The organism is Paenibacillus sp. 102, from assembly GCF_039549175.1.
In the GTDB taxonomy this organism is placed as follows: domain Bacteria; phylum Bacillota; class Bacilli; order Bacillales; family Bacillaceae_G; genus Bacillus_A.
Map to the genome: position 1 here is coordinate 459676 of NZ_JBCGHT010000003.1, position 57671 is coordinate 517346.

At 33.3% G+C, this 57671-nt stretch carries 58 protein-coding genes, 6 pseudogenes and 2 riboswitches (2 of these 66 only partly in view); of the genes and pseudogenes, 32 read left to right on the forward strand and 32 right to left on the reverse strand.

Features of this window, described 5'->3' with window-relative positions:
- Positions 1-666 carry the 3' portion of a hypothetical protein gene (locus AAIE21_RS11545; RefSeq protein WP_343266893.1) on the forward strand. The gene continues 93 nt to the left of window position 1, outside the view, so 666 of the gene's 759 nt are visible here — the last part of the coding sequence; the start codon falls outside the window, past its left edge; the stop codon is at positions 664-666.
- A 65-nt stretch (positions 667-731) separates the two neighbouring features.
- Here AAIE21_RS11545 and AAIE21_RS11550 read toward each other — a convergent pair whose 3' ends face one another.
- On the reverse strand, positions 732-1613 hold the full coding sequence (locus AAIE21_RS11550) for a 5'-methylthioadenosine/S-adenosylhomocysteine nucleosidase (protein ID WP_343266894.1): 882 nt from the start codon (positions 1611-1613) through the stop codon (positions 732-734).
- Positions 1614-1793: 180 nt separating this feature from the next.
- Positions 1794-1897: riboswitch (purine riboswitch) on the reverse strand.
- Positions 1898-2288: 391 nt separating this feature from the next.
- Between AAIE21_RS11550 and AAIE21_RS11555 the strand changes: the two genes are divergently transcribed.
- Positions 2289-3080, forward strand: a complete 792-nt coding sequence (locus AAIE21_RS11555) for an arylamine N-acetyltransferase family protein (RefSeq protein WP_343266895.1) — start codon at positions 2289-2291, stop codon at positions 3078-3080.
- 196 nt (positions 3081-3276) lie between these two features.
- Here the strand turns inward: AAIE21_RS11555 and AAIE21_RS11560 are convergent, their stop codons facing one another.
- Positions 3277-5289 (reverse strand): serine hydrolase domain-containing protein, encoded by a 2013-nt coding sequence (locus tag AAIE21_RS11560; protein WP_343266896.1) that lies wholly within the window; start codon positions 5287-5289, stop codon positions 3277-3279.
- 158 nt (positions 5290-5447) lie between these two features.
- Between AAIE21_RS11560 and AAIE21_RS11565 the strand changes: the two genes are divergently transcribed.
- Positions 5448-6164 (forward strand): response regulator transcription factor, encoded by a 717-nt coding sequence (locus AAIE21_RS11565; protein WP_343266897.1) that lies wholly within the window; start codon positions 5448-5450, stop codon positions 6162-6164.
- Positions 6154-7578 (forward strand): HAMP domain-containing sensor histidine kinase, encoded by a 1425-nt coding sequence (locus AAIE21_RS11570; RefSeq protein ID WP_343266898.1) that lies wholly within the window; start codon positions 6154-6156, stop codon positions 7576-7578. Before AAIE21_RS11565 ends, AAIE21_RS11570 begins: the two co-directional genes overlap by 11 nt.
- Positions 7579-7745: 167 nt before the next feature.
- Here AAIE21_RS11570 and AAIE21_RS11575 read toward each other — a convergent pair whose 3' ends face one another.
- Positions 7746-8660, reverse strand: coding sequence for an NADP-dependent oxidoreductase (locus AAIE21_RS11575; protein ID WP_343266899.1), 915 nt, complete (start codon positions 8658-8660; stop codon positions 7746-7748).
- 252 nt (positions 8661-8912) lie between these two features.
- Positions 8913-9251, reverse strand: a complete 339-nt coding sequence (locus tag AAIE21_RS11580; RefSeq protein ID WP_343266900.1) for a VOC family protein — start codon at positions 9249-9251, stop codon at positions 8913-8915.
- Between the two features lie 243 nt (positions 9252-9494).
- Between AAIE21_RS11580 and AAIE21_RS11585 the strand changes: the two genes are divergently transcribed.
- The 11 genes and pseudogenes from AAIE21_RS11585 (at position 9495) to AAIE21_RS11635 (ending at position 18674) form a co-directional block, all read left to right on the forward strand.
- The gene (locus AAIE21_RS11585; RefSeq protein WP_343266901.1) at positions 9495-10379 is read left to right on the forward strand and encodes a LysR family transcriptional regulator; all 885 of its coding nucleotides are present in this window, start codon (positions 9495-9497) and stop codon (positions 10377-10379) included.
- Between the two features lie 153 nt (positions 10380-10532).
- Complete coding sequence (locus AAIE21_RS11590) at positions 10533-11183, forward strand: YdeI/OmpD-associated family protein (protein ID WP_343266902.1); 651 nt, start codon at positions 10533-10535, stop codon at positions 11181-11183.
- 278 nt (positions 11184-11461) lie between these two features.
- A complete protein-coding gene (locus tag AAIE21_RS11595; RefSeq protein WP_343266903.1) occupies positions 11462-12577 on the forward strand; it encodes an NAD(P)/FAD-dependent oxidoreductase in 1116 nt (371 codons plus the stop codon).
- Positions 12578-12736: 159 nt separating this feature from the next.
- Positions 12737-13286: pseudogene (locus AAIE21_RS11600) on the forward strand (GNAT family N-acetyltransferase).
- A 91-nt stretch (positions 13287-13377) separates the two neighbouring features.
- Complete coding sequence (locus AAIE21_RS11605; protein ID WP_343266904.1) at positions 13378-13752, forward strand: nucleotide excision repair endonuclease; 375 nt, start codon at positions 13378-13380, stop codon at positions 13750-13752.
- A 173-nt stretch (positions 13753-13925) separates the two neighbouring features.
- Complete coding sequence (locus tag AAIE21_RS11610) at positions 13926-14555, forward strand: hypothetical protein (protein ID WP_343266905.1); 630 nt, start codon at positions 13926-13928, stop codon at positions 14553-14555.
- A 139-nt stretch (positions 14556-14694) separates the two neighbouring features.
- Complete coding sequence (locus AAIE21_RS11615) at positions 14695-15474, forward strand: undecaprenyl-diphosphate phosphatase (RefSeq protein ID WP_343266906.1); 780 nt, start codon at positions 14695-14697, stop codon at positions 15472-15474.
- A 230-nt stretch (positions 15475-15704) separates the two neighbouring features.
- Complete coding sequence (locus AAIE21_RS11620) at positions 15705-17027, forward strand: glutamate synthase (RefSeq protein WP_343266907.1); 1323 nt, start codon at positions 15705-15707, stop codon at positions 17025-17027.
- Between the two features lie 92 nt (positions 17028-17119).
- Positions 17120-17638: a GNAT family N-acetyltransferase gene (locus AAIE21_RS11625; RefSeq protein ID WP_343266908.1), complete on the forward strand. Its 519-nt coding sequence runs from the start codon at positions 17120-17122 to the stop codon at positions 17636-17638.
- 35 nt (positions 17639-17673) lie between these two features.
- Positions 17674-18195: a YfiT family bacillithiol transferase gene (locus tag AAIE21_RS11630; protein WP_343266909.1), complete on the forward strand. Its 522-nt coding sequence runs from the start codon at positions 17674-17676 to the stop codon at positions 18193-18195.
- A gap of 5 nt (positions 18196-18200) precedes the next feature.
- Complete coding sequence (locus AAIE21_RS11635) at positions 18201-18674, forward strand: GNAT family N-acetyltransferase (protein ID WP_343266910.1); 474 nt, start codon at positions 18201-18203, stop codon at positions 18672-18674.
- 178 nt (positions 18675-18852) lie between these two features.
- Here AAIE21_RS11635 and AAIE21_RS11640 read toward each other — a convergent pair whose 3' ends face one another.
- Positions 18853-19230, reverse strand: a complete 378-nt coding sequence (locus AAIE21_RS11640) for a PH domain-containing protein (RefSeq protein WP_343266911.1) — start codon at positions 19228-19230, stop codon at positions 18853-18855.
- Positions 19231-19421: 191 nt separating this feature from the next.
- Here AAIE21_RS11640 and AAIE21_RS11645 point away from each other — a divergent pair, with 191 nt between their 5' ends.
- The 4 genes and pseudogenes from AAIE21_RS11645 to AAIE21_RS11660 all read left to right on the forward strand — a co-directional run bounded on the left by AAIE21_RS11645 (position 19422) and on the right by AAIE21_RS11660 (position 22722).
- Positions 19422-20273 (forward strand): patatin-like phospholipase family protein, encoded by an 852-nt coding sequence (locus tag AAIE21_RS11645; protein ID WP_343266912.1) that lies wholly within the window; start codon positions 19422-19424, stop codon positions 20271-20273.
- 152 nt (positions 20274-20425) lie between these two features.
- A pseudogene (locus AAIE21_RS11650) lies at positions 20426-21479 on the forward strand (alpha/beta hydrolase).
- 78 nt (positions 21480-21557) lie between these two features.
- Positions 21558-21965, forward strand: a complete 408-nt coding sequence (locus tag AAIE21_RS11655; RefSeq protein ID WP_343266913.1) for a DnaJ family domain-containing protein — start codon at positions 21558-21560, stop codon at positions 21963-21965.
- A gap of 132 nt (positions 21966-22097) precedes the next feature.
- Positions 22098-22722 (forward strand): annotated as a pseudogene (locus tag AAIE21_RS11660) (YwqG family protein).
- An 839-nt stretch (positions 22723-23561) separates the two neighbouring features.
- Here AAIE21_RS11660 and AAIE21_RS11665 read toward each other — a convergent pair.
- Complete coding sequence (locus AAIE21_RS11665) at positions 23562-24266, reverse strand: LAGLIDADG family homing endonuclease (protein ID WP_481858672.1); 705 nt, start codon at positions 24264-24266, stop codon at positions 23562-23564.
- Between the two features lie 379 nt (positions 24267-24645).
- Between AAIE21_RS11665 and AAIE21_RS11670 the strand changes: the two genes are divergently transcribed.
- Positions 24646-26016: an erythromycin esterase family protein gene (locus AAIE21_RS11670; RefSeq protein WP_343266915.1), complete on the forward strand. Its 1371-nt coding sequence runs from the start codon at positions 24646-24648 to the stop codon at positions 26014-26016.
- Between the two features lie 485 nt (positions 26017-26501).
- Here the strand turns inward: AAIE21_RS11670 and AAIE21_RS11675 are convergent, their stop codons facing one another.
- From AAIE21_RS11675 to AAIE21_RS11725, 11 genes are all read right to left on the reverse strand, one after another.
- Positions 26502-27011, reverse strand: a complete 510-nt coding sequence (locus tag AAIE21_RS11675; RefSeq protein WP_343266916.1) for an NUDIX hydrolase — start codon at positions 27009-27011, stop codon at positions 26502-26504.
- Between the two features lie 223 nt (positions 27012-27234).
- Positions 27235-27942: a hypothetical protein gene (locus AAIE21_RS11680; protein ID WP_343266917.1), complete on the reverse strand. Its 708-nt coding sequence runs from the start codon at positions 27940-27942 to the stop codon at positions 27235-27237.
- Positions 27943-28065: 123 nt separating this feature from the next.
- A complete protein-coding gene (locus AAIE21_RS11685; protein WP_343266918.1) occupies positions 28066-28524 on the reverse strand; it encodes a hypothetical protein in 459 nt (152 codons plus the stop codon).
- A gap of 146 nt (positions 28525-28670) precedes the next feature.
- Positions 28671-29084 (reverse strand): NUDIX hydrolase, encoded by a 414-nt coding sequence (locus tag AAIE21_RS11690; RefSeq protein ID WP_481858673.1) that lies wholly within the window; start codon positions 29082-29084, stop codon positions 28671-28673.
- 658 nt (positions 29085-29742) lie between these two features.
- Positions 29743-30951 (reverse strand): L-lactate MFS transporter, encoded by a 1209-nt coding sequence (locus AAIE21_RS11695; RefSeq protein WP_343266919.1) that lies wholly within the window; start codon positions 30949-30951, stop codon positions 29743-29745.
- 303 nt (positions 30952-31254) lie between these two features.
- Positions 31255-31398, reverse strand: coding sequence for a hypothetical protein (locus AAIE21_RS11700; RefSeq protein WP_343266920.1), 144 nt, complete (start codon positions 31396-31398; stop codon positions 31255-31257).
- Between the two features lie 53 nt (positions 31399-31451).
- Positions 31452-32474 (reverse strand): serine hydrolase domain-containing protein, encoded by a 1023-nt coding sequence (locus AAIE21_RS11705; RefSeq protein ID WP_343266921.1) that lies wholly within the window; start codon positions 32472-32474, stop codon positions 31452-31454.
- A 165-nt stretch (positions 32475-32639) separates the two neighbouring features.
- The gene (locus AAIE21_RS11710; RefSeq protein WP_343266922.1) at positions 32640-32897 is read right to left on the reverse strand and encodes a heterocycloanthracin/sonorensin family bacteriocin; all 258 of its coding nucleotides are present in this window, start codon (positions 32895-32897) and stop codon (positions 32640-32642) included.
- Between the two features lie 425 nt (positions 32898-33322).
- Positions 33323-33733 carry an NUDIX domain-containing protein gene (locus tag AAIE21_RS11715; RefSeq protein ID WP_343267005.1) on the reverse strand — a complete coding sequence of 137 codons (411 nt, stop codon included), beginning with the start codon at positions 33731-33733 and terminating at the stop codon, positions 33323-33325.
- A gap of 128 nt (positions 33734-33861) precedes the next feature.
- Entirely contained in the window at positions 33862-34323 is a 462-nt protein-coding gene (locus tag AAIE21_RS11720) for a GNAT family N-acetyltransferase (protein ID WP_343266923.1), read from the reverse strand.
- 100 nt (positions 34324-34423) lie between these two features.
- Positions 34424-35335, reverse strand: a complete 912-nt coding sequence (locus tag AAIE21_RS11725; RefSeq protein ID WP_343266924.1) for a DMT family transporter — start codon at positions 35333-35335, stop codon at positions 34424-34426.
- A 152-nt stretch (positions 35336-35487) separates the two neighbouring features.
- On the opposite strand from AAIE21_RS11725, the gene pdxR reads away from it, so the two are divergent.
- Positions 35488-36939 (forward strand): MocR-like pyridoxine biosynthesis transcription factor PdxR, encoded by a 1452-nt coding sequence (gene pdxR / locus AAIE21_RS11730; RefSeq protein WP_343266925.1) that lies wholly within the window; start codon positions 35488-35490, stop codon positions 36937-36939.
- 147 nt (positions 36940-37086) lie between these two features.
- Here the strand turns inward: pdxR and AAIE21_RS11735 are convergent, their stop codons facing one another.
- The 4 genes and pseudogenes from AAIE21_RS11735 to AAIE21_RS11750 form a co-directional block, all read right to left on the reverse strand.
- Positions 37087-37611 carry a GrpB family protein gene (locus AAIE21_RS11735; protein WP_343266926.1) on the reverse strand — a complete coding sequence of 175 codons (525 nt, stop codon included), beginning with the start codon at positions 37609-37611 and terminating at the stop codon, positions 37087-37089.
- Between the two features lie 96 nt (positions 37612-37707).
- Positions 37708-38739, reverse strand: a complete 1032-nt coding sequence (locus AAIE21_RS11740; protein WP_343266927.1) for a serine hydrolase domain-containing protein — start codon at positions 38737-38739, stop codon at positions 37708-37710.
- A gap of 96 nt (positions 38740-38835) precedes the next feature.
- Positions 38836-39108 (reverse strand): annotated as a pseudogene (locus AAIE21_RS11745) (glycerophosphodiester phosphodiesterase family protein); the annotation flags it as partial.
- Between the two features lie 139 nt (positions 39109-39247).
- Positions 39248-40450 carry an MFS transporter gene (locus AAIE21_RS11750; protein WP_343266928.1) on the reverse strand — a complete coding sequence of 401 codons (1203 nt, stop codon included), beginning with the start codon at positions 40448-40450 and terminating at the stop codon, positions 39248-39250.
- A gap of 564 nt (positions 40451-41014) precedes the next feature.
- Between AAIE21_RS11750 and AAIE21_RS11755 the strand changes: the two genes are divergently transcribed.
- On the forward strand, positions 41015-41725 hold the full coding sequence (locus AAIE21_RS11755; RefSeq protein ID WP_343266929.1) for a hypothetical protein: 711 nt from the start codon (positions 41015-41017) through the stop codon (positions 41723-41725).
- A gap of 34 nt (positions 41726-41759) precedes the next feature.
- Here AAIE21_RS11755 and AAIE21_RS11760 read toward each other — a convergent pair whose 3' ends face one another.
- Entirely contained in the window at positions 41760-42266 is a 507-nt protein-coding gene (locus tag AAIE21_RS11760; RefSeq protein ID WP_343266930.1) for a DUF3189 family protein, read from the reverse strand.
- 160 nt (positions 42267-42426) lie between these two features.
- Between AAIE21_RS11760 and AAIE21_RS11765 the strand changes: the two genes are divergently transcribed.
- Positions 42427-42963: a GNAT family N-acetyltransferase gene (locus tag AAIE21_RS11765; protein ID WP_343266931.1), complete on the forward strand. Its 537-nt coding sequence runs from the start codon at positions 42427-42429 to the stop codon at positions 42961-42963.
- 85 nt (positions 42964-43048) lie between these two features.
- On the opposite strand, the gene AAIE21_RS11770 is transcribed toward AAIE21_RS11765, so the two are convergent.
- Positions 43049-43786: a YrrS family protein gene (locus AAIE21_RS11770; RefSeq protein ID WP_343266932.1), complete on the reverse strand. Its 738-nt coding sequence runs from the start codon at positions 43784-43786 to the stop codon at positions 43049-43051.
- 358 nt (positions 43787-44144) lie between these two features.
- Here AAIE21_RS11770 and AAIE21_RS11775 point away from each other — a divergent pair, with 358 nt between their 5' ends.
- Complete coding sequence (locus AAIE21_RS11775; protein WP_343266933.1) at positions 44145-44582, forward strand: cell wall hydrolase; 438 nt, start codon at positions 44145-44147, stop codon at positions 44580-44582.
- 175 nt (positions 44583-44757) lie between these two features.
- Here the strand turns inward: AAIE21_RS11775 and speD are convergent, their stop codons facing one another.
- Positions 44758-45624 (reverse strand): adenosylmethionine decarboxylase, encoded by an 867-nt coding sequence (gene speD / locus AAIE21_RS11780; RefSeq protein WP_343266934.1) that lies wholly within the window; start codon positions 45622-45624, stop codon positions 44758-44760.
- Positions 45625-45841: 217 nt separating this feature from the next.
- Between speD and AAIE21_RS11785 the strand changes: the two are divergent.
- Positions 45842-46312 (forward strand): annotated as a pseudogene (locus AAIE21_RS11785) (tyrosine-type recombinase/integrase); the annotation flags it as partial.
- 61 nt (positions 46313-46373) lie between these two features.
- Here the strand turns inward: AAIE21_RS11785 and AAIE21_RS11790 are convergent.
- Positions 46374-46589, reverse strand: coding sequence for a PepSY domain-containing protein (locus AAIE21_RS11790; RefSeq protein WP_343266935.1), 216 nt, complete (start codon positions 46587-46589; stop codon positions 46374-46376).
- A gap of 129 nt (positions 46590-46718) precedes the next feature.
- On the opposite strand from AAIE21_RS11790, the pseudogene AAIE21_RS11795 reads away from it, so the two are divergent.
- The 3 genes and pseudogenes from AAIE21_RS11795 to AAIE21_RS11805 all read left to right on the forward strand — a co-directional run.
- Positions 46719-46799, forward strand: a pseudogene (locus tag AAIE21_RS11795) (ABC transporter ATP-binding protein); the annotation flags it as partial.
- A 95-nt stretch (positions 46800-46894) separates the two neighbouring features.
- A complete protein-coding gene (locus AAIE21_RS11800) occupies positions 46895-47050 on the forward strand; it encodes a hypothetical protein (protein WP_343266936.1) in 156 nt (51 codons plus the stop codon).
- Between the two features lie 359 nt (positions 47051-47409).
- Positions 47410-47733 (forward strand): hypothetical protein, encoded by a 324-nt coding sequence (locus AAIE21_RS11805; protein ID WP_343267006.1) that lies wholly within the window; start codon positions 47410-47412, stop codon positions 47731-47733.
- 360 nt (positions 47734-48093) lie between these two features.
- Here AAIE21_RS11805 and AAIE21_RS11810 read toward each other — a convergent pair whose 3' ends face one another.
- Both AAIE21_RS11810 and AAIE21_RS11815 read right to left on the reverse strand, forming a co-directional pair.
- Positions 48094-48510: a VOC family protein gene (locus AAIE21_RS11810; RefSeq protein ID WP_343266937.1), complete on the reverse strand. Its 417-nt coding sequence runs from the start codon at positions 48508-48510 to the stop codon at positions 48094-48096.
- A gap of 235 nt (positions 48511-48745) precedes the next feature.
- Positions 48746-49258, reverse strand: a complete 513-nt coding sequence (locus tag AAIE21_RS11815; protein WP_343266938.1) for a GrpB family protein — start codon at positions 49256-49258, stop codon at positions 48746-48748.
- A gap of 128 nt (positions 49259-49386) precedes the next feature.
- On the opposite strand from AAIE21_RS11815, the gene AAIE21_RS11820 reads away from it, so the two are divergent.
- On the forward strand, positions 49387-50274 hold the full coding sequence (locus AAIE21_RS11820; RefSeq protein WP_343266939.1) for a protein kinase family protein: 888 nt from the start codon (positions 49387-49389) through the stop codon (positions 50272-50274).
- 101 nt (positions 50275-50375) lie between these two features.
- Entirely contained in the window at positions 50376-51632 is a 1257-nt protein-coding gene (locus AAIE21_RS11825; protein WP_343266940.1) for an ATP-binding protein, read from the forward strand.
- A gap of 91 nt (positions 51633-51723) precedes the next feature.
- Here AAIE21_RS11825 and AAIE21_RS11830 read toward each other — a convergent pair whose 3' ends face one another.
- A complete protein-coding gene (locus AAIE21_RS11830) occupies positions 51724-52521 on the reverse strand; it encodes an alpha/beta fold hydrolase (protein WP_343266941.1) in 798 nt (265 codons plus the stop codon).
- A 622-nt stretch (positions 52522-53143) separates the two neighbouring features.
- Here AAIE21_RS11830 and AAIE21_RS11835 point away from each other — a divergent pair.
- Entirely contained in the window at positions 53144-53455 is a 312-nt protein-coding gene (locus AAIE21_RS11835) for a hypothetical protein (protein WP_343266942.1), read from the forward strand.
- A 388-nt stretch (positions 53456-53843) separates the two neighbouring features.
- Here the strand turns inward: AAIE21_RS11835 and AAIE21_RS11840 are convergent, their stop codons facing one another.
- The 4 genes from AAIE21_RS11840 to AAIE21_RS11855 all read right to left on the reverse strand — a co-directional run bounded on the left by AAIE21_RS11840 (position 53844) and on the right by AAIE21_RS11855 (position 57194).
- Positions 53844-53951: a YjcZ family sporulation protein gene (locus AAIE21_RS11840; RefSeq protein WP_000007809.1), complete on the reverse strand. Its 108-nt coding sequence runs from the start codon at positions 53949-53951 to the stop codon at positions 53844-53846.
- A gap of 163 nt (positions 53952-54114) precedes the next feature.
- Entirely contained in the window at positions 54115-54942 is an 828-nt protein-coding gene (locus tag AAIE21_RS11845; RefSeq protein ID WP_343266943.1) for an energy-coupling factor transporter transmembrane component T family protein, read from the reverse strand.
- Positions 54935-56635, reverse strand: coding sequence for an ABC transporter ATP-binding protein (locus AAIE21_RS11850; protein ID WP_343266944.1), 1701 nt, complete (start codon positions 56633-56635; stop codon positions 54935-54937). The genes AAIE21_RS11845 and AAIE21_RS11850 overlap by 8 nt, the downstream gene beginning before the upstream one ends.
- A 10-nt stretch (positions 56636-56645) precedes the next feature.
- Positions 56646-57194, reverse strand: coding sequence for an ECF-type riboflavin transporter substrate-binding protein (locus AAIE21_RS11855; RefSeq protein WP_343266945.1), 549 nt, complete (start codon positions 57192-57194; stop codon positions 56646-56648).
- Between the two features lie 139 nt (positions 57195-57333).
- Positions 57334-57451, reverse strand: a riboswitch (SAM riboswitch).
- A gap of 144 nt (positions 57452-57595) precedes the next feature.
- Between AAIE21_RS11855 and AAIE21_RS11860 the strand changes: the two genes are divergently transcribed.
- A protein-coding gene (locus AAIE21_RS11860) for an aspartate/glutamate racemase family protein (RefSeq protein WP_343266946.1) crosses the window boundary here: on the forward strand, positions 57596-57671 show its 5' end (the start). It continues 605 nt past the right edge of the window; only the first 76 of its 681 coding nucleotides appear in the window; its start codon is at positions 57596-57598; its stop codon lies beyond the right edge, outside the window.

A 57671-nucleotide genomic window follows, 5' to 3' on the forward strand; every position in this document is an offset into this window, starting at 1 on the left:
TTAATCGGAATTGTGCCAACTCATGATTTACCAAACGTGTTGACATTAGGAATGTCATTAAACTATCAAAGAGATTCATATAAGTTGTGGCAGTCGATTATGCAAGCCTATCTCGATGAGAGTTCTCGGTGGATTTTTCATACAAATACTGTATCTAAGTGTAATTTAGATGAGTTACGAAACGTGTTGGTATATTATAGGGTAGCATTACAACCTAACCGTCATCCTGAAATTTGGAAACGGGTAGCAATGGGGCTTACTCGGTCTTCTTCTAATGGAGATGTTATGGGTTTAATTGAATCTGTACAATTTGATATTTCCTTATTAAAAAATATAATGCAAAAAACGAGAAAATCGGAATTCCCTTATCTTTCTGGACCGAAAATCTTTAACTATTGGTTATATGTTATGGAAAGTTATGCAGAAATTAAATGGAAGTCACGTGAGCTTATTACAGTAGCTCCGGATACACATATTTTAAAAGCTACTGTTGAATTAGGATTATGTTCAGAGGCGGTGTTAAATGGTACAACTGATAGTCGCCAAATTGTAGCTGACGCATGGGAAAGAGCTTTATTTGATAGTGGGCTTGCTCCAATTGATATTCATACACCTTTATGGTTGTGGAGTCGGGCAGGATTTCCTAAACTTGTAATATCAAACTAAAGATAAAAAACGAAGGGAGAATAGTATGGGAAAAATACTAAAATCTCTTCGTTTTTTGATTGAAACTATTTATTTGGCATTGCAGATATATATTTTTTTACTACTTCATAAACATATTCTTGATTTGCCGATGCTGTATTTGGATTGTATTTACCACCGTTTACTTTATTATTAGATAGTACTCGAATGCCTAAGAATGGTACATCATAAGCTTTTGCAATTTGTGCTGCGGCAGCACCTTCCATTTCTTCTACAGATGTACCGTACTTAGTATGGAACCATTTAATTCTATCAACTTCGTTATTCCAAAGATCTGCTGAGCCTATAGTACCTTCAACTACTTTACCCTTAGTGTATTTATCTTTTACTGCATTAGCAGCTTCAAGTAAATCTTTATCACCCTCGTAGTAGCGGGCCTTTTCAGCATTCGGGTCTTCTCCGGCACTTCCTTCAGAAGCCATTAAGTCCATAGATATCCATTTTGTCGGATCCATTCCTTGATTTTCATCCATACTTGCTGTTTTTAATGAACCTATGTTTGTAACTCTTTTTCCTAATACAATATCAAATACTTTTAAATTTGGATCATGTCCACCTGATGTCCCTTGATTGATGATTGCGATGGGTTTATATTTTTCGATCGCAATCGCTGTAGCTGCTGCTGTATTTTCCATTCCTTTACCTGTTTTCGCAACGATTACAGGATAGTTATCTACTGTTCCTTTATAAAATACAAAAGTTCCTGATTTTTCTTCTTTCACATCTTTTAATCTTTTTGCAAACTTTTCAGCTTCTATTGGCATGGGGCCTTGAATTAAAATAGGTTTTTGATTACTTTTTGCCTCAGCTGCTTGTTTTGGACTAGCATTACACCCTGCAAGTATTGAGAATGATAATGCAATAGTAGTTGCTAAAGTAGCATATTTTTTTAACATGTTGTTCTTCATAAATAATCTCTCCTTTTTCTCTTGGTGTTTGATACACTCGGAGTTTTGGTCCAAAGAAAAAAGTTCTAGAAAATGTAGAATGATTTCTACTTTCTAGAACTACGGAAGTCAAAGTATAGTTAATTCAGCAAAAATGGACTAATGCTAAATTATAAAACGGGAGCGGCTAAATACGCCGAACAACCGAGTACTTTAACCCGTAGTCCAGTTCTTTCATTGGGAACTAGGTAGAAACGCTCGGACCATATTACCGAGTATATACGAGTGATGGTATTTAAGATGATTACATTGATAATATAGCAAACTTATAATGGATATTCAACAAAAATGAACTTTATTGTTGGGATTTATTTTAATGTTCGTTTTTTACGAGGTGAGAATGGGAAATCGGTCTGGTTTTTAGGGATTAAACACTAAAATAGCGGTATCTAATTTTTAATACAGTACCACTAAAGTATATATCTGGGGATTTTGTACCGGTACAGTTTGATTTAATTCACATTGTTTGTAAGCCACTTGACCTTTAGAATGAGCATATAGTGAAGAAGGCTATTAGTAATAATTTTATTTTAATCAATGCATCTTTTAAATGATACTTTCGCTGTTTCTAGATAATTATCAAGTTTTAAAAGGATATATTTATATTACAAGAATATAGTAGAGGAAGTGTTTTATATGACAGAATTTCAAAAAATGTTCTTTTCAAGATTGAACCTTGAAAAACAAAACACTATTGTATTTGAAGACTTAAATAAAATAATTAGAACGATGGCTTATGAAATACCTTTTGAAAATTTGGATATTGTGACTGGGAGTACAAAAGAAATTTCTAAAGGAAATCTACAAGAAAAAATATTAATGCGTTCACGTGGTGGACTTTGTTATGAGTTGAATTCAATTATGTATTATTTTTTAAAAGATTGTGGTTTCGATGTACAATTAGCATTAGGTACTGTTTATGATAGAGAAGCAGAAGTTTGGGCCCTTGAGGAAGGACACGTTACAATTATTTTAAATTATAATCATGCAGTATATCTAATTGAGGTAGGGCTTGCTTCAGTGATGCCTTTGATGCTTGTTCCATTTACTGGTGAGGTTGTTAAGTCGATAAATGGTGAATATCGTGTTAGAAGAGAAAATACAGATAAAGGGTCTTACGTTTTAGAGAGACGAGATGTTAATCAATTATTTAAATCAGAAGAGCAGATAGAATGGAAATTATGTCATGCTTTTCATACAGATGCTATTGATGAAATAACCTTAAATCGAGTGCAAAAGAAAGTGATAGAAGATGAAAATTCTCGCTTTAATAAAGGACCAATTGTTGTGAAACTTATGGATTCTGGGTACGTTTCTTTAACGAAAGAAAGTCTAACTCAAACAATAAATGGTCAAAAAGATAAAAAGTTACTTACAGAACAACAATATACAGAGATATTAGAGGATAAATTTAATATAAAAATGTAAAAACAATGATTTCAAAAAGAATGTATTTGAGTTAAATGAATCAAGTAAGCCTACTGAGCTAACGGGTGTGATCAAATTAAAAGGTCAACCGGATTTTTCTGGTTGACCTTTTTTATTTTGCAGGGCCTATTATAGCGGTAGCTTGGGTATTTAAATTTCAATTTTATTCTGGATTAATTATTCAGTTATATATGGTCTAGTTTCCAAAACTTTTGTGAAAAGCTCTTGCAATCATAGCCGCAGCTTCCTGGTGGGTCATATTTCTTTTCGCATAGTATTTTACCACGCCACCTCGATATTTCGTTACTTCGGGGCCATATAACTCTAAAGCAACTACCGTTTTAACTGCTTGTTCAGCCCATGGATCTATTTTATCTTTTAGCTTAGCATTTCCATCCTTTAAGCCAGGATTGAGTATCTTCATCATATTGATTAAAATCACGGCTGCCTCTTGACGGGATACTGATTCTTCAGGAGAAAAGCTTTTCTCAGTGGATTCCTTCATTATCCCTAAGTTGACAGCTATTTCAAGCTCTCTTTTCGCCCAGTAATGGCCAGGAACATCTTTAAATAAAACCGATTTTTCAGGAAAAGAAACATTGAATTGCGATAGCGTACGTGCAGTCATAAATGCCATCTCTGCCCGGGTGATTGGTTTATTTGGCTGAAACTTACCTGTTTGATTTTGGGTTAGCTCTAGCAATTGTATATAACGAATATAATCTGCATTGGGGCTCTTTTTGCTTACATCCTTATAATAAGAAAGCTTGCTCTTTTCTGCGTAACTGGAAATATCCACGTATTTCAAGTAGGAGATAGTATGACTTTTATTTGCTTTAAAAGCTAATTTTCTACCTTGTTCGTCTACAAAAAATAACGGATCAAGCTGTTTCAGCTTGGATTTTATGCCTAAGACCCCATCTTCCGCTAATAATTCTCCATTACCAATAGCAGTAATTTTCGTTACAAGGAATCTAGTTCTTAGATCCATGTATTCTCCTTCAAAATGCTTAAGCTCTTCTTTTGGTGTTCTCATATATTTCGATTCTTCTTCCTTTTGCGGGTAATAGTGGTCCATAAATTTTTCAAAGAACTGCTCACGCAAATCAGTCGTTGATTGTTTGTTGTATGTCAAAAAGATTCCGAGTTTTTGCTTGGGTAAAAACCAAATGGCAGAAGAAAAATCAGGTAAACTTCCTCCTTTACCGATCACGTACTGGCCATTAGCAGACTGAAAACTTATGTTTTCAAATCCATAACCGGTATCAGGGAATTTAGAGTGAATAGCTGAATGATATTGATTCATTTCTTGAATAGTTTCATTCTTTAAAATGCGATCATTCCCATAAGTTCCTCCATTCAAATGCATAATCATATATTTGGCCATATCTTCGGCTGTTGTATTCATACTTCCAGCTGGATTCACAGTCGGGATGATAGTATAAGGTTGCATTGGATTCCCTTGCTCATCATAGCCAGTAGCTAAATGTTCTTGCATGGCAGATGTGGGTGCAAAATTACTGTTTTTCATATGCAAAGGTTCAAAAATATTCTTTTTCATGTATTCTTCAAAAGGCATTCCAGAAATTTTTTCTACTAAATAACCTTGAAGAGTAGAAGCATAATTATCGTACATATAAGATTCACCTGGCTGGCGAGTTACTTTCGGAAGTCTTTCTTTAACATAATCCTTCAGAGGAGAAAATTTCGTTACATCCATTTGTATATCTTCTGGTTTCATCACTTCTGTATGAAAGCCTGTTGTATGTGTCAATAAATGTTTTGGCGTAACAAACTGTGGGAATGGATTCTTGATTTGCACCTCATCTAGGTAGCTATTCACATCTCCGTTCAATTGAATTTTTTCTTGTTCCACCAGTTGCATTACAGCTGCAGCCGTAAACACTTTAGATACAGAGGCGATACGAAAAACAGTTTGATTAGGATCAACAGGGATTTTCTTTTCTTGATTTGCATATCCATAGCCTTTCTTTAACAACACTTTCCCATCTTTCACCACCACAACAGCGGCTCCAGGAATATTCATCTCTTTAATCTCTTTTTGGTTAAAAAACTGATCCATCCAATTCTCCAACACTTTTTCGTCAGACGGTCCTATATCCATGCCAGTCGCAAATGAAGGGCTAGGAACGAGGGAAGAACTTACGAACACAATGATAGATACCATTAAAATAGAATATCTCTTCATAATTATCCTCCTAACTTAATTCATTATTTTCTATTATTTAAGATAACTACATCTTAAAATGTTAATCTTTCCCTCAACTTTCATTTATCTTACAATAACCTTACAAAAGGAAAATTTTAGATTTAAGCAATTTAATTTTGCAGAAACGGGGGGAGAAAATGGAGAGAACGATTATAATCGTCGATGATGAGCCTGAAATCATAGAGATACTAAGACTTTTTTTGGAAATGGAAGGCTTTTCGATACTGGAAGCGCGTGATGGTAAATCAGCTTTAAATGTTATACAGAAATTCAAAATTGATCTAGCTATTATTGACGTTATGATGCCGAATATTAATGGGTTCGAATTGATTAAAATAGTTCGGAAAGAATATAAAATGCCTATTATTATTCTTTCTGCCAAAAATCAAGAAATGGACAAAATTATGGGATTAGGGATAGGGGCAGATGATTTTATATCGAAACCATTCAGCTTGTTAGAGGTATTAGCACGAATTCAAGCTCAACTTCGAAGAACATATGATTTTAATGCTTATTCGTTAAATCAAGAGCGCTCTCAAACGTGCTTCGATGACCTGGTGTTGGATCACCACTCTTGTATACTTTACAAGCGGGGACACGAAATTAAACTTAGTGCCCTTGAGTATAAATTATTGAAGCTATTTATGAAGGAGCCAGGTCGTATTTTTACAAAAAAACAAATCTTTGAGAACGTATGGTCTGATCATTATTATTCAGATGATAATACTATTATGGTTCAAATCAGTAGATTGAGAGAAAAAATTGAAGATCATCCGAGAAATCCAGTATATCTAAAAACTGTACGAGGCTTAGGTTATAGATTTGCTAAAAAGGAAGAATTGAATGAGCGATAAAAATAAAATATTTAACACCTTAATTAAAACCTATGTTTTCTTCTCGTTGACTGTTGGAATTACTGTCGTTATCCTGCTGGTCATTTTAAATTTTCAAATGGCACAGAAGTTTGATAATACTGTGTTATCTAATTTAAGAGCAACTGAAATCGTACGACAGAACTACTCAGACATTCCCTCTGATACAATTGAGTCATTTGATGGTTGGGTAGAAATTCTCGATGAAAATCTGCACATTATTTATATCAAAGGGAAAAAGCAAGATAACTTATCCGCCTATACGGAAAAAGAATTAAACAGCCTCTTTTATGACCAAGAGGAGAATCCGTATTACTCTTCTCTAGCACCATTTAAAACAAAAGACGGGAAAACGGCTTATTGTCTTATTAAAATTCCCAAAACATATATAAAGCAAGAGTTCTCGGTAACAAGTGCAGCGAAAGGCCATGTTACAGTTTTTACAAAATTGCTAATTCAAACCTGTATCCTTTTTCTCCTTTTATTTGGGCTTAATGTATATATATATAGCCGTTGGATGGCTATGAAAATAACAAATCCTTTGCGTTCAATCGCTGATGGAATTAGAAATATCACGAATGGCTATTACTACAAAAGGCTTCGTTTTAAATCAAACTATGAATTAATGCAAATACAGAATAACTTTAACCTTATGGCTGAAAAACTAGAAAAAACAGAAAAAGAGAAAAAACAATTAGAAAAAAGCAAACAGCGCATGCTTGTACATATCTCTCACGATTTAAAAACTCCTATTACAACTATTCAGAGCTATGTTGAAGCACTGCAATTGGGTCTTATTAAGGAGGAAGCGAAGAAACAGCAAGCTTTACATATCATACATACAAAAGCACGACTCGTTACAGAATTAATTGAGGATGTCTTTGAATTATCTAAACTTGAAAGCCCTGACTATCCATTTCCAACTGACTCACTAGATATTTCTGAATTTATTCGTGAAATATCTGCAGAATATTATGGCCTGTTTGAAGAAAAACACTTTAACTTTCAATTTGAAATCCCTTCTCAAGAAATATTCGTTTCGTTTAACTATACATTGTTATATCGGGCCGTTTCTAACGTACTGTCCAATGTTTTAAAATACAACCCGAAAGGAACTAATGTTCTTATTTCGCTAATCGAAGGTACTCAAAAGATACATATCAATATCATCGATGATGGTATCGGTATTCCTAATGCTATAAAAGAAAAAGTATTTGAAGCATTTTTCAGGGGAGATCAATCAAGAAAAAGCGATGGGGGAACAGGTCTCGGTTTAACCATTTCAAAACATATCGTGGAGAAACACGGAGGTAAAATTTATTTACATACAGGCGAGGGGGAAACAAGATTTCAAATCACCCTTCCTAAATCTGGTTACAATTTTCCGTCCATATGAGGCGGCTATTTGGAGTAGTAGCACCCGTAAACGATCTGCTTTCGTGGCTCGAGTAAGGTTAAAAGGAAATGGTGTAGTTTAGTTTGTAAAGAGGTAAAAAAAGAAGCCACCACAATAGTAGGGGAAGCCCCTTTATAAATTACCTAAATACATTTCCACAGTACGTTTTAGCCAATTGTAAGGACAACTTTTCCTCGGCCGTGTCCACTCTCAATCTCTCGATGGGCGTCTGCTGCTTTGTGTAGCGGAAATGACTTCCTAATGTGGATGTGCAATTTCCCTTGCGAGTAAAGATCTACTAGCTGAGCAAGCCGATCCACGGATCTCTGACTGCGTATAGGGCGAACACCAAGTTCCTCTACAAGGTCGAACGCAACAATGGTGCCGATTCGGTCTTTGTTTTTGACAAGTTCCAATGATGCACGCAGAGCAACGTCCCCAGCGGCATCTAAGGCTACGTGCACGCCATCCGGTGCTAGGACACGGACTCTGTCGACAAGATCGTCTCCATAAGTGACGGGGATCGCACCGAGCGATCGGAGGTAATCGTGGTTATGTTCACTGGCGGTTCCGATGACAGTTGCTCCCCATGATTGAGCCAGTTGTACTGCGAAGGTACCAACTCCACCAGCTGCAGCGTGAATCAATATGGTGTCTCCCTTGCCAACACCAAGTTCCTGTAACGCGGTGTGAGCGGTTTGACCAGAGGCTGTTATTGCACCAGCCTCTTCCCAAGGCATGTTCTGTGGTTTATGCACAATCTGATCAACACTAACCACCACATATTCCGCATAACAGGCTAGTAAAGACCATCCAATTACTTCACTGCCGACAGAGAAGTCTGTGACTTTATCCCCGACTTGATCTATGATTCCTGCGAACTCGTTACCGAGAATCTGTGGATACCGCACCTCCAAACCGGGTGGTGCCCAGCCACTACTACGCACTGCCAAGTCGAACGGCTGGATTCCAGCAGCCTTGATCCGGACCCGAACTTGCCCTGTACCAGCATGAGGATTGTCAAATTCCATTACTTGCAAAACATTTGGAGGACCAGAAGTAGAAATTGCAGCGGCTTTCATACTATATCCCTCCTTACGGGGCAGGGGTTCCAGCTTATGGTGGAATGGGATTGAATATGAACTAGGTAATCGAACTTTTTACCACCCAGACGGGCAAAATTTAAAATCTCTTTTTCTTGCTTGAAAAGGTTTAGCGATCGAATCGTTTGATTTTTATTCATAGATAACTGTCCTCTCATATTATTTTAAAATGTAATCCTAGAATTACGAATTAACATATGCTGCTATTGAACGATCATTGAATATCTCCGTTTAACTAAAAACCTCTATGTTAAATCCACCCGGGGCTTTAACATAGAATGTCCAGCGATGAGCCCTTTTTGGCGTTTTTACATCAAACCCATCACTCTTCAAGTGTTGATAGATCTCGTTCACCCGTTCTTCACTCTCTTGCGAAAAACCTATATGAAAGGACTTCGGATAACTGACCTGAGTACCTTTCATCAAAGCGAGCAATAATCCATCTTCGTCTAATAGTACAGCGAATGAATCGCCATGCGTGCTCTTAGTTTGTAGGTTGAAATATTTCTCCAAGAACTTTCGAGCAACGTTAACGTCAGTGACCGTTAGATTGATATGGTTTAGTTTCAAAGGTTCCACTTCCTCTCTATAGTTATAATACCTTCATCCCTATATTCACTTTTTAAAAATGTCCTCCCAAAACGGGAAGTAGTTAAGAAAAAATACTTATAATCAAAACAGTATAATCTTTTAAAATCTTTGAAAGCTTTTGTTGCTTACATGTTTTATTCTATAATTGATTATTAATAAATAAAAAGACATTTTAATATATCTCTTTATATACTCGAGTATATGAATGAAGGAGTGACGAATATGGAACTGCTGCAACTGCATTATTTTCTAAAAGTCGCTAAGTTGGAGCATATGACGCAGGCTGCGCAAGAGCTTCGCATCGCGCAGCCTGCTCTCAGCAAAACCATCGCTAGGTTGGAAGAGGATTTGGGTGTACCATTATTTGATCGCCAAGGAAGGAAGATTCGACTCAACTCATTTGGAAAAGCGTATCTAAAGAAAGTGGAAAAGGCACTCATGTTGCTTGAAGAGGGCCGAAGAGAAGTTGAAGATCTTGCGGGAATGGAAAAAGGGCGTGTTTCTTTAGCAACAACAACTCATAAATGCTTTTCTGATGTTATAGGTTCTTTTATTTCCTTGCACCCTGATGTCAAACTTCAAATCACTCAAGCTTCAGAGAGGGAGAAGGTGCAACAGCTCCGAAATGGAGATATCGATTTTTGTATCACTTTCCCTCCAATTGAGCAGACAGGGATAGAGGGATTGTCCTTCCTCACTGAAAAAATTTTACTAGCTGTTCCTCATACACATCGATTTGCTAATCGGAACAACGTAGACTTGAGAGAATTGGCTGATGATCCTTTTATTTGTATAAAGCAAGGGAATCCATTCCGAGACATGACGGATGGATTTTGTCAAAAAGCAGGTTTTTCTCCGAATATTATATGTGAAGTTGACGAACATTCTGCAGTAGGTCATTTCATCCGTATGGGAATTGGTATTGCTTTTATGCCAGAAACCTTAATAGAAAAAATAGAGACGTCATTTCATTTAGTGCATATCGATAACCCTATTTGTCAGCGTACTTACCAAATCGCATGGCTTGAAGGGCGCTATATGTCTGTGGCGGAACGTAAGTTTTATGAGTTTTTCGTCCAGAGTTTTACTGAATTACCGAAGCGATAAAACTTTAATATCGATTCGAACCTTATGAGTCTATAACTATAAGGAACTGGTGGCGAACATATTTGTTAGGTTCTTCAATGTATAGTAATATTGTGCTATGAAAACAGTGATGAATATAATGAAAACTAGAATTCAAAAAAGAAGGAGCCAGCAATGACAATTATCAATAAATTAAATCTTAACAAATATACAAATATGGTGGTAGTTAATCAACCAGAAGATTACGATGTCTTTACGAAACAAGCAACTACTCTTTCAAACAATCATGATGCTATTTTCATTTTCGTAGAAACAATGGATGAGATGGTTAAGCACACGCAACTTATTATGAATAAACAACTATTACTTGAGAAAGGTTATTTATTTTTCGCTTATCCGAAAAAAGGTAACATTCGTTATGAAACTTTCATTCACAGAGATGAAATATTTCCAGCAATGAAAGTTGGAGAAGATGGATATGTAGGTAATAGTGATATCAAATTTGCACGAATGGTAAGTATGGACGATGTCTTTACTGTCGTTGGTTTAAAACGTGAAAAAAAGAAAGAAAAGAAAACATTTGCTGCTAGCCAATGTGTCTCCGATTATGTAGAGAATATTAAAGATGTAGAAGCATTATTAGCTGATTCCCCAAATGAACTTCAGTTCTATCAAGGTTTAACACCGGGCTACCAAAAAGATTGGGCACGCCACATATTCTCGGCAAAGCAGCAACAGACACGTGAAAAGCGTGCGCAGCAAATGATTGAAATCCTTTCACAAGGTTATAAATCAATCGATTTATTCCGTAGAAAGAAGAAATAAAGAAGTTTTAATAGTAGATTTAATCTTAAGATGTAAAAACATATTCTTGATTTCATGCTATAAATAAGGAAATCAAGAATATGTTTTTTATGAAACCTCATTTTTGATATCAAAATACATAATGATGACACAATTAATAGAATGAATAAGTTGAAAAAACATCTCCTTCAAGTATACTGAATATGCTTCGGGATTTATGGGAGTTGAGCACATAAAATGCATTAAACTCTTATACAGTAAAGGAAACATAAAAGAATGAATAAGAAAAGGTGTTTGAAATGAAATCATATATTGTAGTTGGAGCTGGAATTTTGGGAGCGTCTACTGCTTATCATCTTGCTAAGACGGGGGTTCATGTTACATTAATCGACCGTCAAGATTTAGGACAAGCTACCGATGCAGCGGCAGGAATTGTGTGTCCATGGCTTTCGCAACGCCGTAATAAAGCTTGGTACAAAATTGCAAAAGGTGGGGCGCGATATTATGCTTCTTTAATTCAGCAATTGGAAGAGGATGGCGAAACAGATACAGGTTATAACCGAGTAGGTGCTATTAGCTTACATACAGATGAGAAAAAATTAGATCAAATGGAGGAGCGAGCATATAAGCGACGTGAGGATGCTCCTGAAATTGGTGAAATCACTCGTCTATCACCAGAGGAAACAAAAAAATTATTCCCGCCGTTATCGGAGGGATATGGAGCTGTACATATAAGTGGTGCTGCTCGTGTAAATGGAAGAGCACTGCGTCAATCTCTTGAAAATGCTGCAAAAAAACATGGTGCTACTTTTATAAAAGGAGATGCCCTTTTAATTTATGAAAATAATCATGTTAAAGGTGTTCATGTAAATGGTGAAACATTAACGGCAGATCAAGTAATTATCACTGCAGGAGCGTGGGCAAATGAATTGTTAAAACCACTTGGTGTTAACTTTCTTGTGACTTTCCAAAAAGCACAGATTGTTCATTTACATATGCCAAACACGGATACTGAAAATTGGCCAGTTGTAATGCCGCCAAATGATCAGTACATTTTAACTTTTGAAGATGGCCGTATAGTTGTAGGAGCAACGCATGAAAATGATACTGGTCTTGATTATCGTGTTACAGCCGGTGGTTTACATGAAGTCTTTGATAAAGCATTGCTTGTGGCACCAGGGTTAGAAAATAGTACGATGCTGGAAACAAGAGTTGGTTTTAGACCATTTACACCAGGTTTTCTCCCAGTCATTGGTCCGTTACCTAATTTTAAAGGTATACTCGTTGCCAATGGTCTAGGCGCTTCTGGATTAACAGCAGGTCCATACTTAGGTTCTGAACTTGCGAAACTTGCTTTAGGACAGCCAATAGAATTAGATTTAAGTCATTATGATGTAGCTGGTGCAATTGAATAGTTATTACAAAAAAGATTAGGGGCAACTACCTAATCTTTTTTGTTTCTTTTTACATTGCCCGCAGTAAATTTTATATGTGCAGAGGGAATTTTGAGTGTTTTGGAGAAAAGCTATATGGATTGTAATTTTGAAATTTAGGAGATTAAGGAGTTTCCTTTGGTGGATCATGTTGAGATAAGAAGACCAACCATTGAAGATTATGAAGAGTTAAATCAATTGTTTCAAACAGTCATTATAGATACGTTTGCAAGAGAAGGTTTATCGGAGTTGACTGATGATATAGAAAATGAAATTGAAACTAAAAAGCAGTATTTGAAATGTGATTTTGATAGCAATGGGAAAAATCGATATTTTTTGATAGCTGTAGATAAACGTTGTAATAAAATTATCGGGGCCATCTAGCAAACTGATTCATGAGTGTACAGATGGCGCATTAAAAGACTTGCATGAGGTAGGTACTGTATTTGTACTTCCGAATTATCAAAAACGCGGCATAGGTAATTTACTTTTAAATGCAATTTCCCTTACTTTATTGGATAAGGGGATAAAAGAATTCTTTTTGGATAGCGGATATACTAACGCACAGAAAATATGGAAGAAAAAATTTGGAGAGCCTAACTTTGTGCGAAAGGATTATTGGGGCAAAGCGTATGATCATATGATTTGGAGAAAATACATAAATGATATATCTATAACATTTAGGATATAGCGAAAAACAGTATTTTTACGCAACACGAATAGCTTTTCTTACCTACATGTGCTATTATTTACCTTTATAATAAAAGAGGACGTGAAGTAACTTGATTAAAATTGATTTACCTGCAGTTGATGTTTCTATCACAGAAAGAAAACAAGTAATAAAAGGTGATGAGCCAAGAATCACTCCAATTCATGGATTCATTGATTTCCATCTGTTCCCAAGAGATAAAGGCGGCATTTTTATGTTTTATAACATTAATGACGAACTTCTTTTTGTTGGGAAAGCACGTAAAATAAGACAGCGTATTAAAAAGCATTTTGAAGACAATGTTTCACCAATTAAAGCACATCGTGATGAAGTATACCGCATTGATGTATGTATTGTAGAAGATCCAATGGAAAGAGAAATTTACGAAACATATATTATTAACGAGTTTCAAGCGAAGTACAATGTGGATAAGGTATTTTATAAATAAAATAAGAGCAATTTAAAACATGATCTTAGTACTATATTAAGGTCATGTTTTTTTATGTAATAAAAATATTGGCTTCTTCTTAATTATTCGACAAAATACAACAATCTGAGATCATGTTTTTTGTTATGATAAATAGGAAATTTATATATTATGTTTATCGGGGGATAAAAGAGATGTTGAAAAAATTTACTACATGTATTTTAGGTGGCGCTTTAGTATTCAATTTATCTGGTTGCGGAAGTACATCTGACAAAACTTCTTCAGAATCTAAAGAAACTACTTCTAAACAAGAAGAAAAGAAAGTGCAAACAACTGAAGAGACGAAAACGAAAGAGAATACAAAGCCGAAAAATACAGAGCAAACAAAAGAGAAATCAAAAATAAAAGAAAAAGAGTATACTTTAAACAAGAATTTTCATACACCTAAATTTGATGTAACTGTAAAAAGAGTTGTAGAAAGAGATAAGGTTGGTAAAGAAAGTATAGGGATCCAAGAACCTGAAAATGGACATGTCTTTATTGTTTTAGAAACGGAAGGAAAAAACATCACAAACGAACCGATGAAATTAGCCGTTTTACCATCAGTTGATTTAGTGGATGAAAATGATAATGCTTACCAAAGTGATGTGTGGGCAACTAGTAGTTATGAGGTTGAAAAAGGCGAGACCTCTACTATTACTAAGGAATTAAAACCTGGGGATGTCAAGAGAGAAAATAAAGTTTATGTGATTAATAAAGAAAAATTTGATACAGGAAAATGGTATGTACTTGTGAATCATGAGTATAAAGAACAAATTAAATAGTGTTTATATGTTTAGAGGAGATGTCTCCTCTTTTTTTGTTGTCTAAAAAATCTTTTAAACTTTGAATTCCTAGCTCTTTCCTTCATAACAACTAAAAACAAACATATACTGGTACAAGCAAACAAGAAAGGAGATCATCATGAACTGGTTAGAAGCTTTTATATTAGGAATTATCCAAGGGCTAACCGAATTTTTACCTATAAGCAGCACGGGTCATTTGTATTTAGGAAGACATTTATTTAACTTAGATGAAGCAGGTCTTTTCTTGGACACGATGCTTCATATCGGTACCCTGCTAGCAGTGTTTATTTATTATAAAAAAGAGTTTATTTATTTAATTAAAAATCCATTTTCAAAGCTTACGTTTTTACTCATTGTTGGAACAATCCCCGCTGTTATAATCGGTCTATTATTTAAAGATTTCTTTGAAGAGATTTCAAAGACAGGTGTCACAATCGGATGGGAGTTTTTAGTGACCGGTTTGTTTTTATATATGGCAGAGAAACAAAAAAATGGACGTAAAAAAATGGATGACATTACATATCAAGATGCTTTCATTATTGGTTCGTTTCAAGCGTTTGCTATTTTTCCAGCAATCTCTCGTTCTGGTATGACAATTGTCGCTGCACTTTGGAGAAAATTAGACCGTGAAACAGCGGCTTATTTTTCATTTTTGTTATCTACACCTGCTATCGTTGGAGCTATCATTTTACAATCTGTAGACGTGTTCCAAGGGAAAGCTGAAACGATTTCAAACACATCGTTAATCGTTGGTACTTTATCTGCAGCATTTTTCGGATATATTGCAGTATCTTGGATGATCCAATACTTAAAACAGCATTCTCTTAAAGTATTCGCGTATTATGTATGGGCTTTAGGTGCTTTAATTTTAACTTTGCAATTCACTGGCGTATTTTAAGTTAGGTCTTGCTTGATGGAACATTATTAGTATTTTTATCGGAATTGCATGCGAATTATTTGCTCACGCAGTACTTGTAATGAAAGGAAAAGATGAATACATGTTGATAAAAAAATCCTGTTGTGCAATGTTATAGCAGGATTTTTCATTTTATGATTCTATTAATACGTCAGAGGAATACAAAAGAAAATGAAAAATTATATTTTAGCGTCATTTTTGGGAGGTAAAAAATGTTAGAGAAAGCAATCGTTATTGGTGGAAGTATGGCTGGAAAACTAGCAGCAAAAGCTCTATCAGATTTTTTTCAAGAAGTAATTATTTTAGAAGTAGGCGAAGAGTGGAATGAAAAAAGCCCTCGAAAAAGAGTACCTCAAAGTCACCATCCTCATGTGTTATTAAAAGGTGGTGAATTAGCAATTGAGAAATTATTCCCTGCAATTATGACCCAATTAAAAGAAGATGGGGGTATCGTAAATAATTTTACTGGAGATTTGAGATGGCATCATTTTGGTTTATGGAAACAACCATTTATTGGAGAATTGAATGCAGTTCAACAGAGTCGCCCTATGCTTGAGTGGCATATACAAAAAAGAATGAGTCAAGTAAATAATATTACAACGAAATATGAAACAATGGTGGAACAATTGTTAATTGATACGCACCGTAACAAAATCTCTGGTGTGAAAACAAAGTGTTTAAAAACAGGAATGAAAAAAGATCTTCACGCAGACCTAGTTGTTGATACGAGCGGATTTGGTTCGAAAAATATAGAGTGGTTAAAAACACATGGCATAGAAGTAAAAGAAGAAAAAGTATGGATTCAATTGTTTTACGCAACTAGGGTATTCCGTCTAAAACAGAATGAATGTCCTGATTGGTGTAATTTACTTATTTCTCCTAGTTTTCCCGAAAATCCTTATGGCGCCTTTATTCAAACGATTGAAGACGATCGATATTTTGTAACTTTTAGCGGATACGCCCATGAGAATACACCAAAAACAGATGAAGAGTTCCTTGCATTTGCTCATAAGTTACCTGCACCAGATGTCATGCATTTTCTTGAACAAGCAGAACCGATTACAGATATAAAAATACATAAAATTCCATACCAAGTACGTCGTCGATTCGATTTAGTTAAAAATATGCCAGAAGGGTTCTTAGTAATGGGAGATGCTCATTGTCGTTTTGATCCGGTTTTTGGACAAGGAATGTCTGTTGCTGCTATGGAAGCTGAAAAATTACAAATGTGTTTAAAGAAGGGGAAAGCGTTAGAGAAAGAGTTTACTCGATACTTTTATAAGCGAATTTCAAAAATTATTGCAACGCCGTGGGAAATGGTTACTACAGAAGCATTCCGTCATCCTAAGATAAAAGGAAAGAAGTCTTTTATACAACCATTTCAACAATGGTATACGAAGAAAATATACCAGCTTTCTGCGAATAATCCAGACATTTATATTCGTTTAGTCAAGGTAATGAATCTTATGCATAGTCCTCTACATCTTTTTCACCCTAAGGTATGGTTTGCTATTCTTACAACTCGACAAAAATAAAGAAGGTTAATGCTATTACTTTATAGTAGGGAATTAACTACTAAATGACGAATTTATAATAGTTAATTGAATAAAAAAGGAATGAATTATGAATGGAAATATACATAGAAAAATTAAAGGAACAAGATGCAGAAGAATTGTTTGCTTTTGAGTGTGATAATAGAGCCTTTTTTGAAAAGATGGTACCAAGTCGTGGAGAGGACTACTATGTTTATGAAACATTTCAGCACAAACATGATGAATTGTTAAAAGAACAAAAAGAGGGCATTTCCTACTTTTATCTCATCAGGAATATAGAAAAAACAATTGTAGGTCGAATAAATTTAGTAGATATAGAGAAAGATAGACGGTTAGGATATCTTGGTTATCGTGTAGGAAAAAATTTTGTTGGAAAAGGAATCGCAACTAAGGCCGTCCAATTACTCCTAAATCAAGCAGCAAACAATCAAGTTACTGAAATTCATGCAAAGACAACAAATAATAACAATGCCTCACAAATCGTATTAGAAAAAAGTGGATTTTCATGTGCTACAATTGATAAAAAGGTTATAGAGTTACATGGTCAAAAGGTTCATTTCATTCATTACGTTTGGAAACATACTAAAATATGATAAAAGAAATTTTAAAACAAAAGGGGAACAATGCAATGAAGGACTTACGTTATCCAATTGGGAAGTTTGCTTATGAAGGAGATATTACGGAAGAAATGGTAGAGAAGTGGATTCAAGAAATTGAAGATCTCCCTAAAGAATTAACAACAGCAATTAAAGATTTAGATCAAGATCAGTTAGATACACCGTATCGAAAGGGTGGGTGGACAGTACGGCAAGTTGTTCATCATGTGGTTGATAGTCATATGAATAGCTATATTCGTTTTAAGTTAGCTCTTACAGAAAATAACCCAACAATTAAGCCATATATGGAAGAGAAATGGGCAGAACTCCCTGATTCAAAATTACCTGTAGATGTTTCTCTTGTATTATTAGATTCCTTACATAAAAGATGGGTAAATTTATTAAATTCTTTAGAACAGGAAGATCTTGAAAAAACTTTTAATCATCCAGAATCAGGTGAAACAAAACTAGAGGTCGCAATTGGATTATATGCATGGCATGGGCGTCATCACACGGCACATATTACTTCTTTACGGGAAAGATCAGGGTGGTAAGTGCTATGGAAGTCATATTAGAAAGAGCAATAGAGTTTGATGCGGAATCTATTTTTAATATTCAAGTACGAGCATTTAAGCCGTTATTAGAGAAATATAAGGACTATAAAACGAATCCTGCTAATGAAACGATTGATAAAGTAATCGCAAGAATAAATCGTCCTAATGGTGGATTTTATAAAATATTAGTTAATCATACTTTTGTGGGAGCTATTTGTGTATTTTGGAAAGAGAAGACGACACAGTTTTGGATTAGTCCTATGTTTATTCTGCCTAATTATCAAGGAAAAGGGATCGCTCAGAAAACACTCACTTTAATAGAGAAGATGTTTCCACAAGCAACGAGTTGGGAATTAGCTACAATCTTAGAAGAAGAACGTAATTGTTATCTATATGAAAAAACGGGTTACATTCAGGCGGGGTTAAGAAAGAAGTTGAATGATAATACAACGCTTGTTTATTATAAAAAAGTATTATAATGATAATCTATAAGGGATAGATAAAACAGAGTAAATCTGTAATATCTATCCCTTTGTTTTGGTTCTATATAATACAATGATATGAAATGTTTTTTTGTATTTTTAAAATAAATTTATGCATGTTGTTCCAAAAAATACGGGGTTAATACTTTTGTTTCCGTATAAATATGCGAATTAGTTATTTCGTTGTGTATTTTACTAATGCTTTTTGAACGCTTAAAATACTATCGTCACCTTTAAATTCTTTTGTAATTGGTTCATGCATACTAGATACCCAAATTTTAAGTTCTGCATCTAAATCAAAATGTCCTGCTGTTTCGATGCTAAATTGTGTAATACTTTTATAGGGAATAGAATGATATTCTGTTTTCTTACCAGTTACCCCTTGTTTATCTACTAATATCATTCTGCGATTTGTAAACACAATTAAATCTCGAATCAATTTATATGCATATTCAACTTGTTCATCATCAAGCATAATCTTTTGTAAATCACGCTCTACATTTTCTGTACTCGTATCAGATGCATTTCCTAAAATACCGCTAAATAAACCCATTTGAAATTCCTCCTTTATGATCTTTGGAATGAGTTTCTTTTATTGTATCACGTTATATACTAATAGATTCTTACAATGCAGCAAGAGTTTTTTTAAATGAATGCAACGAATTTATTAATACTTCATCATAATATCTTGTGCTAAAATATAAGTGTTTATAAAATTAAGAAACAAATGCAGAGGGAGTATACATGAAAAATATTGGTTTAGTATTAGAAGGCGGAGGTATGAAAGGGTTATATACAGCTGGTGTACTCGAGTACTTTATGGAAAATGATTTATTTTTCCCATATGTAGTTGGAGTATCAGCAGGAGCGTGTATGGGGGCAACTTATTTATCTCGTCAAAAGGGAAGAAATAAAAAAGTAAATACGGAGTTAGTGTCTGATCATCGTTATATATCTTATCGGAATTTTATACGAAAACGAGAATTGTTTGGGATGGATTTTCTTTTTGATGAAGTGCCTACTAAAATCGTGCCGTTTGATTTTCAAACTTTTTTACATACAAATGAGCAGTTTGTAATTGGAACAACGGATTGTGAGACAGGACAAGCTGTTTATTATAATAAGCAAGAGCACGGGAATGATATATTAAAAATTATTCGTGCATCAAGTTCAGTACCATTTATTGCTCCAGCTGTGGACTATGATGGTAAAAAACTTTTGGACGGGGGAATTATTGATCCTATTCCTGTTCGAAAAGCACAAAAGGACGGTTATCAAAAGAATGTTGTTATTATGACTAAGCCAGAAGGATATGAAAAAAAGCGTAATAAATTTTCTGTGATGGCTAAATATGTATACAGACAATATCCGAAAATCTCTGAGCTTTTAGTAGAACATTATCGGTTTTATAATGAAACTGTTTCCTATATGTCTTCAAATCCACAAAAAGAGAATTTCTTTGTCATTCAACCAAGTGTACAACTTCCTGTTAGCGGAATTGAAAGGGATAAAGAAAAGCTTGTTAATTTATATAATCTTGGATATCAGGATGCTAAGAATCAGTATGAACAGTTATTAGAATGGATTGAGAGATGAACACGATTGGTGAATAAGAATGGAAACACACAGACTATATCGTTTGTGTGTTTTTTTGTTCATAAAATATACAACATTAGTACGTTGTTTATATAGGGATTTATTCATAGAAAAAGAAGTACTAATATAATGTGATGAAAGAGGGAAGAGGAATGAAATCAATACTAAGCCCTAAGATGGCAGAACTTACAGATCAATTAAGTAATGGAGATACACAAGCTTTTTATACGTTTTTAGATAAACTCAAAGTAAATGAGACGCCACTTATAGAAATTTGTCCAATGAATAGTCAGTATCATCTTATTACTTACATATGGTTGGGACCTTAATTCTAATCAACTAGAACGACTTTTAGACACAAATTTATGGTTCAAAACATTTAGAACGAACGAAACGTTTATTTCTACCTAATTGGGTAGCGCGTAGTGAACAGTATCAGTTAGATCCATTTAACAGTAATAGATTTGGAAAAGGAACGGATCGAGCAGCTGTTTTAGAAATGGGAATGGAAATGCAATATGATAAAAGATTTCCTAAAAATTATACTCCTCAGGGAAAAGTTGAGACATATTCTTTTTACAGCTCCGTTTTAAGGAATACACGAAAGCTACATATTTACACACCTCATAATTATTCTCTTACATCAAGCCTTCAAGATCTTATCATCACATTCGATGGAGACTCATTTATGCAAAATCTTTGAGCACCAGCAATACTCGATCATTTCATTCATAAACAAGAAATACCTTCGTGTATTGTTGTTGGAATTGAGCAAGTAGATCGATTGAATGAGCTTACTTATAACGACAAGATGAATGCATTTTTAATAGAAGAGCTACTTCCTTGGATTCAAACAAAATATCGTGTATATAAAGATCCGGCACATGCAACAATTGCTGGTCTAAGTCTCGGGGGCCTGGCAGCGTTTTATGCAGCGCTTCAGAATCCTCATATTTTCGGAAATGTACTGTCATTGTCAGGTTCTGTACATTGGAAAAAGGATGGTCACGAAGAAGAAATTCCTTGGATGGAGAAACAATTTTTATCAATTAGTAATACGCTGAGCTACGTATGTATATGGTAGCTGGAACTCTTGAGAACGAACCGCTTTTAAAAGCTAATAGAAGCCTTTCTAAGACACTTAGAGAAAAAGAATACCAAATTATCTATAGTGAGTTTCAAGGCGGTCATGACGAAATCTGGTAGCGAGAGCAACTTGCTGAGGGGATATTAGCGTTAAAACATTCAAGGACGTTATCTTAAAAAGAAGGGAAGAGGAAAAATATGAATCAAAAGGATATAGATAAAGCGTTAAAAAAACAAGAGATTTTAGTAAAAGATGAGAAGGTTTGGTCTTACACGTACGAGGATCATATTAGTTCTATCATTAAGTGTGCAGAAAAATCAGGGACTTTTGATGATTTACCTGGCAAGGGAAAACCACTTAATCTTGATAAAAATCTTTCTTATAATCCTGAAAAGCAACTCTATAAAACATTAAAAGATAACCACGTTTTACCTAGATGGATTGAGCTTTCGAAGGAAATTGATCACTTAAAAGAAAAACTGAAAAAAATTACAGATGCTGAAGAAGCAGCAAAACTAGTTCGGATTATTAATAAAAAGATTTTAGAACATAACTTAATTTGTCCCACAAGTGCACAAAAAATGAGAGTGAAAAAGGATTTTTAGTGTTTTTCTATAAGCCTATCACTTGTTCTATAGTTGAGGTAGGCTTATTTCATTTATTATGTACGGGAGAAATGGAGAATAACAAATACATATCATTTACAAATACCTAAGTAGTTAGAACAGTATAGGGGGATTTTAGAAGAAAGTGCAAAACCTTATATTAAAGTTACAGGAGAAATCAGTGAAACAACTCTATTTGAAAGTAAATTTGGCGGTTATCCGTATTTACCTATTCTCACATTGATCTTGTTGGAGCAGACTTTGATCATCCAACAAAACAAAAAGATTTTCGTATTATTTATCATGCTGAAATCACTCAAGATAAAAATCAAATTATAACAGATTTTAGTTATTTAAACGCTCTTGATTTAGAGTATTTTGTTGTACCAGAAGCAGCAAAATTAACATTTGAAGCAGGTTATCAGCCTGTAACAATAGGAGATTATCGATTTGGAGCATTTTCCAAAGATAGGATTAATTTAGAAGAAGTCGTTGACATTGAAGATGAAATAGAGTTAGCCGAACTCTATGAAGAGCATTTTGAGGGCCAAGGACATAAAATCGGTGGCTATCCGTTCTTTACACAAACATATCCACGAGAATGGGAAAAAATATATCGAGAACATAACATTTTGATACAGATGATTCTCTAGGGATTATGTGGGGAGACTGTGGAGTTGCGAATTTCTTTATTCGGAAAGAAGATCTCTTAAACTTAGATTTTTCGAATGTGCTGTATAATTGGGATTGTTGCTAATGTCTAAAAATCTCTTTTGATGTATTAAGTGAATATATCACCTTAATATAGGTGGAAAATAGGGAAGACGCGCTATATTTATCAATACAATGTACATTTGCAATGTAGCATGAATGCTGAACCATTAAAAATGCAAAAAATAATTATAAAACATAAAAAGTCTCCCTAAAAAAATAGGGGAATTTTTTTACAAGTAATCATAGATTATGTTAACTAAGATTAAGAATCAAAGTAAACAAATAAGTAGGTTAAGTAAATTGTATAGAAAAACCTAAATTTAACCATATTTAATAAACGGGATATAAATATGAAAAGCTGTAGAAGTACTGGATAAAAACTTACATGTACGAATTTTAAATAGTTTTAATAACAAAATGAAAATTATTTAATTGATCGTGTCGTAATTTTATGGCCACCTGTAACATGTATAATTCAACAGGTTTTCAACTTAAAGATTGCTGTGAGAAATTTCATCGTAAATTAGCAATGAAAACTGAGGAATTTTAAAAGAAAAATATTTAAAGCGAATTTCATTAAAAATCTTCGTTTCATCTCAAATTGTATAGTTTACTTGCATTTAGAGATACAGAAACACTTCTTTTCTATAACTACCTATAATATATATTATGTCTACTAGAAAAAAGTAATAAACTTATTTATAATTGTCGTCTTTCCCTCTTCGCTATCTAAATTTTTATTTTCAATCACCGTTAGTTTCGCATACTTCAATTACTTTTTGAGTAAGCAGATATAATGTATAGATAAAAAATCAGTACGTACGCTAAATAATTAGTCGTGCATACGTACTAATCGAGTTTGTTTTAGTAAGTTCACAAGAACTATTTCTTTAATTGAAAAACTCCATGTTTTCGTTTTAAAAATAATTCTTTGTCTGTGTAAATCCATTCCGAAAATTTTTTAATGGTGTTTTTACCACTTAAATATATACGATATTGTTTTTCTTTATTAATGAACTTGGGTTGATAGTTGTATTCCATAAGAACTTGTTTTAAAGAATTCATAAAGTGATATGAACCACCAACAAAACTTACGAAATGTCTTTGAGGATTTACGTGGCCATCTCCATCAAAATACCCTCTAACGAAATGATGCAAGTATTCTTTTGGGACAAATGGGAATTGTACATCGTATGATTTACAAGGCATGATTCCATGTAAGTCCATGAGATCATTTTTCATGATTTTGCTATTTAAATTTAACATATAAACGCCAGTATTCTTGTTTTGGTATAATGGCTGATTTGAATTAAGTTCTATTTTTATATCTTCTAAAATTCCCGATTTTTTTTGAGAAATGCTTACAGTTTGATTATCTTTCGTAATGACACCATCTGCAATGAAAAAGCCTAAAATATATGCCATATTATTAGACCAATGTTTAAAGTAATCTTCATTTAAATTGTATTTTCGTTTCCAACTCCCTCTTGCTCTTCTTTCGACATTGTTATCCGCTAGAACCATACGAACATATCTTGCGGAAACATTAGCTAATTTTGCAATACTTGATGTGCTCTCTCCTTTCAATAGATATAAATTAGGTGTGCATCTTCTTCTATATCATATAAAAGAACTGATGTTCTGTCTATTTAAGCTATTGAAATTGGAGTAACATTTTTATTCACTGTAGATCTTCATACCCTCCCTTTTTTCTGCTGCTAACTGCTCTATTTTTGTAGCAACTATATAGCATATTTCCTCGAGTTCTCTTCTGAGAATTATTTTTAGACTACTTAATTTATAGAATTTTTAAATTAAACAGAAATATCTCCCTTTTCTTCTTGATTTGTATAAAGTACATCCTTTAGTATAGATGTATAAATCTAATTGCATCTATTTTGTTTACATGAATCATAGATGATTAGATTTATGTGATAAGGTTTATAAAAATTTAGGAGGGGTATGTGTGTTTTCGAAATGGAAAAAAGGATTAGTAACTACTTTATTTGCACTAACAACATTTTCGACTGTAGCATCTGCTGAAGAATTACCTGCGGATCAACAAAAATGGCAGAAATGGGTTGGTGAACATGCAGTCAAATTACAGGAACCGACTGCTAGTACCACTGAGGATTTGTCATTTTTAAAACAAAATTTACAAGACAAACGTATTGTCTTATTAGGTGAATCTACTCATGGTTCAACCGAAATGAATCAATCTAAGGTTCGGATGATTAAGTATTTGCATGAAGAAATGGGTTATGATGTGATTGCATTTGAATCAGGATTTGCAGAAGCGAATGCTGTGTATCAAAATATAGATGATTTAACAGCTGAACAAGCTATGAAGAAAGCTATTTCTGGAGTATGGCATACAGAAGATTTGGAAGAATTATTTCAATACATAAAAGAACAAAAAGAAAAAGGAACGCCCCTTATTTTAACGGGATTCGATATACAAATACCGTGGAATGCCTCTACTGCTACATTTACAACAACTGCAAATGAATGGATTAGTAAATTGAATCCTGAAATAGGGAAACTTCTCGTAGAAGCGGAAGAAGAAATAGTGAAATACCGTTCTGTTTCTTCTTATGAAGAATTCCAAACGATGCAGTCTTCTCTTTTGCTTAAATATGAAAAAGTAAAAGAATTCATTCAACAGCATTCAAATGATTTAAAACAAGTAGCGCCTAAAGCATCCTATGATGTAAAACTTCTAGAAAAATCAGTCAGTATTCGAATTGATACGCTGAAAACGCATATTCCAAATGAAGTAAAACCTAGATTTGGAATCCCCTTTGATTACGCTAACTATAATAATTACTCGTTATACTCACGTGATCAAAAAATGGCGCAAAATTTAGCGTGGCTTAGTGAGATGCAATTTAAAGGTAAAAAAACAATAGTTTGGGGGCATAATTATCATATTCGAAATCAAAATTCTAAAATGATTCAAGATTGGACTGAAACCTACAAATATGGATTCGTAGGACCAAATATGATAGATTATCTGCCAAAACGTATAAAAGACCAAATGTATACTATTGGTTTGTTTGCATATAGCGGAAGTAGCCTAGACTCTATAGATAATAAAACTATTATCTATGTAAAGGAAAAACATGAAGCCAATAGTATTGAGCAAATTTTAAAAGCTGCACATCATCCGCAAGTATTTGTAAATTTAAAAGGTGAGGAAAATCGTCCTGAAACTTCTTGGATGTATACGCCGATTATAGGACAGTATTGGGGAGCAACAGATGAAATTATGATACCTAATCAACAATATGATGGTATTCTCTGGTTAGAGCATATCACGCCTTCTCAGATTAAATAAAACGAAAAGCGCCCCAATGAAATATATGGTGCGCTTTTTATGTATATAGTTCCCTAAGAGGTATATTTTTCTTTAACCAATCTTCTTTATAAAAGATATACACTTTTTATTTTATCTAAAACTTAGTTTGTGAAATTATTAGATTAAATGTATTTCTGCTGAAGACGAACAGGGAAAAACACCTTATATAGGTGTCTAAGAATCTTATGTATCATACAAATCAGATGGGATTATTCCTTTTTCTCCTCATTTGTATTCCCGTAAGCAAATACCTCAAAAACGAATTCACATAGACCAACAACTACTTCCCCAATTACTTCGTGCATTTTCCCACACTCCTCTTTTTGTAAATCAATCTTAAGTATATAAGCAGGATGTTTTTAAGTGCTATTGGAGAAGGTGACATGAACATTACAAATTTGTAATGTTTCGTTTCATTTCATTCTATTGCTTATTAATCCTCTTTCGAATTAAAGTGACGTGTACTATATATTGTTTATACGCGAGTTGTCTAACCTGTTAAATTCTTTGCAGTCATATTCTACTAATGTATTATTTATAATGACACATTTGTGTTCTAATACATGAGGTTCATTGAGCATTTTAGGGAGAAAGTGAGGTATCATCTCCCCTACCCCATAATTGTAATCACTAAGTATCCATGACACGTCTTTCCAGTCTAAAATTCCTTCGGTTGTCTTTTTAGGAGTTTCGTAGTAAAAATTATTAGACACATCTACTACATACGCATACATGCCACCTGAATATGTATGATCTGCTTCCCATATTATGATTCCTTTGAACTGAATTTGATTGCTTTTAACATCAATATCTGTTTCTTCCTTTATTTCACGAATTGCGCTTTCTAATGGAGTTTCTCCGTTTTCTATTTTCCCGCCTACTCCGTTCCATAATCCTTTAACAGGATCGTATTCCCTGTTTAACATGAGTATCTCTTCATTTCTTCTAATAAAGCATAGAGTGTGCTTGTACAAGTTTTCTCAGCTCCTTTATAAAACGAATTTTTCTTTCGTACTCCATATAATTTTATTCAATTATGGTTTCATTCTCATTTTTTACATTTATATATACGCGTAATATGAGAAAGAATGATCTACAGTAGCAAAGTTAGTCTATAAACGGAAAATGGTATATTGGCTCAATTGTTACTTTTAAAACAAATACCACTCGAAGGATTTTTTTGTTTGTATGTTCGTTTCATTTGTTTTCTGGAAATAGCTTATTGAACAATGAGTAAGGAACCGTTTTTTTAATTAACAATTCGTAAACTTCAGCACCAACATCATGTAGAGTTACATAGGCAAAGAAATCTTCTGTTGTATCCAACAACGAAAATGTGTTTTTAAGTCTATTCATTACATTGATTCCTATTAAAACTAGCTGCTCTTCAAAAAACGATTTATGAAATGCTATCCTTCTTTTAACATCAAGTATTGGATGCTCCGTATTTATACAATAGTATGCGTTTGTGATTTCTTCTAATTGTGGAGTGATTAATGTATCATTGAAAAAGGTAAACGGAAATGATGAATCATGGTACCGAATTCCATATAAGCTATTAAGCTCTTCTTCTGATTCATCAGAATACCATTTATCAACTATCTTTCGGTGTGCCTGTTCTGTATTTATTGATATACCGCAATAGCCTCCCTCAGTATCAACGTACAATGCGAGTACAAATACACCTTTATTATTTTCCGAATGAGAAAATTTTTCTATCACATTAGAACATGCCTCAAAAAATAAATCTTCAACATACTTAAAATCAGCTAAAAATATATCTTTTTCCTTCGATATATCTTCAAAATATTCGATGGTTTTATCAGGAGTATAAACAACAAAACCTTTTTGATTTGACTTCCAATCTTCGTTAATTACTTGCTTAAGAAATGTATTATAATCCATGGTTTTACCCCTTTTTTCATTTGCCTTTTATGTATTATTTTCTTGTAATAACGACAAGAAAATATCTAAGCTGCTTCTAATTGTGATGTTCGTTATCATCTGATTATGTAAAGCAACCATTACTTATATAATCGTATAGTCATCAAAATATTGATCGATACTTTGTAGTTTTTCTACTTTAAAATTTATAATAGCAAAAAAACCCTCTTCTAGATGTAACTTTTCATCTAATGTAATAATGTTTCCGTCTTTGTCAATCAATATAAATGAATAAACACCCTCAATAGTAGCTGTTACTTTTCCTGGCGCTTTTTTATCTAACCATATAGACAATCCCGCAAACAAAGAAGCAGTAACAAATACTTTGTTGTCAATTAATTCGATTTTCATATAGTCTGGACTGCCAATATCAAATAGATCAATGTAATTACATTTCGAATTACCGTATGCTTTTGTAAAATAATCAATAAAACTACTAATAAAAAACTCTTTGTTATTCAAACTTTCTAGTATTTCTCCGCTTTCATTCAGAATAAGGTCCTCAAGTTTTTCGCTTTTAAATATTTCGTTATATACTTGCATAGTTATCCATCCTCCCCCTCTATTTTTTCTGTACATAATGATTAAAAGGTTATACTTTCAGTAATATTTTGAATCGATTACTCTAATAGATTTTCAGTGGGATATTCTTGGTTATCAAGTATCGTTCCTCCCATATCTGTTTCATCTTAAAATATTTGCTTTATTACTTGTATAATTGTCCCATTAAAAATATATGGTACAGTTACTTTTCTTTGCAATAGATCTTTTAAATGTTTGGGAAGTCGTAAATATGTTTCTACAGTTTGTAACTCCATCCATGTAATTTTCTCGATTTCTTCAGGCCTTGATATATGTATTTCTCCACCTGTAATTTTTCCTACAAAGTTAATAAACATAGCATGGTGCCCTTTTCCTTCAAAGAATGCCTCGCTTATTGAGAAAACTGCCTCTACCTCTATATCTAATCCTGTCTCTTCTTTTACTTCCCGAATGGCTGCTTCTGCTAATGTTTCACCAACTTCAACTGCACCGCCTGGTAAAGTGAAATAAGAACCATTTTTCCCTATATTTTTAACCATCAATGCTTTTTCTCGAAACATATCATAAAGTAGTGCGTATGTTACAGTTACTTTTTTTCATATGAACCTCCTTAATAAATTCCTAATATACAGTTCTATATAAAGCGTTGTATCCCCTTGCTAGTAAATTTAAAATGTAATTATATGGAATGTTAAGGGTGTCATTTATTTTTATTTATTAGTAGAAAAAATGATTGTAGATGGATGAAATAAAACCTCATAAGAAGAAAAGACATAAGCGGAGAACGTTTAGGGAATATTTAATTCAATGTAGGGTTAACATCAAAAAATTCTTTAAAGTATTATATATTTTAAGTCTATTAGGTGCATTTGTGGGATTTGGTTGTTACATAGTGGAATCAATATCGCATAGGGAATTTACAGTGTACCTTACTTCGGCTTTTATCATTTGCTTTGTGTTGTTCTATATTTTAAGGCATATTATCAGCAAAGTTAAGGACTGGAATTTTTCAAATGCAGATGCAAATTTTGATGGAGATATTGGAGGGTGTTTAATAACTCTTATTTTATTTCTATCATTTTTGTTATTATTTGGTGTAACGTACTATAGTTTAAACTACATTATTTATGAAATAACTGGAAATAAAAAATAATTCCTTCTCAAAAGAGCCCTAATATTCAATTAGGGCCCTTTTCTATACAGAACACAAACAAAATTTCAAGCTACTTTTCGATATAGCTTTTGTGTTTCTTTCTTTTTCTCTTTGCTCGGTGGTCGAATGAAAATAGCAATAATAAAGGAAACAATACATAGTATACCGATTGTATTGAAAGTTGGCTGGAATCCACCTAATAGCGCTCCAATAAATGAACCTGCAAGTGCCCCAAAGCCAAACCCTTGATATACGATTCCGTAATTTGTACTATGATTTTTTAAACCGAAGAAATCACCCACGATTGCTGGGAATATGGTAATATTGCCTCCGAAACAAAATGCAACACTTGCAACACAAGTAAAATAAATAGCGTAGTTTACATTCATAAAACTGAGTGTGAAAACAGATAAGCCAATTATAATAAAAGTTGCTGAAACAATTTTCAATCGACCTATTTTATCTGATAATGTCCCAAGAACAATTCGGCCAACGGTATTGAAAATTGCGATCATGGCAACAGCGTTAGCTGCAGTGGCAGCACTAAGTCCTACAAGTTGAACTCCAATATCTTTTACCATACCAATTAAATATAAGCCACTCATACATGATGTAAATAGCATAAAAAACAATAAATACACTTGTTTTGTACGTAACATTTCTCTGGTTGAATAATCCCTACTTGCAGTTTCAGATACTGTTTCATTCGTAGCGGCTTCACGTAAGAAGAAAGATCCCGCAAGCACTAAAACCAAAACACTTATACCCCAATATAAAAAAGTGTCCGATACACCAACTGTATTAATTAACCTTCCATTCACGTATTTAAAAATTAAGCTTCCCATTCCATATGCTGAGACTGATATACCAGCAATCAAACCTTTTCGATTTGGAAACCACTTAATTAAATTTGATAATGATGTGATATAGGCTGTACCATCTGCATACCCTACCACGACACCAGCTAGTAAATAAAGTAATGGTAATGAGGAAACTTGTGAGCTAAGTATTAATCCAATCCCAAGAACAATTCCTGCGGTTGCAATAAGTTTACGAAGCCCTAACTTTTGTTGTAATCTACCTGCAAATAAAGTTGAAAATGATAAAGAAAAGCTCGTAATTGAGAAAGTTATCGCCACAGCATTAAGTTCCCAGCCAAATTTACTTACTAAAGGTTGATTAAACAAACTCCATGTATAAATCGTTCCAAGACCAATTTGCACAATAATTGTGCCTAGGACAATTAGCCATGGATTTACAGATGCTTGTTTCATTCGAACTGTCCCTCTCTTAACATGACATGATTTATCACAATTTAGTATGTCCAGGGTGAAATACAAGATACGAATTTAAAAATGAAAATTAAATTTGTATCTTGTATAAAATCAACAAAAAGACGCTTCGTTAAGAAACGTCTTTTTGTCGATTAGATTATATACGGGTTTATTGTAAAAAAGCTGTGTTAAGATAAGACATTTTCAAATGCTTATATACATATAGTACCAAATGATATCTTTATTTTTATGGGGCTTAAGATGTATTTTTCTTTCATAAAAAAGTCTTATAAAAAGCAAAAATTAATATTCGATTTCCTCATAATCTTTTGGTTGTGGAACAGTTTGCATATTTGCTGCATCTTTTGGATCGCTATATATAGCATTTTGCTCAATGCTCGTATCTTTAATGTTTTGTTTTTTACTTGTATTCGTTTCTTTTTTCATAAGGGTTCACTCCTTTTCTTTATAAAAGTAGTTATACCCTAATTCAAATGTTTTTACTGGTATGTAAAATGTGATTTCGCAAATGCATCAGCGACTAAATTGCTAAATCCTCGTAAATAATACAGATAGTTGTCTCCTCCATAGTTATATCTTTTGTTATACATTTTAGCAACGACTACATTATACTTGGGAATAACTAAAATGGTAGGTCCTGTAACGCCTAATATTTGATATGAGCCTTTAGGTACCCTTTCACCAAGTTCGCTTTGTAAAGCTGGTGTGTTTTGAACGAACCAAAAGCATCCGTTTTGTGGTAAGTCCATGTTTTCGTATTTTGGACTTTGAAGACTTGTTGCAATTTTAATGACCTCTTTCGGTACAATTTGTTTTCCGTTTATATACCCTTCATTTAAATGCAAATTCCCCCAATAGGCGAATTCTCTGACGGAAACAAAAAGATTTTTTTCTGTTCCATCATCTGACATCCCGGTACTACAAATTGCTTCTTCATGGGGATTCACTATTACCTTTACCAAATTCTCATCATGCTTTTTTCTCCATCCGGTTTCTTTAAAACCTGCAGGTATAAAGATGCGTTCTTTTAATAGTACAGGGAAGCTTTTATTGTATAGCTGATAAATAAGGTGCGTCATCATACGTACGTTAATATCCCTATATGCCCACCCTTGTCCAGGTTCAAATTCTCGATAAATCGTTCCGTCTGTGTTTTCATTTAAACCATGTGAATGTGTTACTAAATGTCTTAAGGTTGTCTTACCAAGCAAATTTTCATCATAATCTTTAAAATAATTTGCTGCATAATCATCAAGATTCTTTATCTTTCCTTCATATAGTGCATAAGCAATTGCTAAGCCTAAGTAACTCTTTCTAGCGGAAGCAACATTAAATTGTGAAGACGCTGTTATAGGGGCACTGTTTTCAGTATTAGAATGTTTTCCACTATAATGTTCAAGTACCACTTGATTATCTTTCATAATACAAAGTGCTGCTGCAGAACTGTAATTCCGTTCTTTTATATCCTCTACCCATGAAACTAATTTTTGATATGTATCCAATGTATGATTCACCTCTATATGAACTCTATATCAAATATTAAATTCGTTGGAAACAGAAACTATCCTTTAATTTATCTATTCTATAAAATGAAAGAAAAGTGCTTTTGCAATTCAATCATGTATATGCACTTTTCTTTCATACAAAACTTTACCTATGTTTCAAACTTAAATGAACCACCAGCTCCAGCAACCAAAACAACTAAAGCAGCTGAAACATCTGAAACATCCACCGCAACGTCCGCATCCGCCACAACGCCCGCAACCACCACATCCACCGCAACGTCCACAACCACCGAATTGTTGACGAGTATCCTCTTGAACATAATAATATGGATATTGGTTTTGTTGATCCCAATACACAACATTTCCAGCTTGATAATCATTTAGATTCAATGATTGTAGTTCTTGTTGAAACTCATTCATTTTGATAACCTCCGTTTATAAATTAAAGCTTATATCCAGCACAATTCATCGCTGTTTTTCTATATTTATCTCTGCAATAAACAGCGATAAATATAGAAACTATAAGCCAATTTCAATACGTACAACAACAAAATATGAGATTTTACTGGGTGATGTACCTTGTTCGGTTGCCTATTTTTATAAACGAAATGATAAAAGAAATGTTACAAATATGAAATGATATGAATTTCTCATTTGTAAATATAGGAGAGAATCTTATATTCTTTGTAGGAGCATGGTCTGAGGTTTACTTCTTTTGCACAATCGAGGTGAATCAATTATTTTATTTGATGGGGATGATGACTTTCTTTAATGGTTATTAAGAATAGGTTGGGTACTATGCAGTATTATTAACACTTAAGTACCCAATACCTTTCATCAATACTTTATAAATTGCTAATCCAACAATTTGATAAATCTTCTTTTTGTACCTTTTCTAGTAATCTTTGAACAGAGGGTTCGGGCATTATTTTATATGAAATTAGATTTTCATTATTAGGAATGATCCAATGAAATTCCAAATGAGATTCTTTAGAAATCGGTGCTATCTCACTATGTAAGTCTTTACTATAGATTTCGAAAACATGGTTAATTTCATAATGAAGAGTCTCACTATCTTGCCACTCGTTTTCAATCACTCCTAAAAAGCGCTTAACTTCACAATCTATCCCTATTTCTTCTTTCAGTTCCCGAATTAATGCGTATTCTGCAGGTTCTCCTAATTCCACATGACCACCTGGTAGAAAAAAATGATGCCCTTTGTAATTTGCTATTAAAAGCTTTCTATTTTTTATAATAATTCCTCTTACAATATATGGAGTAACTGCTTTATAGTATGTATTTTCGTTACATCCTTCTACTATTTATTGTTCGTCTATAACCATCGTGAATAGATTTTAAATACACCTTTAAATAATCTTCTAAACTAAACAAGTAAACGATAAACTTGTTCTCCCTCATAAACATGACCAAGATCTATAAAACCATAGTTTTTATATAAATTTTTTGCTGCAATGTTCTCTTTATGAACAGTTAGTCGAATTTCTTTGCACTGAGAAAAATGATTAGTAATCCATCTAATCATTTCAGATAAGGCTGCTTTACCATGTCCTTTTCTTTGATACTTTTCATCGATCATAAACCCATTAATCCAATACATGTCTACTGTACTTCTATCGAAGGCATGCATAATAAACCCAACCATAACTTCTTTGTCATATATAGCAAATGGTATATATTCTACATTGTCACCATCTGGTTTTATATATATTTTTGCAAGTGATACAGCTACAGGTGGTACAAAGAGATTTTGTTTCTTAGATACTTGTAATTTTATTGCTTCTTCCCAGTTTTCCCTGGTCACGATTTTCAATTGTATGTTTACCATATGTAACTCCTTTGAAATAACAGATTATGAAATCATTGAAACTATACAAATAATTGATAAGAAAAACGCCCTTAATTTATATTCTTCTTTTATATTCTTCTCATTCCATTTTTACTTTTTCAACTCGTATGTGGTGATCTTTTTCGCTTTTTATATGCGCAAGTACAACGCCAAATATTGTTATTACACCACCAACTATAGATAACGTAGTTGGAACTTCTCCTAACCATATCCAACTGATAAAGCATGCAAACGCTGGTGTTAAATAAAGTGAGCTCGTTGCTTCAGAGGCTCCAGCATGAGAAGTTATATAAGCCAAAGCGATATAAGGAAGTACAGTTGGAAAAAGACCTAAATACACAGCACTAAGGGTAACCTCTATAGGAGCTTTTACTATTTCAGAGCCGAGTCCTGGTAAAAAAATTAGCATTAATAAAGTTCCTGCCCATATCGTATATACAGTAAACGATAGGTTTCCATATTGTTTTAGAAAGGGTTTTTGAAAAACAAAGAATAGACTTTCTGAAAATGCAGCAAGCAGTATAAGTAGTATGCCAGTGTTGAATTGGAGTACATCTCCAGTACTAATTGATATGAATGCTACTCCTATAAAACTAACCGCCCCTCCTATCCATCCCCATAATTTGAATTTTTCACGAAAAAATATACAAGCAAGAATTGCAGTAAAGATAGGAGTGACTGATACAATCAAACTTGCGAGGCCTGCACTCACATTTTTCTCTCCATAATTTAAGGCGATATGATAAACGGTAAAACCTAAGCCGCCTAGTATGAATATTACTGGTATGTCTTTTAATTCTGGTAGACGCATTTTACTTATGACTGCAAAAATAAATAAAGCGAATGAAGCGATTAGTAAACGTAGTAGTGTAAGGTGTTCCGGTGTATATGCTTCAAGACCAACACGAATTCCAGGAAATGCAGAACCCCAAAGAACAATAGTAATGCAGTGCGCAAATAAAATACGGAAATTCCATTTACTATTTTTCATATCATTCATTCCTTTCATATAGAAAAAACCAACCACTTTTCCAATTATTTCTTTTCATAATATTCAATCGTTGATAAAATGTCTTCAACCAGTTCTTTAATGAAAAAACCAACCACTTTACAGTTCATTAGTGGAAAAAAGGTGGGCTTTTTATGAGTACATATAATCGAAAGTTGAATAAACAATCCCCTAAATACCAACAGATTATGGAGTATATGAAAGAAAAGATTACAAATGGTGAATGGCCGATAGGTAGTAAAATCCCAAGTCAACGAAAATTGGCACAGATATTTGATGTAAATCGAAGTACGGTTATTACTGCACTAGAGGAATTAACTGCAGATGGTTTAATTCAAGGAAAAATGGGTATGGGTACGATTGTCGTCAATAATACATGGTCATTATTAGCTGTTGATCCACCGCCTAATTGGGATGATTATGTAAAAGCAGGTTTACATAAACCTAGTAAATTAATGGTTCAAGAAATTAATGAGGTCGAATCAAATAAAAAATTCATTCACCTTAGTAAAGGCGAACTTGCTTCTGATATTTTTCCATTAGAAAAAATGCAGTTAGTCATGCAAGAAGTATCTAAAAATCTCACTGTTTTCGGATACGAAGAACCAAAGGGTTTTCTACCTTTACGTGAAGCTATTCGTAATTATGTAAAGTCATTTGGTATTCATGTTTCTCCGTCTTCAATATTAATTGTCTCTGGAGCCTTACAAGCTTTACAGTTGATATCTATTGGTCTTCTACATAAGGGATCCATAGTTTTACTTGAACAACCTTCTTACCTCTATTCGCTACATGTATTCCAATCAGCAGGAATGCATTTATCAGGAGTATCAATGGACCATCAAGGAATTTTACCAAGTGATTTATCTAGAAAAAATAAATACACTGGAGAGAAAACAATTTTATATTCTATTCCTAGTTTTCATAACCCAACCGGAACTTTAATGTCAGAAAATCGGCGGAAAGAACTTATAAAAGTATGTGAGAAAGAACAACTTCCTATTATTGAAGATGATATTTACCGAGAGTTATGGATTGATGAATCACCCCCTCTTCCATTAAAAGCAATGGATAAACACGGACATGTATTACATATCGGTAGTTTATCAAAAACACTAAGTCCAGGTTTAAGGATTGCATGGATTATCGGTCCCGAGCCTGTAATTGAACGATTATCAGATATAAAAATGCAAACGGATTATGGTTCTAGTTCTTTATCACAAAGAGTTGCTGAAAAGTGGTTATCTAGTGGTTTATATCAGGAGCATGTAGAATCTGTGAGAGCGCAGTTGAAGGTAAGAAGAAAAGCAATGATTCAAGCATTGAATATGTATTTTAAAAATATTGCAGAATGGAATATTCCTAGTGGTGGTTTTTTTATATGGTTAAAAATAAAGCCGAAAATTCTAATGAGAAAACTATATTCAAAGGCGTTATCTAAAGGGATACTTCTTAATCCAGGACGTATTTATGGAGAAGAGTCTGATCAACATATTCGACTTTCGTATGGCTATGCATCTGTGGAAGATCTTACAAAAGGAATCTACCAATTAAATGGAATTGTTCGAGAGTTGATAGATTCATAGTAAGAAATCCTCTCCTTTAAAAGAAGAGGATTTTTTATGAATGCATTAATTTTCTTTACTACTTCACAAATAGCATTTAATCGTTCTTTCCATAACGTTTGCTTGTTCCAAATATTAAAGGTAGCAATTCTCATTTTTTATTCCTTTCTAACTTTTATAAATCGTCTTATCCAAAATACCTTTTATAAAATTTGTTTTCCCCTCACAGTAACGATCAATATCATATCGATAGTTTTCAGCTAATCTATATTTCAATTCTTCATATTCTTTACGTGCAGTTTCATTAACTGATAAATAATTACGTAAAGTGACATGCTCTAAATAGCCTTTCCCATTCTTTGGACAAACATAGAGATAATACTTCATGAAATCATCTTTATAGGTTCTTTGAAAAGCTTCGCGTCCTTCAATGCCTAAGTTGCCTTGATGTTGATACCCTTCATTTTCTAATCGTTGCATGATGTCAGGTAAAATATCGTAACTATCTATTACTATGTCAATATCAATAATTGGTTTCGCTGCTAAGCCTTCAACAGAGGTACTTCCTACATGCTCAATTCGTAAAATTAAATCACCGATATAACCTTCAAGCATCTTTTTGATTTTCTTAAATTCTGTTTCCCATACAGAATTATAAGGCATAATTTCTATCGTTCTCGTTTTTCCAGCCACTACCGTTTCCTCCTTACCATTATTTCATTTCTTTCCCTAATACAATAAAAAGAATCCATTGGGATAAAAGACCGCTCAAAATGGATTCTAGCATTCTCATTTTAGTGACATAGCAAGCCGCATCACCAGGCGTATAGGAAGTGAAGGGTTTGACATTTGATTTAGATCTCCAACAAAAAATAAATCCTTCAAAGGATAATAAAACGCAAATGATCCTGTTGTGCCGGAGTGTCCTATCAACTCACCTTTTCCCATAAAAAGTGTTGCAAGATCATTTAATGGAATTCGCATATATCCACTACTATATTGAATTGGAAACATTGAACTTTGTAATTTGTTATATCTTTTTAGTTCATGAAAAATACTTTTATTAAACAGCTTTCCTCCAAAGAAAGCTTTGATAAATATCATTAATTCACGAGTTGTAGAAATACCACCACCGCTAGCGCGACTGCTTTTAATGAATTTCGGACGGGAAAGAGCAGCATCTTTATAAAAAAGATTAGGAACGAAATCGTGTTCATTTTCTAATAGATGAGTATTTTTGAGCTCTAAGGGGGCAAAAATCAACTTGTTATATGCATCTTCTAATGTTGAATTCGTAATTGTTTCAATTACTTTTCCAAGCATGTCGAAGTTTACATCTGCATAATAAGCTCTTTTTATCGTGCCAGGTGCAAAGTGTGGTTTCAACTTCTTAGTCAATATTATCATCTCATCAAAATCAATGTACATATCTTTATGGATGACACTTTTTTTAACACTATTACTGCTTTCTTCAAATGCATCTGGTAATCCGCTTGTTTGAAATAATAAATTTAAGAGTGTAAGACTTGAAGAATACTCGTGACCTTTATAAATATGGAGATTATTCAAAGTCTCCCTTTTAAAATATTTCGTTACTTCGTCATCAAGTGACAGCTTGCCTTTCTCTCTTAAAATAAATATACAAGTGGTCGTAAATAATTTTGTGATACTTGCCATAAGTAATGGTGTATCTATATTTTTCCCTCCGTACCCGGTACTATATAAAAAATCTCCATTTGTGTTTTCGACAAGTAGAACACACTCATGTATTTGTTTTGAACTTTTCGTTCTCCTGAAAACTTTTTCGATTTTTCTTTCCATACGCATCCTTCCGTCATTGTATTTTTACCGTTGATTTTATCTTTTTTGTTACTAGTTTCCATCATTAACAAGTTTTATTCTCAGAAATGAATTAATATTACTTCTTTCGTAATGCATAGCAATTAAGTGCCCGTCCTTTGTCATTTGAAGATCTATTTCTATATAATCACCTTTTAATTGTTGACCTAATTTGTAGGCTGGTATTGTATGTTCTGAAGCATATGCGGCTGCCCTTCTATGAGCAATCGTTATTATATGATCTGATTGATTCTTAGCTTTAATATACTTCTTTTCTTTTGTTTGCTGTAAAACAGCAATGTTTATTCCTATTAAGATGCAAATAGTTGTAGTAATAAGTGCTTTTTTCATAATGATATTTTAACTCCTAGTCTTATACTCTATGTATATATTATAAGAGAAAATGTAAGTACGTATAAATATGTTATTAAGGATTTATAACAAAATAACCATTCTTTAAGGCTTAAGCACGCCTTAAAGAATGGTCTATTTAATACGATTTATGAGGTACCTCTTTTATATCTTTAATGGGTAAACAAGTACCTATCAGCGCAATAATAGCACATCCGATAAACATAACTGGCAATCCATATACAGCAAGTAAAGATAACGTACCAAAAATAATTAAATCTAGCACAGAATCAACGACTGATAACAACGAAATTGTTGTTGCACGTACATGTGATGGGATTATATCATTACTCAGTTGCGAATAAATCGGATATCTTATCGCCCTTACAAATCGCAATATAATAAATACACCTAAAACGATCCATAACGTATTTCCAAAGCACGCTGCTAATAGTAATCCTCCGACAGCGAATGCACCTGAAAGATTTAATAAAAATATACGAGAGAATTTTTGGGTTAACCATCCTATTGAAATGGATGCAAAATATCCGCCTATTGCAGCAACTGCATATAATATACCAATTGCAAATACGGGAACTCCTGCATTTTTCAAAAGTAATTGATCATAGTTGTCAAAAACTGCACTCGCTGGAATAAATACAAGTGATATATTTAAGAACATGATGAGTAATTGAGGTGCTTTTCGAATCACTTGTATTCCTTCGATTACTTGCGCATACGATGACTCATTATATTTAACTCCCGCTTTTGGATTTTTTGTAAATAAAAGTAAAATCAATTCTATGAAATGGAACAGCAGCCCAAGTATAATTAAAATTAGAAATTGCTCTTCCTTCAAATCTCTCGCAAAATAAGATCCGAAAACAACAGCAATCAACATTGAAATAAAGCTCGCTGATTGAATTTTACCCATCGCTTTATCCATAAGATGTTGTTCATTTGTTTCTTTTAAAGATTCATAGATTAAGGCTTCATCAGCACCTGAGAAGAAAGTGACTGATAAACCATTTAATAAGCTATATAAACAAAAGAACCATATGTTATCAGCAAAGATTAAAATTGAAATGCTTGCAATTTTTATAAAAGCCCCCGTTATAAAAGAGAGTTTTAAACCAAATCGATCTGCAAACACTCCTGCTGGTACTTCTCCAATTAGAACCGCTCCACTCCAGCACATCAATACTATGAAAATATTGGAAGGAGTTAAACCTCTTTCCACATAAAACAACGTCATAACTGCTTGTAAAAAACTAATGGTTCCAAAAAAATGAACCCAAAATAAAATAGAAATATTATGTTTTGCTAGCGTATATTCCTTCAAACGTTCTCCTACTTTCCGATATTTATATTCTTTGCGGAAGCAGGAATGTTAAGTTAGCTTAAATGCTCTTCACTCCTCTTCCTTCACTTGAGAATGTTTTTAAAGTTTTTAACATGCGAATTCCTCCTTACGTTTAATTAAGTGTATCGTAACAAAAATTCTTAATATTCACAAAGTAATTTTATAAACTGGATAAGATTGTCGAAATGGAAAAAGTGGTATATAATAGGCAGTAACATTACTAGTAATTATTTTAGGTATTCCTAGAATAAAGGAGCGATACATATGAAAATTACTATTTATTTCGGAAGTCATGAAGATCAAGATGTACGTACAATGGATTGTCATTTAGATGTAGACGATGCAGAAGAACTTGTCTCTGTTTCATAATATAAATTACGAATAAAGTGGGTTGAAATCTCTTCCCTATCACGTTTAAGACACCTTTTAAAAGGTGTCTTTTTTATTGTTTTCTGGTGAAAATCTCTTTACTTTATAGCGATTAAATAGTAAAATATAAATATACGAACAAATGTTCTTTTTATTTCAATCGTACTTGAAGGGATGATTTTTACAATGGCTCAAAACAAGCGCAGAGGAAGAAAAAAGCATACACCTACTATCTCAAATACAGGCTTTATCGGTTCTGTGTTTATTGATACATTGGAACTACAAAAAAAATCCTATTATTTCGCCCGTAAAAAGTTACAAATTGTCCATCATGTATTAGACGGTCTTGCAGGAGCAACAAGTTCATTATTTAAAGAGCATAATATTTCTGCGCATATGTCTTGTGTGTATTTACATAAACAAAAGAAAATCGGTTTTGTTCTTTCAACAAAGCCTTTTGAACAAGCTGATGGTGTTGCTTATTTTAAAAATTACTTAATTGAAAAAAATTTTTACGATAATCAAGATGCTGAATTTCAAGAAGTATTTAATACAGGTTTTATCGGAGTGGTGTTTGCGGACTTATCTAGTATTGACCGATTTAACTTTGATTTTGAAATGAGTATGCTATCAAAATTAATGAAGGATATGATCATTCCTGTTAAGGAGCTTTTTTTACGTCATAATACCCCTGCTTATATATCTACTTCTCATTTAGAGGAACAAAATAAATTAGGGTTTGTGTTATCTGTAAAACCTTATGATGAACGTGCAGAAGCAGATTTATATTTTGAAACATATTTAAAAGAACGTGGCTTATACATTGGTGATGAAGAAGACGAAATTGATAAAATTGTCATTCGAAAAAAAGTCGAGTTGATATAGAAAAAATGCAGGATATATTACAATCCTGCATTTTTTATTTGAAAGTCTCATTTTCTAAAATAACTACATAATCGTTAGTCATTCTCCCAGCCTCTTTTGTATAATTAACAAGCCGTTGTATATTATCGCAACATAATTTCGCTCCCCATATGAGTAATGGAACACCAATAAAATCAATATGTAATCTTCTTGAAAACAATCCTCCTAACGTCATAGGAAGTGGAACTGTTGGTGATGTATTTGAAAAAATTATTTTTTCATTGTTTTGATAGTGATGTTGAAGAATTTCCCCTAAATTTTTCATAGCCGGCACCGCTACCTTGCATGTCCCGTGTCCTACTGTGTAAACCGAATTTCCTTCCTCATCTCGCCCACGGAAAATGATTTTCCCCATATCTGAAGTTTTGAGTTTATTGAAATAGTCTACATTTAAAATTTCTTCTTTTGTCAGTTGTCGATCGGTTGGAAGTTTATTTAAATGGTATGCTGCTGCAAGTGAAGTTGTATGTGTTCCGCCAAAATCAGTGTAGATAAAAATCATAATCTCATTCCTTTGTCATTTACATTCAATATTTATTAGTATCTCCATTTCATCATTGATTTTATAACTTACTTGTAATAAAACAATAATGGTATCCGTATTCCCCTTATAAGCTAGATGGAATATAATGATATATTACTGAAAGGATGGTGTATTTCCTTTGAATATTCTTGAAACAGAGAGTCTTACCCTTCGTCTACAAACAACTAACGATGCGGCGTTTATTCTTGAGCTTTTGAATGACCCTTCTTGGTTGCAGTTTATAGGCGATCGTGGTGTAAGAACGTTAGAAGATGCAAAGGCCTATATTTTGAATGGATCGATTCGCATGTATGAGCAATTTGGTTTCTGTCTTTTTTTAGTAGAACGAAAGGAGGATCATGTTCCGATTGGAATTTGTGGTCTGGTAAAAAGAGATACTTTAGAGGATGTAGATATTGGATTTGCCTTTCTTCCTCAGTATTGGGGTAAAGGATACGCTTATGAAGCAGCTTCTGCAGTGATGACATATGGAAAAGGTACGTTAGGATTAAATCGTATTGTGGCGATCACAACTCAAGACAATCACGCTTCAGCTAAGCTTCTTAAAAAAATAGGACTGCAGTTTGAACGATTGATTCAGTTTCCCAATGATCCTGAAAAACTTAATTTGTTTGTATTTAATAAACAAAAAGAGAACTACATAAATAAACAGTAGAGATATCGACAATGTAAAAAAAGACCATCCACTCGGAAGAGTCTTTTTTTACATTTGCTAATTTATGTTACATCTGTCGGTATGCTTATTTTACAGCCTGAACTGATACTGGTTTCCACCCCTTGTTTTCAACCCAATCAATATATACTTTATATTTTTTATTGCTTTGCTTATCTCGCACATTTCCATATGCTTTATTCGTTCCATTATTTCCAATAAAATCATAAATGAGTTGTGACTCAGGAACATTAACAGCATAGGAAATTGCTTTTTTCATCTCATTCCAATCTGTCGTTCCATCTTTAAATTGCATAGCAGGCTTTGTCCCTTGTTCTGTACCAATTGGCTTCCATTGCTTATTTTGTTCTGGTTGATCCACATTTTTGTCCGGTTGATTTTTATTTGTTACTTCTTCACTATCTTCTTGTTCTTCCACTTTATAATTCTGTTTTTCTTCTTGTTCTTTCACTTGATTTTCATTGTTCTGTTTTTCTTTTTCCTTTACTTGCAAGCTTTCTGTTTCTTGATTCTGTTGCTCTGTTAATTTTTGTTTTTCAACTTCTTTGTTTACTTGTTCTTTTGATGCATCTTTTTCGGATTGTTTTGTTTTTTGGTTCTCTATTTTATTATTGTTCGCCTCTTTAGATGCTAGTTGGGCTACTTTCTTTTCTTCTGGATGCTCTTTTCCTTTTGTTTGAGTAGTAAAAAATAACTGATAAGATACCATGCTAACCGCCAATAATACTAAACTTAATCCAATATTCACAACGCCTCGCTGTCGACGAGTTTGTTGTTTTTCTTGAAACCTACTTTCATTTCTCATTCCCGAAACCTCCATGTGATTATTACAGTGAAACTGTATGCTGCTTTCATTATTTTAAACTTCAAATTCCATATGTTTAGCTGTTACCTCTTTCCCCCTTACCACTCACCTCTATTGTAAATGCATTTTTTATCAGTACATTAGTAAACATGCTTTTTTATATTACGTTTTAATATTCGGAATTTCAATAACTATTTTTTGGCCCTATGGAAACAGGGTGTTCATATAGGCTTGCTAATTGTAATTATTTTATTTTTTATATAAATGCGGTGCGTGAAATTGCCTGTTTTACACAAACTTTAATTCGTGTTTTTTTATTTTCTTTACATATATTTATAAAGAGAATGGAGGGATATGAATGAGAATTGCGTACACAGAATCTGATGTGAACTTGTTAGCTCGTCTAATGAGGGCAGAAGCAGAAGGTGAAGGACAACAAGGGATGCTGGATGTTGGAAATGTCGGTGTGAACAGAGTAATGTGCAATTGCTTAGATTTTAAAGGAATTACAAATATTGGGCAAATGGTGTATCAACAACAAGGTGGAAGTTATTCATTCGAAGCCGTGACAAAAGGATATTTTTATCAACGTGCAAGAGAAATTGACAAAGAGCTAGCCAGAAAATGTCTGGAATATTGGAGAGGGCATCCCGCAACCAATTCCCTTTGGTTTTTTAATCCCGTAGGAAATTGTCCGCCCGTTTGGTGGAATCAGACATTAGCAGGACAATACAAGGAGCATTGTTTCTATCAACCAACACAAGCGGATTGTCCAAAAGTATATGCTGGAAAATAAGTGTTTATTTTATTAGTGTTTCAAAGATTTACTACAAATAATGAGGCTTATGGAAATGAATATAACTTTAAAACATTTTTAACTTCCTCTTCTCTTTCAAAAGTTAGCCAAAAGAAAAAGCCTTGCTAGTAAGGCTTTTTCTTTTGGAAATTCCATAATTAATTGCTAAATGGACCTAAGAGTTATTTGTATTTTCCGGAAAAGAATGATCATTCAAATCTTCCTCAATTAATCCATGATTCATGTTTTTCCCGTAAAATATTTCATCCATTTCTGTTTTTAACTTTTGAGTAATTTCCTCTTGTTCTTTTACCGATAATTTTTCTTGTGTATATCCAAATAGATAGTTGTTCAAATCAAATTCTTTTAGTTTACATTTTGTATGAAAGATATGTTCTTGATAAACATTGACATCAATCATATCGTAGAGGCTTTTCACGTTATTTGGAATGTAATTTTGTATAGAACTTATTTCGTGATCGATAAATAATTTGTTGCCTGTTATATCTCTTGTAAACCCCCTAACACGGTAATCAATTGTCATAATATCTGTATCAAATGAGTGAATTAGATAATTTAACGCTTTAAGAGGTGAGATTTCACCGCATGTAGCCACATCAATATCAGCTCTGAAAGTGCTAATACCTTCGTCTGGGTGATATTCAGGATACGTATGAACCGTTATATGACTTTTATCTAACTGCATGACAACGGAATCTGGAAGAGGTCCAGGAGATTCGGTGAATGATTCAGTTGGCACTTCTACCACTGGGCCTTCTGATACTAATATAGTTACGCTTGCGCCTTGTGGTACATAGTCTTGTTTAGCGATATTCAATACATGTGCTCCTATAATATCCGAGACATTTTTCAAAATCTTAGTTAATCTGTCTGCATTATATTGTTCATCTATGTATTCTATATAAGCTTCTCGTTCCTCTTTTGTTTTTGTATAGCAAATATCATACATGTTAAAACTTAATGATTTTGTAAGGTTATTAAATCCATGTAATTGAATCCGTTGCTCTGGTGTTAGTTTCATGATAAAATTCCCCATTCTGCTGTTCAATAATATTTTATAAATCCTTTACGCAATATAATTCCATACTACAACTTTTTCATGCATACTCTTTTCAATTAGAATCACTTGAAATATATTAGTTATTTCTAATTCACGACTGGCAATTAATTGAATTGAATAGATTTTATTGCTGTAAAAATACGGTAAATGAAATTTAGAATAAAGAGGTCAAAAACCTATGAACAAAAAACCACACCTCATTGATGTCCAACCAATCCGTAGCAAAGAACAAATTGAAGATATGAAGTGGGCTCTTAAACGCCATTGTTCCGAACGAGACTATATCTTATTTCTAATTGGCAGTCATACAGGATTACGTGTCAGCGATTTACTTCAAATCGAAACACAAACTATAGTAAAACTAAAACGAAAAAAGAGAAAAAAATTTAAAATCAAAGAAGGAAAGACGAAGAAAGAACGCATGATTAATCTTACTTCTATTTTTAATGAGGTATACTTATATGCCCAAGCATTAAAAAGTACCTGGTTATTCCCTTCTCGAAAAGGAAACAAATCCATCAGTAAAATCCAAACTTATCGACAATTGCAAAAAGCCGGAGATTTTGCCGGTGTAGAATCCATAGGTACCCACACCCTGCGCAAAACCTTCGGCTATTGGTTCTATAAACAAACAAAAGATGTAGCAATATGACGATCACTCTTGCTCAATTAAAACTACCCTTTAGTTCAGGAAGAAAAAGAAGTATGAATCAATCTGAATCAGGTTTTATCTCTCTAACTCCTAAGACTTTTCCTGATCTTGCATCAACCTCTACAAGGAATCTTTTGTTATCTTCTGTTGAAATATAGAATTTATAAAACATTACTCCATATATTAGATACATTTTTACACGTTCAACATTTCCTGGTACTTGTCCAAGGGCTATACCTTGAGCATGATCCATCGTTAGTATTCTTTCATACACTTGAAATCCCTCCTTAATTTTTATTTTTGAAATATATTATGAAAAAATAAAAAAAGTGCTTGTACCAATAAATCAAAATTAGAATTTTTTCCTTACATACTATTAGGGGTTCTGATGACAAAACGCATCTATCGTACGATAGATGATCGTATATTAATAAACTATAAGAAAGGATATATGCCTTTGGAATGGAGTGAAAGATTTGGATTGATGATGTTTACAACCACTTTCCACTTTTTGTGAAATTTCTTTTTGACAAAACACTTGCTTAGTGGTGCATACTACGCTTATTGGAGGTGACAATCATGGGACATAATCAAAACCCGTTTACAACAAAGAAACGTAATGCCAACGGACAATACGATAAAGAAGCACACAGCATCGACAGCCATGGTAACTTTGTACCTAACACACCAACGAATGACGCTGTTCTTCGTGCTGAAAGACCGAAGAAAAAATGAAAAAACCCCTGGATTTCTCCTGGGCTTTTTCATTTCTAATAATTTTTATTGATATCGTTTGTCAAAAAATAACGAGTACGTGGCATTCCCTTTTTTGGTTCATCAAGAATACTTACTACCTCGGATTCTGTATGATCATCTCTTTCTTCCATTGGCAGTTACTGCTTGAGTGCCAATTATTGATGGGAAAAGCGATTTTTATTACTAGAAACAGAATAAAATTAATTCAAGAAGCTTACACGTTAGATGTAAGCTTCTTTCAGCCTGCGCAATTAAGATTCGAATTTTACCCAATTTAACACAATGCGTTCAATATCTTTCCAAACTATTTGGACATGATAAAGAATGAGGTGACTATAATGAAAAATGAAATATCAAAGTTAGTACCAGAAGCAGTTAACAAGTTAATTCAGAAAGAAGTTAAAGATAGAAACCGACGCATTATTGATTTAATTATCGATGATGCAACTGCATATGAATTTGATTCGGAGCAAGTAATCCCCTGTATCATGGCTGCTTATTATGCTCATCAGTCCGCGCATTATCCTAGTGAAATGGAAGATGAATGGATCGAAATCTTAGTCTTCTACACAGCTATACGTTCAACAATGAAGCTTTTATCTTACGGTAAATTTAAAGCAAAGCGATCAGAAAGTGGATGGATGAGATATACAGGTCATTGAACTAGCTCATTTTAAAGTAAGAGTAAGGAGATTCCTATTAACTAACATATTCGCGGGAATCTCTTATTTCGTAATGAAATTCTCACAAAACATATGACTATTTAGCGCACAATAGGTGTCGTACATTTTGTTTAATAAGCTCTGGTATTTTTTGTTTTTTAAATTAAATACAGTGCGTGAAATTAATGGTTGTATGCATGAAAAAGAACCCCTCATTTTCAGGGTTCACTTCAGTACTTTACTAATATTACCTCGCGAAGTTCTGTTCATTTTTCTTGTACTTTTTGTATCCAGAATAGTAGTTGAATACCGATACGTCTCACAGTGCAACTTGCCAAGAGTGAATACCGACGGCGAGGATCACACTTTTCTGGTCGAACCCAGAACCTCCAAATAGTGCTGATTGTACATAATGCCTAGGATGTTCCCAAAGGGATCGACCACGGAAGCAGTAATGAATCCCTCACCGCGCTCTGTAGGTGCCTCGTACTCTTTTGCTCCCATAGACAGCAGCTTTTTGAAAGTTGCTGTTACATCGTCGACGTGCCAGTATACTACAGCCCCGGCCGGTGCGTTAACCGGACCCTCGGGTGCGTAGCGGCTATCGATCAGGCCCAGTTCATGTTGGTAGTCGCCGAGGCGAAACTCAGTATATCCTGGACGCTCGAAGTATGGTTCGATGCCCAATAGCTCGGCGTACCACTTCTTTGCCGCTGCTAGATCATCCGTCCAAAAACTAACGGTGGTGAGTCCTCGTAATGTCTGTGTGTCGCTCATAATCGATTTCCTCCTTAATGTTGAGTAGTACGTCCCGATGCTAAATTAAATAACAGCTTCTGAACTTAACTTCGATTTACTTACGAATAATACCTTCTCTTACTCGAGAAAATAGCCCTTTAATTGAATAAGAAAGGACTATATGCCAAATTGTAGCAATCAAAAAAGAATGAAAGAAAGATTAAAATAAGATGAGAAATACTTTATGTAAACAAAAAATTCCAACTTTAACTTTTTAGCACTCTTCTTTTGCTAGTAAAATGATCTTTTGAATAAAAGGTGCTTTTGCATTAGTATACGACACTCGATCAAATGGATACTTCATGGCAAGCTCTTGTTTTAATTGTTTGTATTCCACACGTGCCCATTCGTGATTTCTTATAAAATCACGGAATAATAAATTGTTCTTCCACTCTTGACCACCGTATGTATAGACGTGTAAATGATGTGTCCCTGCTCTCCACTTCCCTTTTCTAAAAAAACGTCTCTGTGGAAAATGTTTATGAAATACATATTCATATCCTATTGCTTGCAATGGCCCTATCCAATGATCCACTAACCCTAAATTTTCAACACCTATCATCATATCAATGAGAGGCTTAGCACTTAATCCTTCTACTGAAGTACTTCCGATATGTTCAATTGCTAAAATGTCCTTTTCTAGTAATGAGATAAATTTTTCTTTCTCCTTCCTAAATTCCTCGTGCCAATTTAAATTATACGGTTCAATGATTATTTCTTTATCCATCTCTGCCTCCTTTCATGCTCATAATCTAGGTTTATAAGCTATCTTTTTTACTAATCAAAACAGGACTTTCAGTATTACTCTCGAATATATCAATGTTTAATCTAATTATATAAAATAAGGAGTATAAAATGAACGAAATCCCTATAACAATTCATTTAGATGATGTCACTTTTCAATTAAAGGAATATCAAAATTTTGATTGGCTTGTAAGTCTTGGTAGAGTATTTACAGTGTTCGATCAACAAGATTCGGGGAATATTTGCTTTGGTATTGAAAAGGGTGGAAAGAAAAATTTCATTAAATTTGCAGGAGCAAAGACAATGGAATATACAGGAGATCCAGCTGATGCAATTGCGAATTTAAAACAAGCCACATTACTTTATGAAGAATTAAAACATAACCGTTTAGTTGAATTGGTAGATCATTTTGAAGTTCAGAATGGCTATGTAGCAATCTTTAATTGGTTTAATGGAGAATGCCTTCATTCACATTGGTCATTTCCACCGCCAGCAAAATATAGCGATCCAGATTCTCCGTTTTATCGCTTTAAACAGTTGTCAATTGAAGAACGTCTTATTTCACTAGATCATATTTTTTCTTTCCATGTTCGTGTTGAAGAAAAAAATTATGTAGCAATTGATTTTTATGACGGGAGCATTTTATATAATTTTGAAACAAATACAATAAAGATTTGTGATATTGACTTATATAAAAAGAAACCGTATATCAACACAATGGGAAGACTTTGGGGATCATCACGTTTTATGTCACCAGAGGAATTCGAGCTTGGTGCAGTAATTGATGGGAAAACAAATGTATTTAATATGGGAGCAATCGCTTTTGCACTATTAGGAGGAGAGCGCGATCGTTCTTTCGCTAAGTGGGAAGCGGGAAAAGAACTGTATGACGTAGTATCTCGTGCAGTAGAAAAAAATAAAAAGCAACGTTATACATCAGTTAAAGAGTTTTATTTAGAATGGGAAGCTGCTTGCAATAAGATAAGTATGAAAAAGTAACAGACCTCCTTATTGTAGTAAAATAATTAATACATGAAGAAGTTACATTTTTTCTGTATAATACTTATAGTAACAAAAACTACAATAATGAGGCATGCTAGATGAATTTTATATACATCAATCAAAACGTATTAAATAATTTGCTTTACATTTTAAGTAGCGTCTTTGTTTTTTATTTTATATATGATAACGGAATGTTTTTCAAAAAATACAAAAAAACCCTTATTGTAATCTGCACGAGTATACCGTTAATTTTATGCATGAAATACCCTATATATATTGATGAAAATTGCGTTCATGATTTAAGACAAATTCCATTCTTCATAGGTACACTTTATGGTGGCTTACCGGTTGGAATCGCTTTATTAACTATCATGTTATTAATTCGGTTTGTTTTTTATGGTGTGAACTTTTTAACAGTTATTGTTTATATTGTAATGCTAATTTTCACTGCTCTTGCCTCTTCTAAATTTAATCAATTAAATAGAAGAAGGAAACTCATTATGTCAATATTTTTACCTTTTTCTCTTGCTTTACTTACAACATTTATCGCTGTAATTTTATCGGATTTTCCAATTACACAGCCATATATTACTTATTTTATTATACTGCCCCCTATTATCATGTTATTTGTTGTATATATGAATGAAGTTTTAAGAGATGCCGTTCTGATGAGATCCAAATTAGTGAAAATGGAAAAAATGGAGATTGTGAGTCAACTTGCTGCGAGTATTTCACATGAGGTGAGAAACCCTCTTACCGTAGTAAAAGGCTTTACTCAGCTCCTGAAAACACCAGATTTATCGCAAGAATCGCGAGAGCAATATATTGAACATATTCTGGGAGAGTTAAACCGCGCACAAGTTATTATTGATGATTACTTAACATTCGCTAAGCCTGCATCACAAAAAGTTGATAACATTATATTAGATCAAGAATTAAAAAGAGTAATAAGTATGATGATGCCATTATGTAATATGAATTCTATAAATGTTTCTGAAGAAATAGTAACAGGGTCCATTATTGGGAATACACAGCATTTTCAACAATGTTTTTTAAACTTGATAAAAAATAGCATTGAAGCAATGCCAAATGGCGGGAAACTTCGTGTTCAATCATCGGTTTTTGAAAACAAAGTTACGATTGTTATTAAGGATAGTGGAATTGGTATGACGCCAGAACAAATAAATCGATTTGGCGAACCATATTTTAGCACAAAAACAAAAGGAACAGGTTTAGGTACGATGGTTGCAGTTAAAATCATTGAAACGATGAACGGCACTTTAGATATAAAGAGTATTGTTAATAAAGGAACCACTTTAACGATTACATTTCCACAAAATAATGAGGTTGCTTAATAAAATAACATCTTGATTTAAAAGGAGCTATCATGCTCCTTTTTATAATTTAATTTTTAGCACAATCAACGTATATAACTTCGAAATAAATCTACTTCTCATGGGTAAAGAGTCTCATCTCGGTATGAATAAAAGCAAACTGCTGAATCATTTCATTTAAGCACTTTGCTGCTTTTGTAGGAATTTGATGCTTTACGTTATCAATGAATTTCAATTCATTACACGGCAATTCTCCATGCAGTAATTTCGCATGACTATAAAATACTTTATCTTTCTTACCATAAACCAACAAAACCGGAAGCTGAATATTTCTAAGCTGATTCGTACAATTATAGTGCAAACTATAACGATAATACTGCTCGATATTTTTGGCATTCCCTTTTCGGGCTTCTTTAAACATCTTTTTGAACAATTTATGTGTATTTGAATTGCCCCATGAAATAGACCATGCTAAAAATGAAACTGCTCCCACTTTCGCAAGTTTCACGCCAAGTGAAATCTTATTCTTTAGATATCCATCCCTCACTTCTGACATCCCCCCGATTAGAATACCCCCTAACGCTCTTTCAGCAAAAGCCAATAAAAATTCTAATGCGACAGAGCTTCCAGTCGAATATCCACATACAAATGCTTTTTTGATCTCCAAATGATCCAACAAACATCTAATGTCTTCAGCAATCAGTGGATAGGTTATCGGTTGTTTTGAATACTGACTCCTTCCGTGCCCTCTAATATCAAAAGCAATCACCTTAAAATTCCGGGATAATTCCTCTATTTGGTACTCAAAATTCACACAAGTAAGTACAGGAGGATGAATAAAAACAATAGGAACCCCTTTTCCCTTAACGATATAATATAGACTACCACCGTCCACATCCAACATTGGCATGTATGTATCACCTCAACGATCTAAAATCATTCCCAACTCTATTTCAAGAGAAAATACCTCTAAAAATGATACATATTAAAAGTTAATTTTAATACAGTCGATGATATTCTTTTATATGTTCCTGATAGCGTTGAAACTGATTTTCATTTTTTAAAAATGAATTTAGTTGTTCCTCAAGTTTATCTTTTTATTTAGACAGAAAAACAAATGGTATTTTGTTTTGAATGTTGTTCTATACATCACTTCTTACAGTACACTTGATGATGTTTCTTTTCACTCACTACTGTTATTATGTAGCACTTCTTTTTTTCTATTCTGGCAACTATTTAGAATAAATTAAGAGGGATTTTGTTCCATAAATTACATAGAAAATGAATATCATTCCTTTTAGTGTCATTTTTAACGTACTTCATCTCGTTGATTAAATGAACAGTATGTAGATAAATTTTAAACCTTTATTGAGTTATCTAATAAGTGATAAGCTTAGAGGTTTTTAGGAAAAAGAATCAAGAAGTATTAGCATAAATTGACATCATAAAATTCTATAAAATATTGCAACATAAATCATGTGAAATTGAACTTAGTGTTTCTTTTTCCTAATTATTTTTACAGGGGGTAAAAAATGAATACTCTTAACTTCTTGATGTCATTATTCAACTCTGGAAGAAGAACTCAGCAAATGTTTAAATTATTTAGAAATAGACGGAATAACAATAGAGGCTGGATTTGGTTTTCTCTATTAGGAATAGGAACAGTCTTTAGTGTAGTAGCAACACGTAATTCAAATATGATGAAACCTATTCAACGTTTGTTCCAAGATGTTCAAAATACGACAAAAGCATTTATTCCATCCAAAGTAAATTTAGCAAATATAGAGTTTGCCGATGAAATTACGCCTAACAGTCAAAAGAAGCTAGGTAATCAAAAACAATAACTATCGTGAATAATAAAAACTCGCCTTTTATTCACAAGTGTTAATAATATAAAAAAGCACGTGAATTTCACGAATGTTTTGATGTTTAACTTTGTCACTTCGGTAAAGTTTTGATTTAAATCACAGCTGTCCCTATTTCATTTTTTATTACCTAACATAGCAGCACTACTCTTCACGTATTTGTTCATTAAACATTTTATTTGTAAAACTTAATCAAAATCAATCACCGGTACACAAAAAAATAAAAATTCAGAAAATTTATATTAAAAAAAGGAGCATGATAGCTCCTTTTTCATGTTGAACCTCGTATTGATACTAAAAAAAGTACCTTTAATAGTTTTTTTGATTACATGATTCTGCGACGAGTGATTAAAAAGTAGTATGTTTTTTAATACCCTCCGCCCCAGCAACTGCATCCAACAATAATTAATAAAATAAATAACACAACTAATAGCGCAAAACTTCCACCAAAACCACAAGAACCACCAAAACTCATATTTTCTCCTCCTTTTAGTATAAAACTAATGGATATAAATTGATTGTTTATTAACGGGTTCGTATTATACAGTATGTTTTTATATGATTTTGGAGCATGTCTTGGATAAATTAAAAAAGCACTCCGCGAGTGCCTAAATTTTATCCGAATAACATCGAGAAATTTACAATGGATACCAAAACCCTTTGAAAATATTGAATTTTAGGTAAATGGCAAATATCAAAATTATAATACCAATAATGAGTCCTATATAATCTTCTTGTTTTGCTTTTGTTGTAAAGTACCATGTTCGCTTCTCTTTTTTTCCGAATCCTCGTAAGTCCATTGCATTTGAAACGGTATCAATTCGCTCTAAAGAGTGAATAACAAGTGGCCAAAAGATGAGTATCCGGTTTTTAATACGTTCAAAAAAATTCGCCTCTCCTCTTTCAAATGATACACCTCTTGCTTCTTGAGCGTGCTTAATCAATTTGTATTCCGCTTGTATATTCGGTACGTAACGAAGCGCAATGTTTATCGCATAGGCAATCTTATACGGTAAACCAATTTTATATAAACTGCTAGCGAACTCACTTGGATGTGTCGTGTATATGAAAATAAGTGTAAATGGTAATAACGTAAAATACTTTAATGAGAGCGTAAGAGCATAAAAGAGTGTTTCGAATGTAATCGTAGCATATCCAATATGTAAAAATGCAGTACTTGTACCAGTTAACTCAGATCCATGGGTCGGTGTAATTAATAAAATCATCACTGAATTTAGCATACTAAATGTAAAAATGACACTAAAAATAACAACAATTTTTCTTACTGGGATTTTGGCAATCGCTAACCCTAAACAACCAATGAAAAACAAGCATAATAAAATACGAAAATCAAAAAATATAAACGTAAGAGTCATCCAAATTATAAATAACAACAATTTAATTGCGCCATCTATACGATGAAAATATGTATGATTGTCTATATAAAATAAATTTGATTTACTCATAATCCCCCCTCCTTTTTGTTTCCATATACATTTGTACAAAAACTTCCGGAAAAGGAACTTTACTCAATCTTGCTAATGTTGTTAACGAACTTTCCTGTAAATTAGCTTGTTGTAATACTTCGCTATTTGCTAATACAATCGGAACAGTATCATCAGCAAGTATTTTTCCTTTATGAAGGACAACTGCACGGTCTGCATATTCTAAAGCTAGGTTCATATCATGTGTAATAAAGATAAATGATATGCCCTGTGTCGCTAATAGACTTATACAAGACATAAATTGTTTATAATGAAAATAATCTTGCCCTGCTGTTGGCTCGTCTAAGATGATAAGCTTCGGATTCCTTGTTAAAACTGATGCAATGGTAAGCCTCTTCTTTTGTCCGTAACTTAACGCTTGAATCGGCCAATTTCGAAATGGGTATAATCCACAAATTCGCAATGCATCTTCCACTCGTTTATGTATTTCTGCACTAGAAGCCTTCTGTAATTTTAATGAAAAAGCAACTTCATCCCAAACAGTAGATTGTGTAATCATATGATTAGGATTTTGCATGACGTAAGATATCACTTCTCCACGCTTACGAATAGACCATGAAGTTATATTATCATTATCAAATATAATTTTCCCTTCCTGTGCTTTGTTCATTCCAGTTAATAAATGTGCAAATGTAGACTTACCTGCACCATTATGACCTAATAATGCTAAAATTTCTCCCCTTCGTATAGAGACTGTTATGTCCTTTAATGTGAAATTTTTGTGAGAATATGAAAATGAGAGATTCTCTATTTGACATAAGATTTCTTTTTTAGGTTGTTTTTTAGAAGCGGTAGAGCTCATCATCCATTGTTTTACCGTTTTATTTAACTTCTCATTATTTAAAGTTTCAATTGGATATATTTCTTCATCTAAAATATTCATTTTTAGATTTTTTAACGCTTCAATATATACAGGTTCTCTTAATCCTATATTTTGTAGAATGTTTGTTTGTAAAATCCTTTTTGGTGAATCGATTGCTACAATTCTCCCTTCCTCTATTAATATGATTTTATCAAGGTCTAATTTTAGTATTTCTTCTATTCTATGCTCAATAATAACGATTGTTTTATTTGATTGTTGGTGAACCTTTTGAATAAGTTCTACTGTTTTCAAACTACTTATAGGGTCTAAATTCGCTAGTGGCTCATCAAATAATAATATGTCAGCATCTGTCGTTAGTAGCCCAGCAAGAGATACAGATTGTTTTTGGCCACCAGACAATTCATGTGGGCTTCGTGAATGAAATGCGTGCATCTGTACTTTCTGCAAAGAGTCCATAACAACCGCCTTCATTTTCTTCTGTTCTACACAATCGTTTTCTAGTGAAAAAGCAACATCTTCTCCTACGGTTAAACCAATAAATTGGGAATCTTGATCTTGTAAAATAGTTCCTACATGCTTACTTTGTTCAAAAATACTACCTTTTCGTGGATCCTTACCACATATTGAAATGTTCCCAGTACTTGATCCTTCATATGAAAAGGGGATCAGCCCATTTATACAATGGGCCAACGTTGATTTTCCTGATCCACTTCGACCGACAATCAATACTTTTTCTCCTGGATAAATATGGAATGTAACATTCTTTAAAGTAGGTTCTGTCACTTGTTTATATTGAAATGTGAATTGTTCAAAGGAAATAATAGGCTTCATTGTACTATCCCTACTTTTCAATTTTTAAATGTGTATGTTTTTTATTCGCCTTCGCTAATCCAAGTGTAATTGGTAAACCAAGAATTAAGAATACAAGGACATCTGCAATCGTTGCACCAAATACTTGAATAATAATTTTATCTAAAGGTTCCCCCATAACGATAATATCAAAAGCACCGGCAAATATAATTGCAATGACAATCCCAATTAAACCAGTTACAGCAAAATATGAAATATCTCGATTATGGAATATTCCATTTTTCACACTGAAACTCGCTCTTTTTTGTACAAGTCCCATCGTAAATCCAATAATTCCTGAGCTAAGTACCCACCCCCACCATATCCCCCATCCAGCGATAATATCTGTCACTGTATGACCGATAAGGCCAATCAAAAGCCCTGCAAATGGCCCGAAAATTGCACCAAAAATTGTTAATATAGCTAGAGCAGGTTTTATAAATGTGTTTGGGGCAATTGAAAGTCCCCATAGACCTAATACACCATATATTGCAGAACCGATTCCAATTGCTACGACTAATTTTGTAGATAATTTGTTCATATGGATTCTCCTCTCATTCCAGTTAGCTTATATTAGTCCTATATGTAAAAGAAAATTGAATTATGCATCTTCACTTCCTTTCTTCCCAATAAAAAATGACCTCTTCTATAAGAGGTCATTTGCGTATGGAGATATGATCCTCTTATCTTTCAAAAGACAATACGTCTTTTGCGGAATTAGCACCTTCCTATTTCTATGAATAAATAGGGGTTGCTGAGGTTTCATAGGGCCGTTCCCTCCACCTCTCTGGATAAGTATTCGTTTGTAATTTGTATTATTGCATTAACGTAAATTAATTTCAATATTTTTCTTTTTTGAAAAACAAATAAATAAATCATTGTATTCTCATCGGAATTATGGAATAATTAATGTAACAAACGGGATAACGGGAGGAATTGATCATGAAAGTAATTGGGCTAATTGGTGGATTAAGCTGGGAATCAACATCTCTTTATTATAAACATATTAATACGCTAA

Coding starts and splice junctions, on each gene's coding strand:
- AAIE21_RS11550 (WP_343266894.1), bottom strand. CDS start 1,613: ATGAAGAACAACATGTTAAAAAAATATGCTACTTTAGCAACTACTATT.
- AAIE21_RS11810 (WP_343266937.1), bottom strand. CDS start 48,510: ATGAGCGACACACAGACATTACGAGGACTCACCACCGTTAGTTTTTGG.
- AAIE21_RS11830 (WP_343266941.1), bottom strand. CDS start 52,521: ATGCCAATGTTGGATGTGGACGGTGGTAGTCTATATTATATCGTTAAG.
- AAIE21_RS11555 (WP_343266895.1), top strand. CDS start 2,289: ATGACAGAATTTCAAAAAATGTTCTTTTCAAGATTGAACCTTGAAAAA.
- AAIE21_RS11635 (WP_343266910.1), top strand. CDS start 18,201: ATGGAAGTCATATTAGAAAGAGCAATAGAGTTTGATGCGGAATCTATT.
- AAIE21_RS11815 (WP_343266938.1), bottom strand. CDS start 49,258: ATGGATAAAGAAATAATCATTGAACCGTATAATTTAAATTGGCACGAG.
- AAIE21_RS11690 (WP_481858673.1), bottom strand. CDS start 29,084: ATGTTTCGAGAAAAAGCATTGATGGTTAAAAATATAGGGAAAAATGGT.
- AAIE21_RS11685 (WP_343266918.1), bottom strand. CDS start 28,524: ATGCAAGTATATAACGAAATATTTAAAAGCGAAAAACTTGAGGACCTT.
- AAIE21_RS11850 (WP_343266944.1), bottom strand. CDS start 56,635: ATGAAGCCTATTATTTCCTTTGAACAATTCACATTTCAATATAAACAA.
- speD (WP_343266934.1), bottom strand. CDS start 45,624: ATGAAACTAACACCAGAGCAACGGATTCAATTACATGGATTTAATAAC.
- AAIE21_RS11725 (WP_343266924.1), bottom strand. CDS start 35,335: ATGAAAAATAGTAAATGGAATTTCCGTATTTTATTTGCGCACTGCATT.
- AAIE21_RS11700 (WP_343266920.1), bottom strand. CDS start 31,398: ATGAAAAAAGAAACGAATACAAGTAAAAAACAAAACATTAAAGATACG.
- AAIE21_RS11775 (WP_343266933.1), top strand. CDS start 44,145: ATGAGAATTGCGTACACAGAATCTGATGTGAACTTGTTAGCTCGTCTA.
- AAIE21_RS11740 (WP_343266927.1), bottom strand. CDS start 38,739: ATGGAAAGAAAAATCGAAAAAGTTTTCAGGAGAACGAAAAGTTCAAAA.
- AAIE21_RS11805 (WP_343267006.1), top strand. CDS start 47,410: ATGAAAAATGAAATATCAAAGTTAGTACCAGAAGCAGTTAACAAGTTA.
- AAIE21_RS11845 (WP_343266943.1), bottom strand. CDS start 54,942: ATGAGTAAATCAAATTTATTTTATATAGACAATCATACATATTTTCAT.
- AAIE21_RS11840 (WP_000007809.1), bottom strand. CDS start 53,951: ATGAGTTTTGGTGGTTCTTGTGGTTTTGGTGGAAGTTTTGCGCTATTA.
- AAIE21_RS11590 (WP_343266902.1), top strand. CDS start 10,533: ATGACAATTATCAATAAATTAAATCTTAACAAATATACAAATATGGTG.
- AAIE21_RS11760 (WP_343266930.1), bottom strand. CDS start 42,266: ATGATTTTTATCTACACTGATTTTGGCGGAACACATACAACTTCACTT.
- AAIE21_RS11655 (WP_343266913.1), top strand. CDS start 21,558: ATGAATCAAAAGGATATAGATAAAGCGTTAAAAAAACAAGAGATTTTA.
- AAIE21_RS11565 (WP_343266897.1), top strand. CDS start 5,448: ATGGAGAGAACGATTATAATCGTCGATGATGAGCCTGAAATCATAGAG.
- AAIE21_RS11770 (WP_343266932.1), bottom strand. CDS start 43,786: ATGAGAAATGAAAGTAGGTTTCAAGAAAAACAACAAACTCGTCGACAG.
- pdxR (WP_343266925.1), top strand. CDS start 35,488: ATGAGTACATATAATCGAAAGTTGAATAAACAATCCCCTAAATACCAA.
- AAIE21_RS11695 (WP_343266919.1), bottom strand. CDS start 30,951: ATGAAACAAGCATCTGTAAATCCATGGCTAATTGTCCTAGGCACAATT.
- AAIE21_RS11825 (WP_343266940.1), top strand. CDS start 50,376: ATGAATTTTATATACATCAATCAAAACGTATTAAATAATTTGCTTTAC.
- AAIE21_RS11720 (WP_343266923.1), bottom strand. CDS start 34,323: ATGGTAAACATACAATTGAAAATCGTGACCAGGGAAAACTGGGAAGAA.
- AAIE21_RS11835 (WP_343266942.1), top strand. CDS start 53,144: ATGAATACTCTTAACTTCTTGATGTCATTATTCAACTCTGGAAGAAGA.
- AAIE21_RS11620 (WP_343266907.1), top strand. CDS start 15,705: ATGTTAGAGAAAGCAATCGTTATTGGTGGAAGTATGGCTGGAAAACTA.
- AAIE21_RS11615 (WP_343266906.1), top strand. CDS start 14,695: ATGAACTGGTTAGAAGCTTTTATATTAGGAATTATCCAAGGGCTAACC.
- AAIE21_RS11595 (WP_343266903.1), top strand. CDS start 11,462: ATGAAATCATATATTGTAGTTGGAGCTGGAATTTTGGGAGCGTCTACT.
- AAIE21_RS11570 (WP_343266898.1), top strand. CDS start 6,154: ATGAGCGATAAAAATAAAATATTTAACACCTTAATTAAAACCTATGTT.
- AAIE21_RS11680 (WP_343266917.1), bottom strand. CDS start 27,942: ATGGATTATAATACATTTCTTAAGCAAGTAATTAACGAAGATTGGAAG.
- AAIE21_RS11645 (WP_343266912.1), top strand. CDS start 19,422: ATGAAAAATATTGGTTTAGTATTAGAAGGCGGAGGTATGAAAGGGTTA.
- AAIE21_RS11640 (WP_343266911.1), bottom strand. CDS start 19,230: ATGGGTTTATTTAGCGGTATTTTAGGAAATGCATCTGATACGAGTACA.
- AAIE21_RS11560 (WP_343266896.1), bottom strand. CDS start 5,289: ATGAAGAGATATTCTATTTTAATGGTATCTATCATTGTGTTCGTAAGT.
- AAIE21_RS11800 (WP_343266936.1), top strand. CDS start 46,895: ATGGGACATAATCAAAACCCGTTTACAACAAAGAAACGTAATGCCAAC.
- AAIE21_RS11820 (WP_343266939.1), top strand. CDS start 49,387: ATGAACGAAATCCCTATAACAATTCATTTAGATGATGTCACTTTTCAA.
- AAIE21_RS11755 (WP_343266929.1), top strand. CDS start 41,015: ATGATTTTTACAATGGCTCAAAACAAGCGCAGAGGAAGAAAAAAGCAT.
- AAIE21_RS11630 (WP_343266909.1), top strand. CDS start 17,674: ATGAAGGACTTACGTTATCCAATTGGGAAGTTTGCTTATGAAGGAGAT.
- AAIE21_RS11710 (WP_343266922.1), bottom strand. CDS start 32,897: ATGAATGAGTTTCAACAAGAACTACAATCATTGAATCTAAATGATTAT.
- AAIE21_RS11585 (WP_343266901.1), top strand. CDS start 9,495: ATGGAACTGCTGCAACTGCATTATTTTCTAAAAGTCGCTAAGTTGGAG.
- AAIE21_RS11855 (WP_343266945.1), bottom strand. CDS start 57,194: ATGAACAAATTATCTACAAAATTAGTCGTAGCAATTGGAATCGGTTCT.
- AAIE21_RS11625 (WP_343266908.1), top strand. CDS start 17,120: ATGGAAATATACATAGAAAAATTAAAGGAACAAGATGCAGAAGAATTG.
- AAIE21_RS11575 (WP_343266899.1), bottom strand. CDS start 8,660: ATGAAAGCCGCTGCAATTTCTACTTCTGGTCCTCCAAATGTTTTGCAA.
- AAIE21_RS11610 (WP_343266905.1), top strand. CDS start 13,926: ATGTTGAAAAAATTTACTACATGTATTTTAGGTGGCGCTTTAGTATTC.